General features: G+C 71.4%; 58 protein-coding genes and 1 riboswitch (2 of these 59 cut by a window edge). Of the genes, 34 read left to right on the top strand and 24 right to left on the bottom strand.

Features of this window, described 5'->3' with window-relative positions:
* Positions 1-61, top strand: the 3' end of a protein-coding gene (locus tag ACIOHP_RS39665; protein ID WP_401895077.1) for a phosphodiester glycosidase family protein. Its footprint begins 1,178 nt before the window's first position; only the last 61 of its 1,239 coding nucleotides appear in the window; its start codon lies off the left edge, out of view; the stop codon is at positions 59-61.
* 3 nt (positions 62-64) lie between these two features.
* Here the strand turns inward: ACIOHP_RS39665 and ACIOHP_RS39660 are convergent, their stop codons facing one another.
* The 6 genes from ACIOHP_RS39660 to ACIOHP_RS39635 all read right to left on the bottom strand — a co-directional run bounded on the left by ACIOHP_RS39660 (position 65) and on the right by ACIOHP_RS39635 (position 5,327).
* Positions 65-259 carry a hypothetical protein gene (locus tag ACIOHP_RS39660; RefSeq protein WP_361493076.1) on the bottom strand — a complete coding sequence of 65 codons (195 nt, stop codon included), beginning with the start codon at positions 257-259 and terminating at the stop codon, positions 65-67.
* A 111-nt stretch (positions 260-370) separates the two neighbouring features.
* The gene (locus ACIOHP_RS39655; RefSeq protein WP_401895074.1) at positions 371-1,234 is read right to left on the bottom strand and encodes a phosphatidylinositol-specific phospholipase C/glycerophosphodiester phosphodiesterase family protein; all 864 of its coding nucleotides are present in this window, start codon (positions 1,232-1,234) and stop codon (positions 371-373) included.
* A gap of 172 nt (positions 1,235-1,406) precedes the next feature.
* On the bottom strand, positions 1,407-2,480 hold the full coding sequence (locus ACIOHP_RS39650; protein ID WP_401895072.1) for an acyl-CoA dehydrogenase family protein: 1,074 nt from the start codon (positions 2,478-2,480) through the stop codon (positions 1,407-1,409).
* Complete coding sequence (locus ACIOHP_RS39645) at positions 2,477-3,658, bottom strand: acyl-CoA dehydrogenase family protein (protein ID WP_361547796.1); 1,182 nt, start codon at positions 3,656-3,658, stop codon at positions 2,477-2,479. Before ACIOHP_RS39645 ends, ACIOHP_RS39650 begins: the two co-directional genes overlap by 4 nt.
* Entirely contained in the window at positions 3,655-4,632 is a 978-nt protein-coding gene (locus ACIOHP_RS39640; protein WP_401895069.1) for an NADPH:quinone oxidoreductase family protein, read from the bottom strand. Before ACIOHP_RS39640 ends, ACIOHP_RS39645 begins: the two co-directional genes overlap by 4 nt.
* Positions 4,633-4,754: 122 nt before the next feature.
* Positions 4,755-5,327 carry a helix-turn-helix domain-containing protein gene (locus tag ACIOHP_RS39635; RefSeq protein ID WP_266895560.1) on the bottom strand — a complete coding sequence of 191 codons (573 nt, stop codon included), beginning with the start codon at positions 5,325-5,327 and terminating at the stop codon, positions 4,755-4,757.
* A 65-nt stretch (positions 5,328-5,392) separates the two neighbouring features.
* On the opposite strand from ACIOHP_RS39635, the gene ACIOHP_RS39630 reads away from it, so the two are divergent.
* The 11 genes from ACIOHP_RS39630 (at position 5,393) to ACIOHP_RS39580 (ending at position 17,114) form a co-directional block, all read left to right on the top strand.
* Complete coding sequence (locus tag ACIOHP_RS39630; RefSeq protein WP_401895066.1) at positions 5,393-6,319, top strand: NAD(P)/FAD-dependent oxidoreductase; 927 nt, start codon at positions 5,393-5,395, stop codon at positions 6,317-6,319.
* Between the two features lie 124 nt (positions 6,320-6,443).
* Complete coding sequence (locus ACIOHP_RS39625) at positions 6,444-7,982, top strand: ATP-dependent DNA ligase (protein ID WP_401895063.1); 1,539 nt, start codon at positions 6,444-6,446, stop codon at positions 7,980-7,982.
* Between the two features lie 19 nt (positions 7,983-8,001).
* Positions 8,002-8,463 (top strand): NUDIX domain-containing protein, encoded by a 462-nt coding sequence (locus ACIOHP_RS39620; RefSeq protein ID WP_401895060.1) that lies wholly within the window; start codon positions 8,002-8,004, stop codon positions 8,461-8,463.
* Positions 8,464-8,529: 66 nt separating this feature from the next.
* Complete coding sequence (locus ACIOHP_RS39615) at positions 8,530-9,915, top strand: NADP-dependent succinic semialdehyde dehydrogenase (RefSeq protein WP_361547781.1); 1,386 nt, start codon at positions 8,530-8,532, stop codon at positions 9,913-9,915.
* A gap of 25 nt (positions 9,916-9,940) precedes the next feature.
* Positions 9,941-10,177: a DUF6213 family protein gene (locus ACIOHP_RS39610; protein ID WP_062722835.1), complete on the top strand. Its 237-nt coding sequence runs from the start codon at positions 9,941-9,943 to the stop codon at positions 10,175-10,177.
* Positions 10,178-10,350: 173 nt separating this feature from the next.
* On the top strand, positions 10,351-11,412 hold the full coding sequence (locus ACIOHP_RS39605; protein WP_401895056.1) for a type III polyketide synthase: 1,062 nt from the start codon (positions 10,351-10,353) through the stop codon (positions 11,410-11,412).
* Between the two features lies 1 nt (position 11,413).
* Complete coding sequence (locus ACIOHP_RS39600) at positions 11,414-12,631, top strand: cytochrome P450 (protein ID WP_361547775.1); 1,218 nt, start codon at positions 11,414-11,416, stop codon at positions 12,629-12,631.
* Positions 12,628-13,149 (top strand): cupin domain-containing protein, encoded by a 522-nt coding sequence (locus ACIOHP_RS39595; RefSeq protein WP_401895054.1) that lies wholly within the window; start codon positions 12,628-12,630, stop codon positions 13,147-13,149. The genes ACIOHP_RS39600 and ACIOHP_RS39595 overlap by 4 nt, the downstream gene beginning before the upstream one ends.
* A gap of 87 nt (positions 13,150-13,236) precedes the next feature.
* Positions 13,237-14,607, top strand: coding sequence for a hypothetical protein (locus ACIOHP_RS39590; RefSeq protein WP_401895052.1), 1,371 nt, complete (start codon positions 13,237-13,239; stop codon positions 14,605-14,607).
* A gap of 51 nt (positions 14,608-14,658) precedes the next feature.
* Positions 14,659-15,885 carry an AAA family ATPase gene (locus tag ACIOHP_RS39585; protein WP_401895050.1) on the top strand — a complete coding sequence of 409 codons (1,227 nt, stop codon included), beginning with the start codon at positions 14,659-14,661 and terminating at the stop codon, positions 15,883-15,885.
* The gene (locus ACIOHP_RS39580; RefSeq protein ID WP_401895049.1) at positions 15,882-17,114 is read left to right on the top strand and encodes a VWA-like domain-containing protein; all 1,233 of its coding nucleotides are present in this window, start codon (positions 15,882-15,884) and stop codon (positions 17,112-17,114) included. Before ACIOHP_RS39585 ends, ACIOHP_RS39580 begins: the two co-directional genes overlap by 4 nt.
* Before the next feature lie 35 nt (positions 17,115-17,149).
* On the opposite strand, the gene ACIOHP_RS39575 is transcribed toward ACIOHP_RS39580, so the two are convergent.
* Positions 17,150-18,376 carry an acyl-CoA dehydrogenase family protein gene (locus ACIOHP_RS39575; protein WP_401895047.1) on the bottom strand — a complete coding sequence of 409 codons (1,227 nt, stop codon included), beginning with the start codon at positions 18,374-18,376 and terminating at the stop codon, positions 17,150-17,152.
* Positions 18,377-18,548: 172 nt separating this feature from the next.
* On the opposite strand from ACIOHP_RS39575, the gene ACIOHP_RS39570 reads away from it, so the two are divergent.
* Positions 18,549-19,193 carry a TetR family transcriptional regulator gene (locus tag ACIOHP_RS39570; protein WP_361547757.1) on the top strand — a complete coding sequence of 215 codons (645 nt, stop codon included), beginning with the start codon at positions 18,549-18,551 and terminating at the stop codon, positions 19,191-19,193.
* A 53-nt stretch (positions 19,194-19,246) separates the two neighbouring features.
* Here ACIOHP_RS39570 and def read toward each other — a convergent pair whose 3' ends face one another.
* Positions 19,247-19,792: a peptide deformylase gene (gene def / locus ACIOHP_RS39565; protein WP_401895045.1), complete on the bottom strand. Its 546-nt coding sequence runs from the start codon at positions 19,790-19,792 to the stop codon at positions 19,247-19,249.
* A 103-nt stretch (positions 19,793-19,895) separates the two neighbouring features.
* Between def and ACIOHP_RS39560 the strand changes: the two genes are divergently transcribed.
* The 7 genes from ACIOHP_RS39560 (at position 19,896) to ACIOHP_RS39530 (ending at position 27,778) form a co-directional block, all read left to right on the top strand.
* Positions 19,896-21,134, top strand: a complete 1,239-nt coding sequence (locus tag ACIOHP_RS39560; protein ID WP_361547751.1) for a MurT ligase domain-containing protein — start codon at positions 19,896-19,898, stop codon at positions 21,132-21,134.
* 16 nt (positions 21,135-21,150) lie between these two features.
* Entirely contained in the window at positions 21,151-21,879 is a 729-nt protein-coding gene (locus ACIOHP_RS39555; RefSeq protein WP_046257293.1) for a type 1 glutamine amidotransferase, read from the top strand.
* Between the two features lie 191 nt (positions 21,880-22,070).
* Positions 22,071-23,096, top strand: coding sequence for a 6-phosphofructokinase (locus ACIOHP_RS39550; RefSeq protein WP_266832467.1), 1,026 nt, complete (start codon positions 22,071-22,073; stop codon positions 23,094-23,096).
* A gap of 112 nt (positions 23,097-23,208) precedes the next feature.
* Positions 23,209-24,159 carry a cytochrome c oxidase assembly protein gene (locus ACIOHP_RS39545; RefSeq protein WP_351684610.1) on the top strand — a complete coding sequence of 317 codons (951 nt, stop codon included), beginning with the start codon at positions 23,209-23,211 and terminating at the stop codon, positions 24,157-24,159.
* A 101-nt stretch (positions 24,160-24,260) separates the two neighbouring features.
* Positions 24,261-25,628, top strand: coding sequence for a DUF6777 domain-containing protein (locus ACIOHP_RS39540; RefSeq protein WP_401895043.1), 1,368 nt, complete (start codon positions 24,261-24,263; stop codon positions 25,626-25,628).
* A gap of 115 nt (positions 25,629-25,743) precedes the next feature.
* Entirely contained in the window at positions 25,744-27,588 is a 1,845-nt protein-coding gene (locus ACIOHP_RS39535) for a protein kinase (protein WP_401895042.1), read from the top strand.
* 13 nt (positions 27,589-27,601) lie between these two features.
* Positions 27,602-27,778: a hypothetical protein gene (locus ACIOHP_RS39530; protein WP_046262943.1), complete on the top strand. Its 177-nt coding sequence runs from the start codon at positions 27,602-27,604 to the stop codon at positions 27,776-27,778.
* Between the two features lie 23 nt (positions 27,779-27,801).
* Here ACIOHP_RS39530 and ACIOHP_RS39525 read toward each other — a convergent pair whose 3' ends face one another.
* The 4 genes from ACIOHP_RS39525 to ACIOHP_RS39510 are packed head-to-tail and all read right to left on the bottom strand — an operon-like array spanning position 27,802 to position 31,892.
* On the bottom strand, positions 27,802-29,016 hold the full coding sequence (locus ACIOHP_RS39525) for a sensor histidine kinase (RefSeq protein ID WP_401895039.1): 1,215 nt from the start codon (positions 29,014-29,016) through the stop codon (positions 27,802-27,804).
* 34 nt (positions 29,017-29,050) lie between these two features.
* Complete coding sequence (locus tag ACIOHP_RS39520) at positions 29,051-30,763, bottom strand: cation acetate symporter (RefSeq protein WP_361547736.1); 1,713 nt, start codon at positions 30,761-30,763, stop codon at positions 29,051-29,053.
* Positions 30,760-31,131: a hypothetical protein gene (locus ACIOHP_RS39515; protein WP_401895038.1), complete on the bottom strand. Its 372-nt coding sequence runs from the start codon at positions 31,129-31,131 to the stop codon at positions 30,760-30,762. The genes ACIOHP_RS39520 and ACIOHP_RS39515 overlap by 4 nt, the downstream gene beginning before the upstream one ends.
* Positions 31,128-31,892 (bottom strand): LytTR family DNA-binding domain-containing protein, encoded by a 765-nt coding sequence (locus ACIOHP_RS39510; RefSeq protein WP_361493133.1) that lies wholly within the window; start codon positions 31,890-31,892, stop codon positions 31,128-31,130. Before ACIOHP_RS39510 ends, ACIOHP_RS39515 begins: the two co-directional genes overlap by 4 nt.
* 78 nt (positions 31,893-31,970) lie before the next feature.
* Between ACIOHP_RS39510 and ACIOHP_RS39505 the strand changes: the two genes are divergently transcribed.
* From ACIOHP_RS39505 to ACIOHP_RS39485, 5 genes are all read left to right on the top strand, one after another.
* Positions 31,971-32,486 (top strand): Lrp/AsnC family transcriptional regulator, encoded by a 516-nt coding sequence (locus ACIOHP_RS39505; RefSeq protein ID WP_361547730.1) that lies wholly within the window; start codon positions 31,971-31,973, stop codon positions 32,484-32,486.
* Between the two features lie 124 nt (positions 32,487-32,610).
* The gene (ddaH, locus tag ACIOHP_RS39500) at positions 32,611-33,435 is read left to right on the top strand and encodes a dimethylargininase (protein WP_361547727.1); all 825 of its coding nucleotides are present in this window, start codon (positions 32,611-32,613) and stop codon (positions 33,433-33,435) included.
* The gene (rocD, locus tag ACIOHP_RS39495) at positions 33,432-34,655 is read left to right on the top strand and encodes an ornithine--oxo-acid transaminase (RefSeq protein WP_401895035.1); all 1,224 of its coding nucleotides are present in this window, start codon (positions 33,432-33,434) and stop codon (positions 34,653-34,655) included. The genes ddaH and rocD overlap by 4 nt, the downstream gene beginning before the upstream one ends.
* Before the next feature lie 332 nt (positions 34,656-34,987).
* On the top strand, positions 34,988-35,713 hold the full coding sequence (locus ACIOHP_RS39490; RefSeq protein WP_266832487.1) for a lysophospholipid acyltransferase family protein: 726 nt from the start codon (positions 34,988-34,990) through the stop codon (positions 35,711-35,713).
* Between the two features lie 73 nt (positions 35,714-35,786).
* The gene (locus ACIOHP_RS39485; protein ID WP_401895095.1) at positions 35,787-36,800 is read left to right on the top strand and encodes an NAD-dependent epimerase/dehydratase family protein; all 1,014 of its coding nucleotides are present in this window, start codon (positions 35,787-35,789) and stop codon (positions 36,798-36,800) included.
* A gap of 36 nt (positions 36,801-36,836) precedes the next feature.
* On the opposite strand, the gene ACIOHP_RS39480 is transcribed toward ACIOHP_RS39485, so the two are convergent.
* From ACIOHP_RS39480 to ACIOHP_RS39445, 8 genes are all read right to left on the bottom strand, one after another.
* Entirely contained in the window at positions 36,837-38,438 is a 1,602-nt protein-coding gene (locus ACIOHP_RS39480) for an alpha/beta hydrolase (RefSeq protein WP_361493147.1), read from the bottom strand.
* 113 nt (positions 38,439-38,551) lie between these two features.
* Positions 38,552-39,334: an urease accessory protein UreD gene (locus tag ACIOHP_RS39475; RefSeq protein WP_401895033.1), complete on the bottom strand. Its 783-nt coding sequence runs from the start codon at positions 39,332-39,334 to the stop codon at positions 38,552-38,554.
* Entirely contained in the window at positions 39,322-39,999 is a 678-nt protein-coding gene (ureG, locus tag ACIOHP_RS39470; protein WP_266832493.1) for an urease accessory protein UreG, read from the bottom strand. The genes ACIOHP_RS39475 and ureG overlap by 13 nt, the downstream gene beginning before the upstream one ends.
* 126 nt (positions 40,000-40,125) lie before the next feature.
* Positions 40,126-40,800, bottom strand: a complete 675-nt coding sequence (locus ACIOHP_RS39465; RefSeq protein WP_401895030.1) for an urease accessory protein UreF — start codon at positions 40,798-40,800, stop codon at positions 40,126-40,128.
* The gene (locus ACIOHP_RS39460; RefSeq protein ID WP_361547710.1) at positions 40,800-42,521 is read right to left on the bottom strand and encodes an urease subunit alpha; all 1,722 of its coding nucleotides are present in this window, start codon (positions 42,519-42,521) and stop codon (positions 40,800-40,802) included. The genes ACIOHP_RS39465 and ACIOHP_RS39460 overlap by 1 nt, the downstream gene beginning before the upstream one ends.
* Positions 42,514-42,825, bottom strand: a complete 312-nt coding sequence (locus ACIOHP_RS39455) for an urease subunit beta (protein WP_266895517.1) — start codon at positions 42,823-42,825, stop codon at positions 42,514-42,516. The genes ACIOHP_RS39460 and ACIOHP_RS39455 overlap by 8 nt, the downstream gene beginning before the upstream one ends.
* Before the next feature lie 11 nt (positions 42,826-42,836).
* The gene (locus tag ACIOHP_RS39450; protein WP_262059644.1) at positions 42,837-43,139 is read right to left on the bottom strand and encodes an urease subunit gamma; all 303 of its coding nucleotides are present in this window, start codon (positions 43,137-43,139) and stop codon (positions 42,837-42,839) included.
* Positions 43,140-43,250: 111 nt separating this feature from the next.
* Complete coding sequence (locus ACIOHP_RS39445; protein ID WP_401895027.1) at positions 43,251-43,898, bottom strand: TetR/AcrR family transcriptional regulator; 648 nt, start codon at positions 43,896-43,898, stop codon at positions 43,251-43,253.
* A gap of 115 nt (positions 43,899-44,013) precedes the next feature.
* On the opposite strand from ACIOHP_RS39445, the gene ACIOHP_RS39440 reads away from it, so the two are divergent.
* Entirely contained in the window at positions 44,014-45,018 is a 1,005-nt protein-coding gene (locus ACIOHP_RS39440; RefSeq protein ID WP_401895025.1) for an ABC transporter permease, read from the top strand.
* Positions 45,019-45,076: 58 nt separating this feature from the next.
* On the opposite strand, the gene ACIOHP_RS39435 is transcribed toward ACIOHP_RS39440, so the two are convergent.
* Complete coding sequence (locus ACIOHP_RS39435; protein ID WP_401895022.1) at positions 45,077-45,373, bottom strand: type II toxin-antitoxin system Phd/YefM family antitoxin; 297 nt, start codon at positions 45,371-45,373, stop codon at positions 45,077-45,079.
* A gap of 64 nt (positions 45,374-45,437) precedes the next feature.
* Between ACIOHP_RS39435 and ACIOHP_RS39430 the strand changes: the two genes are divergently transcribed.
* From ACIOHP_RS39430 to ACIOHP_RS39420, 3 genes are all read left to right on the top strand, one after another.
* On the top strand, positions 45,438-46,073 hold the full coding sequence (locus ACIOHP_RS39430; protein WP_401895020.1) for an ATP-dependent Clp protease proteolytic subunit: 636 nt from the start codon (positions 45,438-45,440) through the stop codon (positions 46,071-46,073).
* Positions 46,074-46,080: 7 nt separating this feature from the next.
* Positions 46,081-46,389: a hypothetical protein gene (locus ACIOHP_RS39425; RefSeq protein ID WP_361547697.1), complete on the top strand. Its 309-nt coding sequence runs from the start codon at positions 46,081-46,083 to the stop codon at positions 46,387-46,389.
* 338 nt (positions 46,390-46,727) lie between these two features.
* Positions 46,728-46,939: riboswitch (cyclic di-AMP (ydaO/yuaA leader) on the top strand.
* A 3-nt stretch (positions 46,940-46,942) separates the two neighbouring features.
* Complete coding sequence (locus ACIOHP_RS39420; protein WP_307033731.1) at positions 46,943-47,416, top strand: C40 family peptidase; 474 nt, start codon at positions 46,943-46,945, stop codon at positions 47,414-47,416.
* A gap of 97 nt (positions 47,417-47,513) precedes the next feature.
* Here ACIOHP_RS39420 and ACIOHP_RS39415 read toward each other — a convergent pair whose 3' ends face one another.
* On the bottom strand, positions 47,514-47,972 hold the full coding sequence (locus tag ACIOHP_RS39415) for an ATP-binding protein (RefSeq protein WP_361547694.1): 459 nt from the start codon (positions 47,970-47,972) through the stop codon (positions 47,514-47,516).
* A 212-nt stretch (positions 47,973-48,184) separates the two neighbouring features.
* Between ACIOHP_RS39415 and ACIOHP_RS39410 the strand changes: the two genes are divergently transcribed.
* A complete protein-coding gene (locus tag ACIOHP_RS39410) occupies positions 48,185-49,054 on the top strand; it encodes a helix-turn-helix transcriptional regulator (protein WP_361547691.1) in 870 nt (289 codons plus the stop codon).
* A gap of 9 nt (positions 49,055-49,063) precedes the next feature.
* A complete protein-coding gene (locus tag ACIOHP_RS39405) occupies positions 49,064-49,285 on the top strand; it encodes a DUF397 domain-containing protein (protein WP_361547688.1) in 222 nt (73 codons plus the stop codon).
* Between the two features lie 36 nt (positions 49,286-49,321).
* On the opposite strand, the gene ACIOHP_RS39400 is transcribed toward ACIOHP_RS39405, so the two are convergent.
* Positions 49,322-50,449 carry an 8-amino-7-oxononanoate synthase gene (locus tag ACIOHP_RS39400; RefSeq protein WP_401895016.1) on the bottom strand — a complete coding sequence of 376 codons (1,128 nt, stop codon included), beginning with the start codon at positions 50,447-50,449 and terminating at the stop codon, positions 49,322-49,324.
* A gap of 147 nt (positions 50,450-50,596) precedes the next feature.
* Here ACIOHP_RS39400 and bioB point away from each other — a divergent pair, with 147 nt between their 5' ends.
* From bioB to bioD, 3 genes are read left to right on the top strand one after another with little or no spacing between them, the layout of a single operon-like run.
* Positions 50,597-51,799 (top strand): biotin synthase BioB, encoded by a 1,203-nt coding sequence (gene bioB, locus ACIOHP_RS39395; protein WP_401895015.1) that lies wholly within the window; start codon positions 50,597-50,599, stop codon positions 51,797-51,799.
* Complete coding sequence (locus ACIOHP_RS39390; RefSeq protein ID WP_361493182.1) at positions 51,792-53,072, top strand: adenosylmethionine--8-amino-7-oxononanoate transaminase; 1,281 nt, start codon at positions 51,792-51,794, stop codon at positions 53,070-53,072. Before bioB ends, ACIOHP_RS39390 begins: the two co-directional genes overlap by 8 nt.
* A 1-nt stretch (position 53,073) precedes the next feature.
* Complete coding sequence (bioD, locus tag ACIOHP_RS39385) at positions 53,074-53,790, top strand: dethiobiotin synthase (protein ID WP_401895012.1); 717 nt, start codon at positions 53,074-53,076, stop codon at positions 53,788-53,790.
* Positions 53,791-53,862: 72 nt separating this feature from the next.
* On the opposite strand, the gene ACIOHP_RS39380 is transcribed toward bioD, so the two are convergent.
* Positions 53,863-54,433 carry the 3' end of a LuxR C-terminal-related transcriptional regulator gene (locus tag ACIOHP_RS39380; RefSeq protein WP_401895009.1) on the bottom strand. 1,799 nt of this gene lie beyond the right edge of the window, so 571 of the gene's 2,370 nt are visible here — the last part of the coding sequence; its start codon lies off the right edge, out of view; its stop codon occupies positions 53,863-53,865.

The raw sequence follows: 54,433 nt of genomic DNA, 5'->3' as shown, positions 1-54,433 counted from the left end.
TCCCACCGGCGGCTCCGAACGCCCGGTACCGAACGGCATCGGGGTCTTCTCGACCGGATGAACCTCAGGGCCGGAGGCTGCTGACGATGTCCGCCGTCGCCGTGAGGCCGCTGTGGATGGTCGGGGCGATGCTCGTACTGGCCATGTAGAAGCCGAGCAGTGCGCACACCAGTGCGTGCGAGACCTTCAGCCCTCCGCTGCGCAGGAAGATCACCGCCAGGACCAGCAGCAACATCACCACAGAGATGGAAATCGCCATCGTCGGCCTCCTCCGCCACGCCAGTACGCCCGGTTCACGGCGTTCGGGCGCAAGTGTGGCGTAGCGGAGGGTTCGTCCGGGCGGCTGACCTGTCCGCCGAACGTGTGGTGTCTACGCCGACCGGTGGGCGTCCAGGAAGGCTTCGAGGCCGGCGAGGTCGTCGGTGTTGAGGTAGTCGACGCCGGCGGCGAGCAGCTCGCCCCACAGCGCGTCACGCGCGGGACCCACCAGGTCCGGCGTGGCCCAGAAGCGCACCTTCTGCCCGCGCGCATGGGCGGCCCGGACGATGCCGCGCAGCTTCTGCCGCTCGACGTCGGGGAAGGCTCCCACGCCCTGCCAGGTGAAGTTGAGCGTCCAGTTGTCGCTGATCAGCGAGATGAGGGAGGCGGGCGCCGGGCCGCCGAGGTCGGCGAGGCGGCCGTCGTAGAAGGCCCGCCGTACGGTCTGCGCCTCCATGGGCGCGCGGGCGGCGCGGTCGCCGGAGATGACGGCGGTGACCGGGCCGGGAAGGACACGGCCGCGGGCGTACGTGGTGAACAGGTGCTTGTGGCGGCGCAGATGACGGTCGAGTTCGAGGTAGGTCGAGGAGCCCTCGGTCTTGATGTCGATGAGGAGTTGGAGGGGCTTGCGGTGACCCCGGTACACCGAGCCGTGGTTGGCCCTCACGCGGGCGGCCAGCGGGTCGAGGTAGAGGGACTCCAGGGTGCGGGCCGGGTCGAGGTCGTCCGCGGTATGGCCGATGAGGAGCTGGTCGCCGACGAGGAAGATGTCGGCCTCGACGCTGCCGAAGCGGTGGTCGAGGGCGTCGAGGAGGGGTCGGGGGTGCTCGTAGTCGTTGTGGGCGTGGGCCCGCCACAACGGCCGCGGGCGGTGCCTGTGTTCACCCGCGAGCGCGTCGGTGGCGGGCAGGGCGACGGCGCCCGCGAGGGCGGCGCCGAGGGTGGTGAGGGCTCTGCGTCGGGTGGTGAGGGCCATGCCTGCCTCCCTTTGAGGGCGGTACGGGACACCGGCGAGTATGGGGTCGCCGGTCCCTCAAAGGGCATGCTCGTGACAGGAGTTGGCCGGACTGCCGCCGTCTGTTCATCGCCTCCGCGCGGGGCGCACGAAAAAGCCCGCCCCAGGTGGGACGGGCTTTCCCAGGTGAACGTCAGGGGGCCTGGAGGTCCACGAGTTCGGCCAGTGCGGCACGGTGGGCGCCCGCGGTGCCGTAGGCGATGGAGTCGGCCTTCGCCCGCTTGAGATACAGGTGGACCGGGTGCTCCCACGTCATACCGATGCCGGCGTGCAGCTGGAGGGCCTCCTCGGCGGCGTGCACGGCGACGGAGGCCGCGTAGGACTGGGCGACGGCGACCGCCACATCGGCGTCCTCACCGCTCGCCAGCGCGTCGGCCGCGTTGCGGGCCGCGGCCCGCAGGTTGACGACTTCCAGCCACAGCTGGGCGAGCCGGTGCTTGAGCGCCTGGAACCCGCCGACGGACCGGTTGAACTGCTTGCGCTCCTTCAGGTAGCGCACGGTCTCGGTCAACGTCCAGTCGGCGAGCCCGAGTTGCTCGGAGGCGAGCAGCCCGGCCCCGGACCGCAGCGCCCGTCGCACGGCGGGTTCGGCGTCACCCAGGAGACGACCGGGCGCGCCGTCCAGGGTCACGGTCGCCAGCGGCCGGGTCAGGTCCAGGGACACCTGCGGGGTGACGGTCGCGCTGGAGGCGTCCACCGCGTACAGCCCGCCGTCGTCCGCCGGGACGAGCAGCACATCGGCGGCCGTGGCGTCCGCGATGCCGGTCAACTCCCCGTGCAGGGAGCCGCCTTCATGGCGTACGACCTTGTAGGCACCGCCCGCGGCGACGTGCAGCGAGACGGCGAGGGCGCCGATCCTGCGCCCCGACGCCAGCTCGGCGAGCAGGTCCTCGGTGCCGCAGGCCAGCAGCGCCTCGGTCGCGACGACGGCGCTGGTGAGGTACGGCACCGGGGCGACCGCGCGACCCAACTCCTCCAGCACGACAGCGACTTCGCGGTGCGTGGCACCCTGGCCGCCCTGCGCCTCCGGCACCAGCAGTCCGGCGAGGCCCATGCCGTCCGCGAGGGCCTTCCAGGCGGCGAGGTCGTGCGGGGCGTCGGACTCGGTGCGGGCGATGACACCGGGGGCGTCGCAGTGGTCGTCGAGCAGGTCCCGTACGGCGGACCGCAGCGCGTCTTCCTCCTCCGAGTACAGCAGGTCGGTCATCGGGCCAGGTCCTTCCAGGCGACGTCCTTGTCGGTGCGCGGTTCCGAGGGCAGGCCCAGGACGCGCTCGGCGACGATGTTCAGCAGGACCTCGCTGGTCCCGCCCTCGATGCTGTTGCCCTTGGAGCGGAGATAGCGGTAGCCGGCGTCCCGGCCGGTGAAGTCCACCAGCTCGGGCCGGCGCATGGTCCAGTCGTCGTACAGCAGGCCTTCCTCGCCGCGGAGTTCGACCTCCAGGCCGCTGATCTCCTGGTTGAGGCGGGCGAAGGCGAGCTTCATGCCGGCGCCCTCGGGGCCGGGCTGGCCCAGGGCGAGCTGCTGGCGCAGGCGTTCGCCGGTGAGGCGGGCGACCTCGGCCTCGACCCACAGCTTCAGCAGGCGCTGGTGCAGATCGTGGGTGCGCAGTTCGGGGCGCTCGCGCCAGGTCCTGGAGACCGGGCCGATCATGCCGCCCTCGCGGGGCAGCCGCATGCCGCCGATGGCGACGCGCTCGTTGTTGAGCGTGGTCTGCGCGACCCGCCAGCCGTCGCCGATCTCGCCGAGGCGGCGGGAGTCGGGGATGCGGACGTCGGTCAGGAAGACCTCGTTGAACTCGGCCTCGCCGGTGATCTGGCGCAGCGGCCGCACGTCGACGCCGGGGTCGGTCATGTCGCACAGGAAGTACGTGATGCCCGCGTGCTTGGGCACGTCCGGGTCGGTGCGGGCGATGAGGATCGCCCAGCGGGCGTTGTGGGCACTGGACGTCCACACCTTCTGGCCGTTCACCACCCACTCGTCGCCCTCATGGACGGCCCGGGTACCGAGTCCGGCCAGGTCGGAGCCGGCGCCGGGCTCGCTGAAGAGCTGGCACCAGACCTCCTCGCCGGTCCACAGGGGGCGCAGGAACCGCTGCTTCTGCTCGTCCGTGCCGTACTTGAGGATCGTCGGCGCGGCCATGCCGAGACCGATCCCGTTGCGCCGCGGGTCGTTGTCGGGGGCGCCCGCGGCCTCCAGCTCGGCGTCCACGACGGCCTGGAGGGAGCGCGCGGCACCGAGGCCGCCGAGTCCCTCGGGGTAGTGGACCCAGGCGAGCCCCGCGTCGAAACGGGCCCTGAGGAAGTCGAGGCGGTCCGTGTTCGCGGGCGGGTGTGCGGCCAGCAACTCCGCTGTGCGGCGCTTGAGTTCGGCTGCGTCGGTCATGCGGCGGCTCCGTTCTCCAGGGACGGGACGACGGCGACCCGGCCCGTCGTGACCCCGGCGCCGACTCGCTGGACCGCGGCCGCGGCCTCGCTCAGCGGCACCCGCTCGCTGACCAGCGGCTTGATGGCGCCCCGGGCGGCGAGTTCGGTGAGCTGCTCGTGGCAGTGCTGGACCAGCTTGGGGTTCTTGGTGTTGTACAGGCCCCAGTGCAGGCCGAGGATCGCGTAGTTCTTCACCAGCGCGTGGTTGAGGCCCGGGCTGGGGATGGTCCCGCTGGCGAAGCCGACGACGACGATCCGGCCCTCGAAGGCGACGACCTTGGTGGACTGCGTGTAGGCCTCGCCGCCGACCGGGTCGTAGACGACGTCGGCGCCACGGCCGCCGGTGGCCTCCTTCACGGCGGCGATGACGTTCTCCGCTCGCCGGTCGATCACGACGTCGCAGCCCATCTCCCGCGCCACCGCGGCCTTGTCGGCACCGCCGACGACACCGATCACGGTGGCGCCGGCCGCCTTCCCGAGCTGCACGGCGGCGCTGCCGACCCCACCGGCGGCGGCGTGGACGAGCAGCGTCTCACCGGCCTCCAGACGGGCCCGCCGGTGCAGACCGAACCAGCCCGTCTGGTACCCGATGTGCAGCGCGGCAGCCTCCGCGTCGTCCAGCGACTCCGGCGCGGGCAGCAGCCCGGCGGCATCGGCGACGGCGTACTCGGCGAAACCGCCGTGGGGCAGCGCGGGGTTGGCGAGCACGCGGCGCCCATCCTCGGTCTCGCCGCAGATCTCCACGCCCGGCGTGAAGGGCAGCGGCGGCTGCACCTGGTAGTGGCCGCGGCACATCAGCACATCGGGGAAGTTGATGTTCGCGGCACGCACCTTCAGCAGGACCTGGCCGTCGCCGGGCGTCGGTGTCGCCACCTCCTCGAGGCGCATCACCTCGCTCGGCTCGCCGTTCTCGTGCACTTGCCATGCCTGCATGCGGTGCCTCCACGCGACTGCATCGTCTGACGGGGTCCAACGCATACTAAGCGGTCGCTTGCCCATCAGGGAACAGCCCGCCGCGGAACAGTAGCGGGCATCACGCGGGAGTCACGCGGGCGTCACGACCTCCGGGGCTGCGCCCGTACGTGCATCCGCTCCCCCTGCGGACCGAAGAGGCTCAGGAACTCCACCGGACCCTCCCCCGTCGACCCGAACCAGTGCGGCACGCGCGTGTCGAACTCGACCACCTCCCCGGCCGCGAGCACCACGTCGTGCTCCCCCAGCACCATCCGCAGCCGGCCGGCCAGCACGTACAGCCACTCGTAGCCCTCATGGGTGCGCGGCTCGGGCTCCTCCCGGCCCTGCGGCACCAGCACCTTGTACGCCTGGAGGCCGCCCGGCTGCCGGGTGAGCGGCCAGTAGGTGCGTCCGTGCCGCACGAGCGGTTTGGACCGGACCCTCGGGTCCCCCACCGGGGGTGTTCCGATCAGCTCGTCGAGCGGCACCTGATGGGCCTGTGCGATCGGCAGCAGCAGCTCCAGGCTGGGCTTGCGCAGGCCGGACTCCAGCCGGGACAAGGTGCTCACGGAGATCCCGGTCGACTCGGAGAGCGCCGCGAGCGTCACCTCCCGGTCCTTCCGGATCCGTCGCAGCCGGGGCCCGACCTCCGCGAGAACGTCATCGGTAGTCATGTCCTGTATTGCAGAATCAGCAAAGAAGTTTGTCAATCCCGCATCCACGGGACGACCGTGTCGGTATGACGGAGACAAGCGAGACCTACGAAGTGATCGTGATCGGCGGCGGCGCGGCGGGCCTGTCCGCGGCTCTCGTCCTGGGCCGGGCCCGGCGCCGCACCCTCGTCATCGACGCGGGCGAGCCGCGCAACGCGCCCGCCGCGCACATGCAGGGCTATCTGACGCGGGACGGCATGCCGCCCGCCGAGTTCCTGGCCCTCGGCCGGGAGGAGATCGCACGGTACGGCGTCGAGCTCGTGGAGGACCGTGCGGTGGATGTCACCGCGGACTTCACCGTGACGCTGGCGAGCGGCCGCACGGTCCAGGGCCGTCGCCTCGTGATCGCGACCGGCCTGAAGGACGAGCTACCGCCCGTGCCCGGCGTCGCCGAGCGCTTCGGCCGGGACGTGCTGCACTGTCCGTACTGCCACGGCTGGGAGGTCCGCGACCAGGCCTTCGGCGTACTCGCGACCACCCCGCTGAGCGTCCACCAGGCGCTGATGGTGTCGCAGTGGTCGAAGGACGTGACGCTCTTCCTGCACGAGCTCGCGGAGACCGACCTGTCGGACGACGACCTGCGCAGGCTCGCCGCCGCGAGCGTGAAAGTCGTGCCCGGCGAGGTCGCCGGGCTGGTGGTGGCCGAGGACCACCTCACGGGCGTACGCCTGAAGGACGGCAGGACGTTCGCACGGGAGATCGTCTTCACCGCCCCCCGGGCCGTCCCCCGGACGGATCTCCTCGCGCGGCTCGGCGCGAAGCTCAACGAGACCCACTTCGGTTCGTACCCCGTCGTCGACCCGACCGGCCAGACGACCGTGCCCGGCGTCTGGGCCGCCGGCAACGCGATGGGCTTCGGCGAGCAAGTGATCAACGCGGCGGCGGGCGGCTACCGGGCCGGGGCCACGATCAACGGCGACCTGCTGATGACCGACCTCGACGCCATGCCCTAGGGACGCGGGGCTGTGTCGATCAGCGGCTCCGCCGCGGGGCGCGACCAGCCACAACGGGCCCGCAGACGAAACGCAACCCGTCACTCGGCGTGTAATCCAGCGAAGCGTGTCGCACTCTGGATGCATGCTGCTTGCCCGGCTGGCCCAGGTGTCCCAGGAGGTCGCCGCGACCTCGGCGCGCTCGAAGAAGATCGCGCTGCTCGCCGAGTTGTTCCGGGAGGCCGAGCCGGACGACGTGCCCATCGTCATCCCGTATCTGGCGGGACGGCTGCCGCAGGGGCGGCTCGGGGTGGGCTGGAAGGTGCTGAGCCGCCCGGTCGCCCCGGCCGCCGGGCCGAGCCTGGCCGTCCGTGACGTGGACGCCCTGTTCACCGAGCTCGGCAAGGTCTCGGGCACCGGCTCGCAAGCCGAACGGGCCCGGCTGGTCGGGGAGTTGATGGGCGCGGCCACCGAGGAAGAGCAGCGGTTCCTGTTCGGGCTGATCAGCGGCGAGGTACGGCAGGGCGCGCTGGACGCGGTCGCCACGGAGGGGCTCGCGCAGGCGACGGAGGCACCGCCCGCCGACGTCCGCCGGGCGGTGATGCTCGCGGGTTCCCTCCAGACGGTCGCCGAGGCCCTGCTCGCGGACGGCCCCGCCGCCCTGGACCGCTTCCGGCTCACCGTCGGCCGCCCGGTCCTGCCGATGCTCGCGCACAGCGCGTCCTCGGTGGCCGAGGCAGTCGGGAAACTGGGCGCGTGCGTGGTCGAGGAGAAGCTGGACGGCATCCGTGTCCAGGTGCACCGCAGCGGCGACGACGTACGCATCTACACCCGCACCCTCGACGAGATCACCGACCGGCTGCCCGAACTGACGGCTGCCGCACTGGAGTTGAGGGGCGAGCGTTTCATTCTGGACGGGGAGGTCATCTCCTTCGACACGGAAGGGCGGCCGCGTTCCTTCCAGGAGACGGCCGGCCGTGTCGGCTCCCGGGTGGACGTGACGACGGCCGCCGCCGAGGTCCCCGTCTCCCCCGTCTTCTTCGACGCCCTGTCCGTCGACGACCGCGACCTGTTGGACCTCCCCTTCGCCGAGCGGCACGCGGAGCTGGCGCGGCTGGTCCCCGAGCCGATGCGAGTGCGGCGGACACCGGTGTCCGGCCCGGAGGACGTCGGCGCGGCCGAGGCCTTCCTCGCCGAGACGCTGGAGCGCGGCCACGAGGGGGTGGTGGTGAAGTCCCTCGACGCGCCGTACAGCGCGGGCCGCCGTGGCGCGTCCTGGCTGAAGGTCAAGCCCGTGCACACCCTCGACCTGGTCGTCCTGGCGGCGGAGTGGGGCCACGGCCGCCGCACCGGCAAGCTCTCCAACCTCCACCTCGGCGCCCGCACCGCCGACGGCGGCTTCGCGATGCTCGGCAAGACCTTCAAGGGCATGACCGACGCGATGCTGACCTGGCAGACCGAGCGGCTCCAGGAACTGGCCGTCGACGCCGACGGCTACGTGGTGACCGTTCGCCCCGAACTCGTCGTGGAGATCGCCTACGACGGCCTCCAGAGGTCCACCCGCTACCCGGCCGGGGTCACGCTCCGGTTCGCCCGCGTGGTCCGCTACCGGGAGGACAAACGGCCGGAGGAGGCCGACACCGTGGAGACGCTGCTGGCCGCGCACCCGGGAGTCAAGCCGTGAGGCATCCGGGGGTGAAGTCGTGAGGACGAGCGCCGGCCTGCTGTTGTTCCGGCACACCGACAGCGGCCTCGAGGTGCTGCTGGGCCATATGGGCGGCCCGTTCTTCGCGCGCCGCGACGCCGGGGCCTGGACCGTCCCGAAGGGCGAGTACGTGCCCGACGAGGAGTCCGCCTGGGACGCCGCCCGGCGCGAGTTCCAGGAGGAGCTCGGCCTGCCGCCGCCCGACGGGCAGGCCGTGGCGCTCGGTGAGGTGAAGCAGACCAACGGGAAGGTCGTCACGGCGTGGGCCATCGAGGCGGACCTCGATCCGGCGACCGTCGTGCCGGGTACCTTCCGGATGGAGTGGCCGCCGAGGTCGGGCCAGGAGCAGGAGTTCCCCGAACTGGACCGCGTGGCGTGGTTCGCCCTGGACCGGGCCCGGGCCGTGATCGTCAAGGCCCAGAGCACGTTTCTCGACCGGCTGGCGGAGCACTCGCCCTGACACGTTGCGGCGGGCGCCGCCGCGCGGGAAGGTCGAAACACAGTTCCGCTGCCCAGGAGGTCGGTCATGCCCATCGCGACGGTGAACCCGGCGAACGGCGAGACGCTCAAGACATACGAGGCCATGGGCCCCGAGGAGATCGAGCGCAGGCTCCAGCTCGCGGAGGCCACGTTCCGCACCTACCGGACGACTCCTTTCGCCGAACGCGCCCGGCTGCTGCACCGGGCCGCCGGGCTGCTCGACGGGTTGCAGCCGGACATCGCCCGGATCATGACCACCGAGATGGGCAAGCCGATCAAGCAGGCCCGCGCGGAGGTCGCCAAGTGCGCCAAGGCGATGCGCTGGTACGCCGAGCACGCCGAGTCGCTGCTGGCCGACGAGGAGCCGGCCGACGACGACGTCAAGGACTCGGGCGCGTCCCGGGCCCACGTGCGCTACCGCCCCCTGGGCCCGGTGCTCGCGGTGATGCCGTGGAACTTCCCGCTCTGGCAGGTGATCCGGTTCGCCGCGCCCGCGCTCATGGCCGGCAACGTCGGTCTCCTCAAGCACGCCTCCAACGTCCCCCAGACCGCCCTCTTCCTGGAGGACCTCTTCCACCAGGCCGGCTACTCGGAGGGCACCTTCCAGACCCTCCTCATCGGCTCCGGCGAGGTCGAGGAGCTCCTGCGGGACGAACGCGTCAAGGCGGCGACACTCACCGGCAGCGAGCCCGCCGGGCGGGCGGTCGCGTCGGTGTGCGGCGACATGGTGAAGAAGACCGTGCTGGAGCTCGGCGGCAGCGACCCGTACGTGGTCATGCCGTCCGCCGACATCGACCGGGCCGCCCGGATCGCGGTCACGGCGCGTGTCCAGAACAACGGGCAGTCCTGCATCGCCGCCAAGCGGTTCATCGTCCACACGGACGTGTACGACGCCTTCGCCGAGCGGTTCGTCGAGGGCATGAAGGCACTGAAGGTCGGCGATCCGCTGGAGGAGACGACGGACGTCGGTCCGCTCTCGAGCGAGCAGGGGCGGGCCGATCTGGAGGAGCTGGTCGACGACGCCAGGCGCGGTGGCGCGAGCGTCCTGTGCGGCGGGGAGCGGCCCGACGGGGACGGCTGGTACTACCCGCCGACCGTACTCGCCGACATCACCCGCGAGATGCGGATCCACCGCGAGGAGGCCTTCGGGCCGGTCGCCACGCTGTACCGCGCGGGCGACCTCGACGAGGCCGTGCTCATCGCCAACGACTCACCCTTCGGGCTGAGTTCGAACGTGTGGACCCGGGACGAGGCCGAGGTCGACCGGTTCGTACGGGACCTGGAGGCCGGCGGTGTGTTCTTCAACGGCATGACCGCCTCGCATCCGGCGTTCCCCTTCGGCGGGGTGAAGCGGTCCGGGTACGGGCGTGAGCTGTCCGGGCACGGAATCCGCGAGTTCTGCAACATCACGACGGTTTGGCACGGAGCGTGACGCTTGCGCGGCTAACATCCCCGATGTGAACCGCGAAGTGACTTTGCCTCTGATCGTCGATGACCGCGGGACCTTGCAGGTGGCTGCGGCCGATGTGAGCAAGCTTTTGCGGACCGTGGGTGGGCGGTGGCTGCATCTTGTCGAGGCCGGGGACGACGGGCTCGACGAGGACACGGTGGCGGCGTTGACCATCGAGCTTGCGAAACTTGCCGATCGTATCGATGTGGCGTGCATCGCGCACAGCAGCGGGAGTGCGCCGTAGGGGTTCCTGTTTCGCTGCCGGGTGCGGGTTGTCGCTGGTTGCTCGCGCAGCTCCCCGCGCCCCTTCGGGGCACGTCCGGTGATCGCGCGTTTGGAGTAGTCCCGCGCGAAGTCGTCGGCCTCTCAGGTGATCGTGGACTGGACCACTTCCTGAGGTGAAGGCAGGCACGGTTCATGGCGACGTTGTGCAGACCCTCGGTGTCCGTCCCGGAATGCGTGATCACGATGGAGGAGACGCTGGAGCTGGCTCGCTCCCGGCACTCCGACCATCCCCAACTGGCTCTGGCCCTCCGGCTGATCGAGAACACCGGGGTCCGTACCCGCCACATCGTGCAGCCCATCGAGGAGACGCTGAAGCACCCGGGCTTCGAGGAGCGCAACAAGGTCTACGTGGCCGAGGCGAAGGCGCGGGTGCCGGCCGTGGTGCAGCGGGCGCTCGACGACGCCGAGCTTCTGACCAGCGACATCGATGTCATCATCTACGTGTCCTGCACGGGCTTCATGATGCCCTCGCTGACGGCCTGGCTGATCAACGAGATGGGCTTCGAGAGCACCACCCGGCAGCTCCCCATAGCCCAGCTGGGCTGCGCGGCCGGCGGGGCCGCGATCAACCGGGCCCACGACTTCTGCACGGCCTACCCCGAGGCCAACGCCCTCATCGTGGCCTGTGAGTTCTGCTCGCTGTGCTACCAGCCCACCGACCTCGGCATCGGGAACCTGCTCTCCAACGGGCTGTTCGGGGACGGGATCGCCGCCGCCGTGGTGCGCGGACGGGGCGGCGAGGGGATCTCGCTGGAGCGCAACGGGTCGTACCTGATCCCCAAGACCGAGGAGTGGATCATGTACGACGTCCGGGCCACCGGATTCCACTTCCAGCTGGACAAGCGGGTGCCGGCCACCATGGAGCCGCTCGCGCCCGCGCTCCAGGACCTCGCCGGACTGCACGGCTGGGACGCGGCCGACCTGGACTTCTACATCGTCCACGCGGGCGGCCCCCGAATACTCGACGACCTCAGCAAGTTCCTCCAGGTCGACCCGGACGCCTTCCGGTTCAGCCGGGCCACCCTCACCGAGTACGGCAACATCGCCAGCGCCGTCGTCCTGGACGCGCTGCGCCGGCTCTTCGACGAGGGCGGCGCGCACGACCGGGCGCGCGGGCTGCTCGCCGGGTTCGGACCCGGCATCACCGCGGAAATGGCCCTGGGCCGCTGGCAGCGCTACGCAGAGACGGCATGACATGACCGAAGAGACGATCACCGAGATCCTGCCCCCCATCCGGCACTGGCCCGCACTCGACCTGAACGGCGTGGACTTCGACCCCGTGCTCACCGAGCTGATGCGCGAGGGCCCCGTCACCCGGATCCAGCTGCCCAACGGCGAGGGCTGGGCGTGGCTGGTCACCCGGTACGAGGACGTACGCATGGTGACCAACGACCCCCGCTTCAGCCGCGAGGCCGTCATGGACCAGCCCGAGGTCACCCGGCTCGCCCCGCACTTCATCCCGGCCCGCGGCGCGGTGGGCTTCCTGGACCCGCCGGACCACACCCGGCTGCGCCGCTCGGTGGCCGCCGCGTTCACCGCGAAGGGCGTGGAGCGGATCCGCGAGAGGTCCCGGCGGATGCTGGACGAACTGGTCGACGAACTGCTGCAGGACGGCCCGCCGGCCGATCTGACGGCCACCGTCCTGACGCCGTTCCCCATCGCGGTGATCTGCGAGCTGATGGGCGTCCCGGCCGCCGACCGGCACGGCATGCACACCTGGACCCAGCTGATCCTGTCCTCCTCGCACGGCAAGAACGTCAGCGAGAAGGCCAGGAACGAGATGGGCGCCTACTTCGCCGACCTCATCGGGCTCCGGGAGGGCAGCACCGGCGAGGACGTGGCGTCCCTGCTCGGGGCGGCCGTGGGGCGCGGTGAGGTGACCCTGGAGGAGGCGGTGGGCCTGGCGGTCCTGCTCCAGATCGGCGGCGAGGCGGTGACCAACAACAGCGGCCAGATGTTCTACCTGCTGCTCACCCGCCCGGACCTCGCCGACCGGCTGCGCGCCGAACCGGACATCCGCCCCCGGGCCATCGACGAACTGCTGCGCTACATCCCGCACCGCAACGCCGTCGGTCTGTCCCGGATCGCCCTGGAGGACGTCGGGATCCAGGGCGTACGGATCCGGGCGGGCGACGCCGTCTACGTGTCGTACCTGTCCGCGAACCGCGACCCGGGTGTCTTCCCCTACCCGGAGACGATCGACTTCTCCCGCAGCCCCAACCCCCATGTGTCCTTCGGCTTCGGTCCGCACTACTGCCCCGGCGGCATGCTGGCCCGGCTGGAGTCCGAGCTGCTGGTCGACGCTCTGCTGGACCGTCTCCCGGGGCTGAGACTGGCGGTGCCACGGGAGCAGGTCCCCTTCAGGAAAGGCGCGTTGATCCGTGGTCCCGAGGCCCTTCCGGTGACGTGGTGACGGCTACCGAAGGGCTCCTGGTGCCGCCGGGGCACGGCCGGGTCGTCCAGACCCCGGCCCAGCACGTGACCTTCAAGGTGACGGGCTCGCACTCCCGGACGGCGTCCACCTTCGAGGTGATCGTGCCGCCCGGCTTCGATGTGGGGGCCCATGTGCACACCCGCAGCGAGGAGTTGTTCTACGTCCTCGAAGGCGAGCTGGACGTCCTCGCCTTCGAGCCGCGGATCCGCACCCCCGACAACTGGCAGCGCTGGGAGTCGAGTTCGGGCGGTCGGGTGGTACGCGCGACGCCGGGGACGGTCATCGTCGTACCGCCCGGCTGCCCTCACGCGTTCGCGAACCCGACGGACTCCCCCGCCAAGATGTTCTTCCAGGCGTCCCCGCCGCCGGACCACGAGCGGTACTTCGAGGAGCTCCTGGAGATCCTCGGCGACGGAGGTCCGCCGGACGGCGCGGCGATCGGGGAACTGCGCGGACGGTACGACATCGAGCAGCTGACGCCGCTGAAACACCGTTGACACGGTGGGAGTTGAAGCTACGATCGCCTCGATGACCATTCATTCTGTTCACAGATTGGGGGACCCGTCCGCGCAAGGTGAGTGCTGATGCTCACTTCGCCCGTGACCGGGGATTCCCGCCTTTCCTTCTGGCTGCGCGTGCGCGAGTTCGCCGTGCCGCCCTCCATGATCGAGACCGCGACCGCTCGTCGCCTCACCGGTGACTGGGGCGGCGCCTGTGCCGCCGCAGGGTTCGATGTCGATCTCCAGCCGCGTTCCGTGGCGCGTGTCCATGGCGCCGAACTCGCCGCCCGGGTCCGGGCCGATCTGCGGCATCTGGCTCCCGATCTGCTGCGCTGGCACATGCCGAGGATCGCCCCCGACGGGCTGTTGCGCCCGGGCGTGACCCTCACGCTGGCCCGCTACGACCGTGGCGGCGAGCGGCCGGTGCACCTCGTGGCGCGGACTCCGCCCGCCTGGGCGGATGCAGGGCAGCGGATCAGTCTCGCACTGTGGGACGGATCGTCCGGAGCCGATGGCGGCCGCCATCCGCATCCCCCACCCCACCGGCGGTACCGGCTCGACCTGCACCGTCATCTGTGGGACGCGCGCAGGGCCGATGAGCTGCGCGTCCGCTCAGGCGTCGACGACCCTCCCGTCACGGATCCGGCCGTCCTGCGGCTGGTTCCGCAGGGGCGCCGCTGTGCCGTCGACCGGTGGGCGGCCGAGGCCGCGATCCTGCTGCGCGCCGAGGGCCGGACCGACGGCCGCGTGGCCGTGCGGTGCGGGGCCCGGCACCGGCTGGCCCTGGACCTGGCCGCCGACCGGGACGGGCCGCCGACGCTGCGGATCACCGAGGCGTCCAGATCTGCCGGCGCCTCCGCGCTGCCGGTGCTGCCCGACGCGGCGACCTGGGTGCTGCCCGACCTGGAGCTGCTCCGTGCCGGTGCGATCGAGGCCGGCCGGCTGCATCCGCTGGTCGCCCCCGCCCTCGTACCGGGATATGTGCCGGATGCCGCGGCCGCGGTGCCGGATCCGGCGGGACGGCCTCGGCTCGTCGACTGCCGGGGCACCCTGCACCGGATCGGCCTGGTCGACGGGGTGCTGGCCCCGCTGGACCACGACCCGGACGAGGTCCGGCGGGAGGACCTGCTGGCCGCGCTGAGCGGCACGCCGTTGCCCTGTCTGCGGGTCATCGACGAGACGCACCGCCATCCGGAGTGCCTCGACGACGTCCGCGAACGCCTCGCCCACGGGGACGTCTCCGGTGCGCTGGCCGTCGTGGAGGGGCTGCTCGGCCCTGACGCGGTGCTGCGCGGCGGTGCGCTGCGGGACGAGTTGGAGGCGGCCGCTCAACAGCGGATCGTGTACGGGTTGTTCAGGGCCGGCCTCATCGGCCCCGGGCCCCGTCGCCTGCCTCGGCCCCGACCCCGCCCGCGCACCCATCGCTCGCGCCCTCGACGCGCCATCCGCGGCTGACCACCGCCCTCCTTCCTCGCACCCTCTCCCCGCGACCCAAGGTGATGACATATGACGACTTACCCTCCCGTATCCCAACTCGATGTCGCCGGCGACCTGTTGACCCTGCTCCGCGACACCACCACCGAGCCGCGCCCCGACATCCAGCTGGAGGCCCTGACCCTGGCCGTGGCCGCGGATCTGCCCGTGCTCTTGTGGGGCGAACCCGGCATCGGCAAGACCGCGGCCCTGACCCAGCTGGCCACGGCCCTGGAGCTGCCGCTGACCACCGTGATCGCCAGCGTGCACGAGCCCTCCGACTTCTCGGGGCTGCCCGTCGTGGGAGACGACCCCGCGGAACAGGGCGTCCCGATGGCCCCGCCGGACTGGGCCGTACGCCTGGTCCGGGCCGGCCGGGGCCTGCTGTTCCTGGACGAGCTGTCCACCGCGCCGCCCGCCGTGCAGGCCGCTCTGCTCCGGCTGGTGCTGGAGCGCCGGATCGGCGCCCTTCGACTGCCGCCCGGGGTCCGGATCGTGGCCGCCGCCAACCCGCGGTCCTCGGCGGCCGACGGCTGGGAGCTGAGCCCGCCGCTGGCCAACCGGTTCGTCCATCTGCAGTGGACCCACGACCACGAGGTCGTCGTACGCGGTCTCGGCGGGACCTGGCCCCGGGCCACGCTGCCTCGGCTCGCCCCGGAGAAGCTGCCGGAGGCCGTGGACTTCGCACGGCGTGCGGTGTGCGGGCTCCTCGCCGCCCGCCCCGGGCTCGTGCACCGCCTGCCCAACAGCGAGACCCGCCGGGGCGGCCCCTGGCCCTCGCCCCGCAGCTGGGACATGACGCTGAGCCTGATCGCCTTCGCGACCGCGGCCGGTTCCTCCCGGGATGTGCTGTCCCTGCTGGTCCGGGGGACCGTGGGCGACGGGCCGGGGCTCGAACTGCTGGCGAGCGTCGACCGGATGGACCTGCCCGACCCCGAGCTGCTGCTCGCCGATCCGACGGGGGCCGTGCTGCCCGAGCGGGGTGATCTGCGGCAGGCCGCGCTCGACGGGGTGGTGGCGGCGGTCCGCGCGCGTCCGGACCGGGCCCGCTGGGACGCCGCGTGGGCGCTGCTGGTGCGCGCGGTGGAGACCGGGGCGCCGGACCTGGTGGTCGTGCCCGCGAGCACGCTCGCCTCGCTGCGGCAGGAGGACTGGGACGTGCCTCCGTCGATCGAGCAGCTCGCCGGGGTGGTGACCCTGTCCCGGCGGGCCGACGAGGCGGCCTCGCGTGCCAAGGCCGCGGTGAGGGCGGGCCGTTGAGCGGGGACGCGCGCGGGGCGCTGGACCTCGACAAGCTCTTCACGGCCCGGCTCCAGGCGGCGCGGGCCCGGCCCTATCTCGCGACGGCTCTGTTCGCCCTGCACACCGTCGCGTCATCACGGGTGCCGACCATGGCCGTCGACCGGCACTGGCGGTGCTATGTCTCACCGGGGTTCGTGGACCGGACACCCGTCGAGGAGCTGGCGGGGGTGTGGGTGCACGAGGTGTCGCACCTGCTGCGCGACCATCACGGGCGCGGGGACCGGGTGGCCCGGGAACGCGGGCTGACCGGGGCCGGGGAGCGGCTGCGGATGAACATCGCCGCGGACTGCGAGATCAACGACGACGCCTTCGGCGACGGCCTGGTCCGGCCCGAGGGCGCGGTCCGCCCGGAGTCCCTGCGGCTGCCTGCCGGGCAGCTCATGGAGGACTACCTGCGCCAGTTCCGGCTCGGACCGTTGACGCGGGACATCTCCTGGCTGGACTGCGGCAGCGGCGCCGACGGACTGGACCGGGAGTGGGACCTGGGGCCGAACGGCGCGCACGGCCTGAGCGAACAGGAACGGGACGCGGTCAGGTTCCGGGTGGCCCAGGGCATCACCGCGCGTCCGGGGACGACCCCGCAGGGCTGGCAGCGGTGGGCCGAGGACGCGTTCCATCCGCCGCAGCAGTGGCGGGAGTTGCTGGGCGCGGCGGTCCGCTCGGCGGCCTCCGGTCCCGGCGTGGGCGAGGACTACACGTACGGCCGCCCTTCGCGGCGCTCGGCCTCCGTGCCCGGTGCCGTGCTGCCCAGCCTGCGGCGCAGACCGCCCCGGGTCTGCGTGGTGATCGACACGTCCGGGTCGGTCAGCGATGCCGAACTGGGCAGTGCGCTGTTGGAGGTCGCCGCCATCGCGCGTGCCGTGGGCGGCCGGCGCGACCTGGTCTCGGTGCTGCCGTGCGACGCGGCGGCCCAGTTCATCCATCCGCTCTGCCGCGGCGAGGGCATCCCGCTGACCGGCGGCGGGGGCACGGATCTGCGGACGGGCTTCGCCAGGGCGCTGCGGGCGCGTCCCAGGCCCGATGTCGTCGTGGTCCTGACGGACGGCCAGACACCCTGGCCGGACACCCGGCCACCGTGCCGGACGGTGGTGGGGCTCTTCCCCCGGTCCGCTTCCTGGGACGAGGACGATCCCGACTACGTGCCGGACTCCCCGCCCGACTGGGCCCGGGTGGTGGAGATCGGGTAGGGGCGCCGGCTGCCGTGCCGACGCCCCCGCCGGCGCTATCGGATCGGCATCCCCGACAGGGTGCGGGCGATCACCAGACGCTGGATCTCGCTCGTGCCCTCGAAGATGGTGTAGATCGCGGCGTCACGGTGCATCCGCTCCACCGGGTACTCCCGGGTGTAGCCGTTGCCGCCGAGTATCTGGATCGCCTGGGCCGTGACCTTCTTCGCCGTCTCGCTCGCGAAGAGCTTCGACATGGAGCCCTCGGCCGCGTTGAACGGCTTGCCGTTGACGGCCATCCAGGAGGCGCGCCAGACCAGGAGGCGGGCGGCGTCGATGGAGGTGCGCATGTCGGCGAGCTGGAAGGCGACGCCCTGGTTGTCGATGATCGGGCGGCCGAACTGCTCACGGGTCTTGGCGTAGTCGAGGGCGACCTCGTACGCGGCCCGGGCGGTGCCCACCGCCATCGCGCCGACGGCCGGGCGGGAGGCCTCGAACGTGGCCATCGCCGCGTTCTTCACGCGCTCGCCGCCCGCCTTCGCGCGCTCACGGGCGCGGGCCAGACGCTCGTCCAGCTTCTCCTTGCCGCCGAGGAGGCAGGAGCCCGGGACGCGGACGTTCTCCAGCACCACCTCGGCGGTGTGGGAGGCGCGGATGCCGTGCTTCTTGAACTTCTGGCCCTGGGACAGGCCGGGCGTGTTCGGCGGGATGATGAAGGACGCGTGGCCCTTGGAGCCGAGCTCGGAGTCGATGACGGCGACGACGACGTGGACGTTGGCGATACCGCCGTTGGTCGCCCAGGTCTTCGTGCCGTTGAGCACCCATTCGTCCTTGGCCTCGTCGTACACCGCGCGGGTGCGCATCGAGGCCACGTCCGAGCCGGCGTCGGGCTCGGAGGAGCAGAACGCGGCGACCTTGACGTCGTTCGCGTCGCCGTACATCTGCGGGATCCAGGTGCCGATCTGCTCCTCGGTGCCGTTGGCGAGGACGCCCACGGCGGCCAGCCCGGTGCCGACGATCGACAGGGCGATGCCCGCGTCGCCCCAGAACAGCTCCTCCATGGCCATCGGAATGCCGAGGCCGGTGGCGTCGAAGTACTGCTGGGCGTAGAAGTCGAGTGAGTAGATACCGACCTTGGCGGCCTCCTGAATGACCGGCCAGGGAGTCTCCTCACGCTCGTCCCATTCGGCGGCCGCAGGCCGGATCACATCGGCCGCGAAGCCGTGCAACCAGTCCCGGACCTCCTTCTGTTCGTCGTTGAGCTCCATGGTGAACTCGGCCATGTCCCCTCCAGCGGCGGCGCACGTGCATGTTACTAGCGGTAACCCGAGTCTGTTACCCGTCGGTAGGAAAAGTCAACTCCTGATGACTGCTCGGTAGCCCGTTCGATGCGTGGGGCATGGTGGGTGTTAGTTTGCGCAGGCGTCACCGAATCAGCACGGGTGGGGAGAGCTCATGGACACCACGCAGCGGACCGATCAGCAACGGTCCGCCGATCGCCGCCGGCGCGAGTTGCTGGAGGCCGCGGACAGAGTAGTCCTGCGTGACGGACCACAGGCCTCCATGAACGCGATCGCCGCGGAAGCAGGCATCACCAAGCCGATCCTCTACCGTCACTTCGGTGACAAGGGGGGACTTTACGCGGCTTTGGCCAAGAGGCATACGGATGCGTTGCTGGATTCCCTGCGGGCCGCGCTGGACGCTCCGGCGGAGCGGCGCGAGCGGGTGGAGGCCACGCTCGACACGTATCTCGCGGCGATCGAGGCACGGCCTCAGGTGTACCGGTTCCTGATGCATCCGGCGGACGGCGGGCAGTCCGGTGAACCCGGGTTCGACGTCGGGAAGCACTCCGTGCCGCTGCTTCGGCGGATGGGCGAGGAGTTGGCCCAGGTCATCGAGGACCGGCTGGATCTCGGGCCCGGGGGGCAGCAGTTGGCCCGGGTGTGGGGGCACGGGATCGTCGGGATGATGCACGCCGCCGGGGACTGGTGGCTGGGGGAACGGCCGTGCTCCCGGGCCGAGTTGGTGCGAAGTCTGGCCGATCTGCTGTGGGGACGGCTTGCGGCGGCCGGGGACAAGGTGGGCGGTCCGGGGTTCTGACGGTCGTATGCCGTCCACCGGCCGGTGGGGGCCGGTCGCGCACCTGGAGCGGGTCAGCCGCTCCGGCACCAAGACGCTCGGGACACCTGTCTCATCAAGCGTCGTCGGCGCCAGCCTGTCAGGTGGTCCGCGTACACCCGGCCCTCCAGGTGGTCGCACTCGTGCTGGAGGCAGCGGGCGAAGAAGCCTGTGCCGTGGACGCGCACCGGGTCCCCCGTCACCGTGAAGCCCTCGACCACCGCGTGGTCGTACCGTTCTGTTCCGGCCTCCAGGCCCGGCAGTGACAGGCAGCCCTCCGGGCCGCGCAGCACCACCCCGTCGGCCTCGACCAGCCGTGGGTTCACCACATGGCCCAGGTGTCGTACGTCATCGTCGTCCGGGCAGTCGAAGACGAAGACCCGCAGGGGCTCGCCCACCTGGTTCGCGGCCAGGCCGACACCCTGGGCGGCGTACATCGTGGCGAACAGATCCTCGACCAGGGACGCCAGTTCGGGACCGAAGTCGGTGACGTCCTCACAGGGGGAGTGCAGTACCGGATCGCCGAAGAGAGTCATCGGCCGCACGCGTCCGCGGGTGCCCGGAATCAAACCGTGTCGCATGTCGGCAAGGGTACGGATTCGGGAGTGCGAATGGATCTCGATAGGCTGACCACCACCACGTTGCCGTCAGGCGCGGCGCGTACGCAAGGAGGATCGAGAACTGATGGCAGGCAACTCGGACCCGCTCACGCCGCGGGCCAAGATCGCCGTGACCGCCGGTAAGGCGGTCGCAGCGGCATCGCGCGCCGCGGGGCGCGGCAGCGGTTCGGTGATCGGCGGCCGGGTGGCACTCAAACTCGACCCCGACCTTCTCGCCCGGCTCGCCCAGAACCTGGACGTCGTCCTGGTGTCGGCGACCAACGGGAAGACCACGACGACCCGGCTCATCGCGGAGGCCCTGCGCGCCGCCGGGCCCGTCGTCTCCAACGCGCTCGGCGCCAACATGCCGGCCGGTATCACCTCGGCCCTCGCCGGCAGCTCGGAGGCGCGGTACGCAGTCATCGAGGTCGACGAGAAGTACCTCGCCGGTGTCGCCCGCGACACCGACCCGAAGTGCATCGCCCTGCTCAACCTCTCCCGCGACCAGCTGGACCGGGCCGCCGAGACCCGCATGCTCGCCGAGAACTGGCGCGAGGGCCTGGCCGGCAGCAAGGCCGTCGTCATCGCCAACGCCGACGACCCGCTCGTCGTGTGGGCTGCCTCCTCCTCCCCCAATGTGATCTGGGTCGCCGCGGGACAGATGTGGAAGGACGATGCCTGGTCCTGCCCGTCCTGCGGCGGTGTGATGCAGCGGCCCGGCGACGACTGGTTCTGCGGTGAGTGCGGCTTCCGCCGGCCCACGCCGAGCTGGGCGCTGTCCGGGGACCATGTGCTCGACCCGCACGGCTCCGCGTGGCCCATCCACCTCCAGCTGCCCGGCCGCGCCAACAAGGCCAACGCCGCCTCCTCCGCAGCCGTCGCCGCCGTCTTCGGAGTGCCGCCGCAGGTCGCCCTGGAGCGCATGTACCAGGTGCAGGCCGTGGCCGGACGCTACGACGTCGTGCAGTTCCAGGAGCGGGACCTGCGCCTGCTGCTCGCGAAGAACCCCGCGGGCTGGCTCGAAACGTTCAGCCTGATCGATCCGCCGCCCACCCCGGTGATCCTCTCCGTGAACGCGCGCGGCGCCGACGGCACCGACACCTCCTGGCTGTGGGACGTCGACTACACGCGGCTGACCGGGCACCCGATCTGCGTCGTCGGCGACCGGAAGCTGGACCTCGCGGTGCGCCTGGAAGTCGCCAACCAGCACTTCCAGGTCTGCGAGAACCTCGACCAGGCCGTCCAGATGTGCCCGCCGGGCCGCATCGAGGTCATCGCGAACTACACCGCCTTCCAGGACCTGCGCCGCCGCGTCGGCAACTGACACTCAGGGGACTTTTGTGAGCGACAACCAGCTGCGGATCGTCTGGATCTATCCCGACCTGCTCAGCACGTACGGCGACCAGGGCAACGTCCTGGTCGTGGAGCGCCGGGCGCGACAGCGCGGTCTCGACGTGGCCCGTCTCGACGTACGCAGCGACCAGCCGATCCCGACCTCCGGGGACATCTATCTCATCGGCGGCGGCGAGGACCGTCCGCAGCGGCTCGCGGCCGAGCGGCTGCGCCGGGACGGCGGACTGCACCGGGCCGTGGAGAACGGCGCGATCGTCTTCTCGGTGTGCGCCGGCTACCAGATCCTCGGCCACGAGTTCATCAACGACCTCGGCCAGCGGGAGCCCGGCCTCGGGCTGCTGGACGTGGTCTCGGTGCGCGGCGAGGGCGCGCGGTGCGTCGGTGACGTGCTCGGGGACATCGACCCGCGGCTCGGTCTGCCCCCGCTGACCGGCTTCGAGAACCATCAGGGCATCACCCACCTCGGACCGACGGCCCGCCCGCTCGCCCGGGTCAAGTTCGGCAACGGCAACGGCACGGGCGACGGTACGGAGGGCGCGTACAACGACACCGTCTTCGGTACGTACATGCACGGTCCGGTGCTGGCGCGCAACCCGCTCATCGCCGACCTGCTGCTGAAGCTGGCGCTCGACGTGAACGCGCTGCCGCCCACCGACGACCGGTGGTACGAGGCGCTGCGCACCGAGCGCATCGCCGCTGCCGAGCAGCCTGCCTGAGCTGCGAGTTCACCTGCGCTCCAGGCGGCTTTTACCAGCCCGTCTGACGATGGGTCCGCACACCTGAGCGGGGTCGTCCAGCAGGCGGACGCACGGTACGGCCCCGCCCCCTCCTGCCGCTAGGGTGGCGGGGATCGAGCCGGACAGCGTGGTCCGGTCCCCGGCCCACGTTGAGAAGGTTGTTTCGGGCTATGCGCATTGGTGTCCTCACGTCCGGCGGCGACTGCCCCGGCCTGAACGCCGTCATCCGGTCCGTCGTGCACCGTGCCGTCGTCGACCACGGCGACGAGGTCATCGGCTTCCGGGACGGCTGGAAGGGCCTCCTGGAGTGCGACTACCTCAAGCTCGACCTCGACGCGGTGGGTGGCATCCTGGCCCGCGGCGGCACCATCCTCGGCTCCTCCCGGGTCCAGCCCTCGCATCTGCGTGACGGGGTCGAGCGGGCCAAGGGGCATGTCCAGGACCTCGGTCTCGACGCGATCATCCCGATCGGCGGCGAGGGCACGCTGAAGGCGGCCCGGCTGATGTCGGACGCCGGTCTGCCCATCGTGGGCGTACCCAAGACCATCGACAACGACATCGCGGTCACGGACGTCACCTTCGGCTTCGACACGGCCGTGGGGGTGGCCACGGAGGCCCTGGACCGGCTCAAGACCACCGCCGAGTCCCACCAGCGGGTGCTCGTCGTCGAGGTCATGGGGCGGCACACCGGCTGGATTGCGCTGCACTCGGGCATGGCGGCCGGCGCGCACGCCATCGTCGTACCGGAACGGCCCTTCGACATCGAGGAGTTGGCCAAGCGGGTCGGCGAACGGTTCGAGGCGGGCAAGCGGTTCGCCATCGTCGTCGCCGCGGAGGGGGCCAAGCCGGCCGCCGGGTCCATGGAGTTCGACGAGGGCGCCAAGGACATCTACGGGCACGAGCGGTTCGCCGGTATCGCCCGTCAGCTCTCCATCGAGCTGGAGCAGCGGCTGGGGAAGGAAGCGCGGCCGGTCATCCTGGGGCATGTGCAGCGCGGCGGTACGCCGACCGCGTACGACCGTGTGCTCGCGACCCGTTTCGGGTGGCATGCGGTCGAGGCCGTGCACCGTGGGGAGTTCGGTCACATGACCGCTCTCCAGGGGACGGACATCGTGATGGTGCCGCTGGCCGAGGCCGTGGAGACGCTGAAGACGGTTCCCGCCGAGCGCTATGAGGAAGCCGAGTGCGTCCTCTAGGACACACCGTACGGAATGGAAGAGTCCGCCCCCGGCCGCAACCGCGGCCGGGGGCGGTTCTAGTCTGTGACGGACAGACTTGCACAACCCCCACGAATCAGGAGCCGTCGGAATGGATCACAGCGGGCACGGCATGACCATGGATCTGCCGCCGTTCACGCTGGGGCGGGGTCTTCAGTGGTCGGCCGACCCGTTCTTTCTCGTCGCCTGCCTCGTGGGGCTGGCGCTGTACGTGTGGGGGGTCGTGCGGCTCAGGCGGCGGGGGGACGCCTGGTCGGTGTGGCGGACCGTGTCGTACGTCGCCGGTGTGCTGTCCATCGGGCTGGTGATGTGCACCAGGCTGAACGACTACGGGATGGTCATGTTCAGCGTGCACATGGTGCAGCACATGATCATCAGCATGCTGTCGCCGATCCTCATCCTGCTCGGCGCCCCGATGACCCTGGCGCTGCGCGCGCTGCCGGTCGCGGGCAGGGGGCGCAAGGGACCGCGTGAGCTGCTTCTCGCCCTGCTGCACAGCCGGTACATGCGGATCATCACGCACCCGGCGTTCACCATCCCGCTGTTCATCGCGAGCCTGTACGCGCTGTACTTCACGCCGATCTTCGACTTCCTGATGGGCTCGAAGACGGGGCACGTCGCGATGATGGTGCACTTCCTCGCCGTGGGCGTGGTCTTCTTCTGGCCGATCATCGGTGTCGATCCCGGTCCCACCCGGCCCGGCTATCTGATGCGGATGCTGGAGCTGTTCGCGGGCATGCCGTTCCACGCGTTCTTCGGGATCGCGCTGATGATGGCGTCCGCCCCGATGGTCAAGACGTTCGAGAACCCGCCCGCCTCGCTCGGTATCGACGCGCTCTCCGACCAGAACGCCGCGGGCGGTATCGCCTGGGCGTTCAGCGAGATCCCCTCCGTGCTGGTGCTGATCGCGCTGCTGTTCCAGTGGTACGGCTCCGAGCAGCGGCAGGCCAAGCGCAAGGACCGGGCCGCCGACCGGGACGGGGACAAGGAACTCGAGGCGTACAACGCCTATTTGGCCTCACTCGACGCACGCAGTCGCTGACACCTCTTTCCCCTCAGTCCGCTCTTTTTCCTCAATCCGTCGGGAATGGTTTTCCGTTCGTTAGCATGAAACGCGTTGGGTAACCGCCGGGGGGAGCGGTAATGACAATTCGCGTTTTTCTGCAAAGGGCCGGGAAATCTTCGATCCGCCGGATCGCGGTGCTGCTGGTCTGCGTACTGGCGCTCGGCGGATGCGATCGCGGGACGCCTTTGGCGCTGGTGAAGGCGGTCGCCGCGGGCGTGCCCGCGCTCGATCCCTTCTTCGACGAGAACAGCGGGCTGGGGAAGGACGCGCAGGTCGCGTCGCGGCCCGTGCGGGGCAGTCTGCAACAGGGCGACACCCCCGGTCTGTACGGGGGTTCGAAGCAACCGACCGTCTGTGACGTCGAGAAGCTCAAGCAATTCCTCACCGATCCCAGGAACGACCAGAAGGCACAGGCATGGGCGCGTGCCCTCAAAATCTCCACGGATCGGATACCGGATTATCTCGACCGGCTCACGCCCGTCCTGTTGCGTCACGACACTCTCGTGAAGAACCACGACTACAAAAAGGGAAAGGCTGTTCCCTACGATTCCCTGCTCCAGGCCGGAATCGCGATTCTGATCGATGCGCAGGGCAGGCCCGCCGTGAAGTGCTCGTGCGGAAATCCGTTGCGGCCCTTCGCGGGTGACACGAACCGTATCTCGGTCAGGTTCGAGGACGGGAACCAGGAGTGGAAGGGGTACGACCGCTCCTCCGTCGTCGCGGTGCGGCCCGCGCCCCGGCCCCTGGAGAAGATCACCCTCGTCGACGTCGAGGACACCGACCGCGGTATCAGCCGCCCGGTCGGCACCTCGGGAGCGAAGGACGCCGCGTTCGACACCCGGGAGAAGCGCGCGGTGCCGAACCTCGCCGGGGCGACGTTCGGCCAGGCCCGGCGCTCGCTGACCGACAAGGGGCTCGCGGCCGGCTACGACAGCGAGGGGCTGCCGCCGGACGACGCCCGGGTCACGGCGACCGATCCACCGGCCGGGACCGAGCTGGGGTTCGGGCAGTACGTGATGCTGAGCGTGGCCGGGGACTCCGGCTCCCCGGACGGGTCCACGACCACTCCCCCGCCCACGACCACCGCGCCCCCGCAGTCGTCGACCTCCGAGCCGCCGACACCGGGTCCCGGTACGGGCTCGGGGCCCGGCAGCGGCTCGCCACCATCGTCGTCCGCCCCGCCCTCGTCCGCCCCGCCCTCGTCCGGCCCGCCGCCCGGTTCCGCGCCCCCGCCATCGAGCGGCAGCGCGTCGCCGCCCCCGTCCAGCAGCCCACAGACGACGAGCTCACCCCCGGCCGTCACCACAGCACCCCCGGAGACGACCGGCGCACCACCGCCTCCGGAGACCACCAGCGCCCCGGCCACCAGCACCGCGCCGGTCACGAGCGAGCCGCCCACCAGTGAGCCCGCCGCCGAGGAGCCCACCGAAAGCGCCACCGTCTGAGCGGGGCGACGGAGTCCGCGCGGACAACCGCGCGGCCGGCCACGACGGACCCGCAGACGAAGCACCGCACGTCCAGCGGAGCGCTCGGCGCCCCGCAGACCCCGGGAGTCACCGGATGCCTTCAGGACCATCGACGTCGGGAGTGGGCCGGGTCGTCGCCGGCCGCTATCTGCTGCTGAACCAGCTCGGCAGCGGCGGCATGGGCCATGTCTGGCTCGCCCACGACCAGAGACTCGCCTGCGAGGTCGCGCTCAAGGAGATCGTCTTCCGGGACGAGGCGGAAGCCGGTCACGACCGGGAGGCCCGGGTGGCGCGGGCCCGCGCGGAGGCCCGGTACGCGGCGGGGCTGCGCGGCCATCCGCACGTGGTCACCGTGCACGACGTACTGGAGCACGAGGGGCTGCCGTGGATCGTCATGGAGTACGTGGCGGGTGCGGTGGACCTGCGCGACCTGGTCGCCCGGCGTGGCTCGCTGCAGCCCGCGGAGTGCGCCCGTGTCGGCCTCGCCGTGCTGGACGCGCTGACCGCCGGGCACCAGCGGGGCGTCATGCACCGGGACGTGAAACCGGCGAACATCCTGCTGGCGCCGGACCGCTCCGGGGCGCCGTACGGCCGTGTCCTGCTCACCGACTACGGCATCTCCGTGCAGCCGGACGCGGGCGAGACGCGGTACACGCTGACGTCCGTGCTCGTGGGCACGGCGGGCTATCTGGCGCCGGAGCGCGCCACGGGCGGGCCACCGACCCCGGCCGCGGACCTGTTCTCGCTGGGCTGCACGCTGTACCACGCCGTGGAGGGCCGCGGTCCGTTCGACCGCGAGTCGCACTTCGCGGAGATCACCGCGGTGGTCATGGACGAGCCGCGGCCACCGCGGCGGGCCGGCGCCCTGGGGCCCGTACTCGAAGCGATGCTGGTCAAGGACCCGGGGCGGAGGATCACCGCGGCCCAGGCGGAGGCGGCGCTGTCGCAGCTCGTCGCGTCGCAGGCGGAGGCCCGTGCCCGGACCCGGACCGACCTCGGATCGCAGCCTCCCTGGGCCCGGCCGATGCCGCCTCCGCCCGCACCGGCGCCATCGCCGCCGGCCGTCCCGGAGGGCTTCGGGCCCCTGGTCACGTCGGGCGGCAGCCGGCGGCGTACCCGCCCGCGGGCCCTGCACTCCGCCCTCGCCGGTCTGCTGGGGCTGGCCATCGCCGGGGGCGGGGTCTGGTACGCCGTGGCCCAGCAGCCGCCCGCCGACGGGAAGGAGGGCGGGACCGCGCAGCCGTACGGCACGCGGATCGGGCTCTCCCGGCCTCTCGAGGACGGCGACTGCGTGCTCGCCGACTGGGGGGACACCGGCGCCTTCAAGGGCACTCCGCGGCTGCGCCTGGAGTCCGGCTGCGGCGGCGCGGACGGGCAGGTGCTGGCCTTCGTCGGGGCCCCGTCCGCCGCCGAGGCCCGGGAGCGGGGCCCGGCGGCGTGCGAGGAACGGACCGAGGAGCTCCGCGGGAGGCTGGCGGATGTCCGCAGCTTCGCCGTCGTGCCGAGCGAGGCGGGATTCGTGGCCGCCGGGAAGCGGACCGCCTGTCTGCTCCTGGGCGCGCACGGGCCGGTGTACGGGCCGCTCGGCGATCACCGCGAGCCCGGCTCCGCGTTCTCCGACGTGTCGAACATGCAGAAACGGGACTGCCTGGACGTGCGGTCCAACCGGTCCGCCCGGCTGGTGTCCTGTGCGGGGACGCACGACGAGGAGGTGCTCGGATTCACCCGGTTGGGTGCCGATGTCACGCTCGATGAGGCGCGCACCGAGTCGGACGTGGCGTGCGGGCGGGAGGTGCCGCCACGGGACTACGGCTTCGACCCGTCGGTGTTCACGGCAGGCTCCTGGACGAGCGAGGGCCCCTGGAAGGCGGGCACGCATTTCGTCGTCTGCACCGTCAGGAAGCAGAACGGGGGCACCATGGAGGGAGACCAATCCTGAGGAGGGTGTTGCGATGCCCGGTACCGGTTCCACGGATGGCTCGACCAGAACGATGGGGGTGCTCACCGTCGGCGGTCTCGTCGTGGTGACGGCCTACACGGTGGCGCTCGGCAGCAACGGCTGGCTGTGGTTCGGCTGGGTCGTGCTGGGCCTGATCACCCTCGGGATGGTCGTCACGCGCAGCACCTGAGGCCCACGCGCGGCGCCTGAGGCCTATTCGCGGCTCAGGCGCCCGGCGGAGTGCACCCCCGGCTGGTACTTCGGCAGCCGGGCGGTGATCTTCATTCCCGCCCCTATGGCGGTCTCGATGACGAGACCGTGGTCGTCGCCGTAGACCTGGCGGAGCCGGTCGTCGACGTTGGACAGTCCGATGCCTCCCGAGGGGCTGACCTCTCCGGCGAGGATGCGGCGCAGCACGGCGGGGTCCATTCCCGTGCCGTCGTCCTCGATGACGACGAGCGCCTCGGCTCCGGCGTCCTGTGCGGTGATGCTGATGTGGGCCTTGCCGGCGGACACGGCCTTTCCTTCCAGGCCGTGCTTGACGGCGTTCTCGACGAGCGGTTGCAGGCAGAGGAAGGGCAGGGCGACCGGCAGCACCTCGGGGGCGATCTGGAGGGTGACGGAGAGGCGGTCGCCGAAGCGGGCCCGCACCAGCGCCAAGTAGTGGTCGATGGCGTGGAGTTCGTCGGCGAGGGTGGTGAAGTCGCCGTGCCTGCGGAACGAGTAGCGGGTGAAGTCGGCGAACTCCAGGAGCAGTTCGCGGGCGCGCTCGGGGTCGGTGCGGACGAAACTCGCGATCACCGCGAGCGAGTTGAAGATGAAGTGCGGGGATATCTGGGCGCGCAGGGCCTTGATCTCGGCTTCGATGAGACGGGTGCGGGACTGGTCGAGGTCGGCGAGTTCGAGCTGGACGGAGATCCAGCGGGCGACTTCCCCGGCGGCCCTCACGAGGACGGCGGACTCGTGGGGCCCGAAGGCGACGAGGGTGCCGTGGATCCGGTCGTCGACGGTGAGCGGTGCCACGACGGCCCAGCGGACCGTGCAGTCGAGGTGGTCGCAGGTCAGCGGGAATGCCTCGCCGCGGCCGGTCTCCAGGGGTCCGGCGAGCCGCTCCATGATCTGGGCGCGGTGGTGGCCGCCGATGCCGTCCCAGACCAGTACCGCCTTCTGGTCGGTCAGGCACAGGGCGTCCGTGCCGAGGAGCGTGCGCAGCCGGCGGGCCGACCTGCCGGCGGTCTCCTCGGTGAGGCCCGCCCTGAGCGGGGGCGCGGCGAGGGAGGCGGTGTGCAGGGTCTCGAAGGTGGCGTGCTCGACGGGGGTGCCGAGGCCCCGCAGGCTCTCGGGGCGCGCGGTGCGGCGCCCCAGCCAGAAGCCGGCGGCGAGCAGGGGGAGGATCGCGACACACAGGCCGGCGAGGAAACCGCTCATACGGCGGCCCCGATCAGGCTCTTCAGGGATGTCCTCATGCCTTCACCTCCGCCCGCAGCTCCTCCGGCAGATGGAAACGCGCCAGGATCGCCGCCGTTCCGGCCGGGACCCGGCCCGGGGTGGCCAGGGACACCAGGACCATGGTGAGGAAGGCCAGCGGTACCGACCAGAGGGCGGGCCAGGCGAGCAGGGCGTGCAGCGCTCCGGTGCCGGGGAGGCCGGCCATCGTCGCGGCCACGGCGACCAGGGCGGAGCCGCCGCCCACCAGCATCCCGGCGGCCGCGCCCGGCGGGGTCAGCCGGCGCCACCAGATGCCGAGGACGAGCAGCGGACAGAAGGAGGAGGCCGACACCGCGAAGGCGAGCCCGACCGCGTCGGCGACCGGCAGGCCGCCGACCAGGACGCTCGCCGCCAGCGGTACGGCCATGGCGAGGACCGTGCCGAGTCTGAAGTGTCTTACACCGCGGGACGGGAGGACGTCCTGGGTGAGCACGCCGGCCACCGCCATGGTCAGCCCCGAGGCGGTCGACAGGAACGCCGCGAAGGCGCCCCCGGCGACCAGTGCGCCGAGGAGGTCGCCGCCGAGGCCGCCGATCATCCGGTCGGGCAGCAGCAGCACGGCGGCGTCCGCGTTCGAGGTGAGGGTGAGTTCGGGGGCGTACAGGCGGCCGAGGGCGCCGTAGACCGGTGGCAGGAGGTAGAAGGCGCCGATCAGGCCGAGGACCGCGACGGTGGTGCGGCGGGCGGCGACGCCGTGCGGGCTGGTGTAGAAGCGGACCACCACGTGCGGCAGGCCCATGGTGCCGAGGAAGGTCGCGAGGATCAGTCCGTACGTGGCGTACAGCGGGCGTTCGCCGCGGGTCTCGGCCTGGGAGGGCGACAGGCCGGCTCCGCCGTTGCGGTCGGCCTCGGGGACGGTGGCGCCCTGGGCGAAGGTCAGCCGGGTGCCGGCGTCGATGTGGTGGGTGCCGGCGGGGAGGCGGAGTTCGGTGTCCTCGTGGGTGCGGCCGTCGACGGTGCCGTCGACCGTGACGGTCAGCGGGCGGTCGAGTTCCAGGTCGAGGCTGTCGTCGACGCGCACGACGCGCTGTTCGCGGAAGGTGGCCGGTTCCTCGAAGGCGTGGGTGGGGGCGCCGTCGCCCTGCCAGGCGAGGACGAGGAAGAGGGCGGGGACGAGCAGCGCGGTGAGCTTGAGCCAGTACTGGAAGGCCTGCACGAAGGTGATGCTGCGCATGCCGCCCGCGGCGACGGTCGCGACCACGACGACGGCGACGATCACTCCGCCGAGCCCGTCGGGCGCCCCGGTCAGGACCGTCAGCGTGAGCCCGGCACCCTGGAGTTGGGGCAGCAGATACAGCCAGCCGACGCCGACGACGAAGGCCCCGGCGAGCCGTCGCACCGCCTGGGAGGCGAGCCGGGCCTCGGCGAAGTCGGGCAGTGTGTAGGCGCCGGAGCGGCGCAGCGGGGCGGCGACGAAGATCAGCAGGACGAGGTAGCCGGCGGTGTAGCCGACCGGGTACCAGAGCATGTCGGGGCCCTGGACCAGGACGAGGCCCGCGATGCCGAGGAAGGACGCGGCGGAGAGGTACTCACCGCTGATGGCGGCCGCGTTGAGCCGGGGGCCGACGGTGCGCGAGGCGACGTAGAAGTCGGACGTGGTGCGGGAGATGCGCAGGCCGAAGGCGCCGACGAGGACGGTGGCGACCACGACGAGGGCGACGGCCGGAACGGCGTAGCTGGAGTTCATCGGTCTTCTACGAGGCGTACGAAGTCGCGTTCGTTGCGCTCCGCCCGCCGCACGTACCAGCGGGCGAGCAGCACGAGCGGAACGTACAGGCCGAAGCCGAGGACCGCCCATTCCACGCGGCGGGTGTCCGGCATCGCGGCGAAGAGCAGCGGGAGCGGGCCGACGAGCAGGCCGAGGACGGCGAACACGGTGAGGGCGGCGCGCAGTTGGGTGCGCATGAGGGAGCGGACGTAGGTGTGGCCGAGGGTGGTCTGCTCGTCGATCTCGGTGCGGGGGCGGTTGTAGCCGCGGACGCGGCGGGTCTGCCGGGGCGGGCCGGTGACGACGACCCGGCGTTCGGCGGGGTTCTGGTTCTGGGGCACCGTCACGGCCTCCTCATCAGCAGGTCCCGCAGTTCGCGGGTGTGGCGGCGGCTGACCTGGAGTTCCTCGGAGCCGACCAGGACGCTGACGGTGCCGGCGTCGAGGCGCAGTTCGCCGACGTGGCGCAGTGCGACCAGGTGGCGGCGGTGGATTCGGACGAATCCGCGGGAGCGCCAGCGCTCCTCCAGGGTGGACAGGGGGATGCGGACGAGGTGGCTGCCCTTGGTCGTGTGCAGCCGGGCGTAGTCGCCCTGGGCCTCGACGTGGGTGATGTCCTCGACGCTGACGAAACGGGTCACGCCCCCCAGTTCCACGGGTATGTGGTCGGGGTCGGGCTCGCTGACGGGGATGCGCGGGGTGGTGCCGCGGATCTCGGCCGAGCGCAGTTCGACGACGCGACGCACCGCTTCCGCGAGGCGTTCCTTGCGGACGGGCTTGAGGACGTAGTCCACCGCCTTGAGGTCGAACGCCTGCACGGCGAAGTCCTCGTGGGCGGTGACGAACACGACCAGCGGCGGCCGGGCGAACCCGGTGAGCAGCCGGGCCAGGTCGAGGCCGTCCAGACCGGGCATGTTGATGTCGAGGAAGACGACGTCGATCGCCTCGGGGCCCTGGGGTCCGGACTCCAGGGCCCGGTTGATGCGGCGCAGCGCCTCGGTCGCGTCGCCCGCGCCCTCCGCGGTGCCGATCCGGGGGTCGGCGTTGAGGAGGTAGAGGAGTTCCTCCAGCGAGGGGCGTTCGTCGTCGACAGCCAGGGCGCGCAGCATGAACCCGGAGTGTAGGAGTAATTCGTACGTCTGCACACGTGCCGAGGGATGGACGTTCCCGCTGGATACAGTGCCGACATGCACAGCGCGCCCGCACCGTTCGACGAGCTCGACCGGAAGATCATCACCGCTCTGATGGCGAACGCCAGGACGAGCTTCGCCGAGATCGGCACGGCCGTGGGGCTGTCCTCCACGGCGGTCAAGCGGCGCGTGGACCGGTTGCGCGAGACCGGCGTGATCACCGGGTTCACGGCCACGGTGCAGCCGTCGGCGCTGGGCTGGCGCACGGAGGCGTACGTGGAGGTGTACTGCGAGGGTGCGGCGCCGCCGCGGCGGCTCGCGGAGGTGGTGCGCAACCATCCGGAGATCACCGCGGCGATGACCGTGACGGGCGGCGCGGACGCGCTGCTGCATGTGCGGGCACGGGACGTGGAGCACTTCGAGGAGGTGCTGGAGCGGATCCGGATCGAGCCCTTCATCCGCAAGACGATCAGTGTGATGGTGCTGTCCCATCTGATCCCGGAGAGCCCGGAGGCGGGGGCGAGCCAGCCCGCACCGGCCGAAACCTCGCAGCGCGCACCAGAGCTGCGTTGAACTGAAGAAAGACGCAGCATTCCTGCGCAGACACGCAATTCTTGTCGCTTGTCGGGCGTGACTGCCATTTCTTACCTTGGTGTCAACCCTCAGTAGACACCGCAGGAAGCGGAGGAACCCCTCTGTGTCCGACTCCCGTGTGCCGCGCCGACGGCGTTTCCTCGTCTGCGAACCCAGACACTTCGCCGTGCAGTACGCGATCAATCCCTGGATGCATCCCGACACCCACGTCGACGTGGACCTGGCCCAGGAGCAGTGGCAGGCGCTGATCGGCGCCTACCGCACCCACGGCCACGCCGTCGACGCCCTGGAGCCGGTCCCCGGTCTCCCCGACATGGTCTTCGCCGCGAACTCGGCGGTCGTCGTCGGCGGCCGCGTCTTCGGCTCGCTGTTCCACGCGCCCCAGCGGCGCCCCGAGTCCACGCACTACGACCTGTGGTTCAAGACGGCGGGCTACGAGGTCCACCGCCCGGCGTCGGTCTGCGAGGGCGAGGGCGATCTGGTCTGGACGGGCCGGTACGTACTGGCCGGCACCGGCTTCCGGACGACCCGGGAGGCCCACCGCGAGGTGCAGGAGTTCTTCGGCCACCCGGTGATCAGCCTGACGCTGGTGGACCCGCACTTCTACCACCTGGACACCGCGCTGTTCGTCCTGGACGACTCAGAGGGCGAGAACAACATCGTGTACTACCCGGAGGCGTTCTCCCCGGGCAGCCGCGAGGTACTCGCACGGCTCTACCCCCGCGCGGTGCTCGCGACCCGGAACGACGCCATGGCGTTCGGACTGAACTCGGTGTCCGACGGCCGTCATGTCTTCATCGCACCGCAGGCCGAGGCGCTCGCCGCGCGCCTCGACGACCACGGCTATGTCCCCGTCCCCGTCGACCTCTCCGAGTTCCACAAGGCCGGCGGCGGCATCAAGTGCTGCACCCAGGAGATCCGCTCATGACCGCTGCCGTACACACGCGCTCCTCCGCCGATCTGATCAGCGCCGAGGAACCGGTGCTGGCGCACAACTACCACCCGCTGCCCGTGGTCGTCGCCCGCGCCGAGGGCACCTGGGTGGAGGACGTCGAGGGCCGCCGCTACCTGGACATGCTGGCCGGCTACTCGGCCCTCAACTTCGGCCACCGCCACCCGGCGCTCATCGAGGCGGCCCACCGCCAGCTGGAGCGTCTGACCCTCACCTCACGGGCCTTCCACAACGACAGGCTGGCCGAGTTCGCCCAGCGCCTGGCGCGGTTGACGGGCCTCGACATGGTGCTGCCGATGAACACCGGCGCCGAAGCGGTGGAGAGCGGCATCAAGGTGGCCCGCAAGTGGGCGTACGACGTGAAGGGCGTTCCCGCGGACCGGGCGACGATCGTGGTCGCCGCGGAGAACTTCCACGGCCGTACGACGACGATCGTGTCGTTCTCCACCGACGAGACGGCCCGCGCCGGCTTCGGCCCCTTCACCCCCGGTTTCCGGATCGTGCCGTACAACGACCTGGCGGCCCTGGAGGCGGCGGTCGACGACACGACGGCGGCGGTGCTCCTGGAGCCCATCCAGGGCGAGGCGGGGGTCGTGATCCCGGACGAGGGCTACCTCACCGGCGTCCGCGAACTGACCCGCCGCAAGGGCTGTCTCTTCATCGCGGACGAGATCCAGTCCGGTCTGGGCCGCACGGGCCGCACCCTGGCCGTCGAGCACGAGCCGGTCGTCCCGGACATGCTGCTCCTCGGCAAGGCGCTCGGCGGCGGCATCGTCCCGGTGTCCGCGGTGGTGGCCCGCCGGGATGTGCTGGGCGTGCTGCGACCGGGTGAGCACGGCTCCACCTTCGGCGGCAATCCGCTCGCGGCCGCGGTCGGCACGGCCGTGGTCGATCTCCTGGAGACGGGCGAATTCCAGCGCCGGGCCACCGAGTTGGGCGTGGTGCTGCGGGACGGCCTGTCGGAGCTGGTCGGCAAGGGCGTCCTCGGCTTCCGTGCCCGCGGGCTGTGGGCGGGCGTCGACATCGACCCGGTGTTCGGGACCGGGCGGGAGATCAGTGAACGGCTGATGCGGGAAGGCGTGTTGGTGAAGGACACCCACGGCTCGACGATCCGGCTGGCGCCGCCGCTGACGATCACGGGGGATGAACTCTCCGGTGCGCTGGGGGCGTTGGAGAAGGTACTGACCCGGGGCTGAGCGCCCGGCGACGGGGCCGGCTTTCCGTGACCGTTCCAGGAGGTCACGGAAAGCCGGCCCCGTCCTGTGCGGGGTTGCGGCGACCGCCCCTGGTCGCGCCGGGACGCAAGACCTCCCTCTCCGCCACCCATGCTCGCGAATCCGTCATGCTGAGCGATCTCGTTGCCCCCTACCCGCCAGTAGCACCAGGCTGATCCCGCGGTCGCCTCCCCCCGCCCGCGACCCAGTTCCGCGCGCCCCCGCATGCACATACACTGGCACCCCCACGACACGCCGGTTGACCTGCTGGAACGCGGCGGTTGAGCCGATTTGCCGGAGTGAGGAGCGTCCAGTTGTTCTACTACCTGCTCAAATACGTGTTGTTGGGACCCCTGCTGAGACTGGTCTTCCGACCCCGCATCGAGGGGCTCGAGCACGTGCCGGCGACCGGGGCGGCGATCGTCGCCGGTAATCACCTGTCCTTCTCGGACCACTTCCTGATGCCGGCGATCCTCAAGCGCCGCATCACCTTCCTCGCGAAGAAGGAGTACTTCACGGGCCCGGGCGTGAAGGGCCGGCTCACCGCGTTCTTCTTCCGCAGCGCCGGGCAGATCCCGGTCGACCGCACGGGCAAGGAGGCCGGGCAGGCCGCCATCCGTGAGGGGCTCGGGGTACTGAGCAAGGACGAGCTGCTCGGGATCTACCCGGAGGGCACGCGGTCGCACGACGGCCGGCTCTACAAGGGCAAGGTCGGTGTCGCGGTGATGGCGCTGAAGGCCGGGGTGCCCGTCATCCCCTGCGCGATGATCGGCACCTTCGAGGCCCAGCCGCCCGGCAAGGTCATCCCCAACCTCCACCCCGTGACCATCCGCTTCGGCGAACCCCTCGACTTCTCCCGCTACGAAGGCATGGAGAACGAGAAGGCGATCCTGCGCGCCATCACCGACGAGATCATCTACGCCATCCTGAACCTCTCCGGGCAGGAGTACGTCGACGAGTACGCGGCCGTCGCGAAGGCCGCGCAAGCCGCGGAGCGCTCCGAGAAGGAACGCCGGTTCCCGCGGATCCCCCTGCGCTGACCTCTGCTGTCGGCAGAGGCCGTGGGACGCCCCGAGCCGGCCGCCGTACTGTCGCCGTATGACGCGACGTGCTGTGGTGATCGGGGCGACCGGGCAGATCGGCCGGGCGGCGGTGGGCGCGCTGGCCCGCGACGGGTGGGAGGTGACCGCCGTCTCCAGGGGCGGCGGGCGGGACGGGCGCTGGCCCGGGGAGGTACGGGTCGCCCGCGCCGACCGCGAGGACGGCAACGCGCTCGCCGCCGCGGTGGGTGACGGGTGCGATGTGCTGGTCGACATGGTGGCCTACGGGGCCGCGCACGCACGGCAGTTGACCGGCCTCGCCGATCGCGTCGGGTCCGCCGTCGTCATCTCCAGCGTGTCGGTGTACGAGGACGACAAGGGCCGTAACTTCGACACCCAGGACGAGCCGGACGGCTTTCCCGAGTACCCGGTGTGGATCACCGAGGACCAGCGGACCGTGCAGCCGGGAGAGCGGTCGTACAGCACCCGCAAGGCCGCGCTGGAGCGCGAACTGCTGGGCGCCGGGGAGCGGTTGCCCACCACACTGCTGCGGGCGGGTGCCATCCACGGGCCACACTGCCGGACACCGCGCGAGCTCTGGTTCGTCAAGCGGAACCTGGACGGGAGGGCCCGGCGCGTCCTCTCCCACGGCGGCCGGAGCCGGTTCCATCCGGCGAGTGTCCACAACATCGCCGAGCTGGTCCGGCTGGCCGCTGCGCGGCCCGGGACCCGGGTGCTCAACGCCGTGGACCCGGACGCGCCGACGGTGGCGGAGATCGCCCGGGCCATCGACACGGTGATGGGGGTGGAACGGGAGGACGTGCTCGTGGACGGGCCGCCCCCGGCCCCCGGGGTCGGGGACACCCCGTGGTCGGTGCCGGTGCCCATCGTCTGCGACATGGGCGCCGCCGAGCGGGAGTTGGGCTACCGGGCGGTGGTCCGGTACGCGGAGACGCTGCCCGAGACCGTCGCCTGGATCGAGGGACACCTGGCCGGGCGGGACTGGCGGGAGGCCTACCCGAAGATGGCCCGGTCGTACGGCGACCTCTTCGACTACGCGGCGGAGGACGCCTGGTTCACGGCATGAAAGAGGGGCGGCCCGACCGGGGCCGCCCCTCCGGTGTTACGGCTTCGGCGTAGCGTGCGGTCCGCACGTGACGTCGGAGGCGTCCAGCTTGCCGCTGAGCAGGTAGGAGTCCACCCGCTCGTTGATGCACGGGTTGACCAGGCTGGTCACACCGTGGGAGCCGGCGTTCTTCTCGGTGATCAGACGGGAGCCCTTGAACCGCTTGTGCAGCTCGACCGCACCGCCGTACGGGGTCGCCGCGTCACGCTCGGACTGCACGATCAGCACCCCGGGCAGTCCCTTGCCGGTCCTGACGTCCACCGGGGTCTGCTGCTTGACCGGCCAGGTCGCGCAGGGCAGGTTCATCCAGGCGTTGGCCCAGGTGAGGAACGGGTAGTCCTTGTGCAGCCGGGTGTTGTCGCGGTCCCACTTCTTCCAGCTGGTGGGCCACTTGGCGTCGGTGCACTCGACGGCCGTGTAGACGGCGTTGCCGTTCTCCGAGGTGGCGTTGCCCGCGGTGTCCGACAGGTCGGGCGCGGCGGCGTCGACGACCGCCTGGGTGTCGCCGGCGAAGTACTTGCTGAGCACGGTGGCCGTCGAGACCCACGCGGAGTCGTAGTACGGGGCGCTCTGGAAGAAGCCGATCAGCTCGGCGGGGCCGACGACGCCACCGATGGGGCTCTTCTTGGCCGTGGCACGCAACTCCAGCCACTTCGCCTGGACTTCGGCACGCGTGGTGCCGAGGTGGAAGGCGGCGTCGTTGGCGGCGACCCAGTCCTGCCAGTCCTTCCAGCGCATCTCGAAGGCGACGTCCTGGTCGAGGTTGGCCTCGTACCAGATCTTCTCCCGCGACGGGCTGACGACGCTGTCGACGACCATACGGCGGACATGACCCGGGAACAGCGTGCCGTAGACGGCGCCGAGGTAGGTGCCGTAGGAGACGCCGAGGTAGTTGAGCTTCTTCTCGCCGAGCGCGGCGCGGATGACGTCCAGGTCGCGCGCGGTGTTCGGCGTGGTCATGTGCGGCAGCATCTCGCCGCTGCGCTCGGCACAGCCCTCCGCGTACTCACGGGCGAGCTTGCGCTGGGCGAGCTTGTCGGCCTCGGAGCCGGGCACCGGGTCCGCCTTGGGCGCCTTCACGAACTCCTGCGGGTCGATGCAGGAGATCGGCGCCGAATGGCCCACGCCTCGCGGGTCGAAGCCCACGAAGTCGTACGCCTTGGACGTGTTGACCCACACCGGGGCCTTGGTGGTGACCCGGCGCGGGAAGCGCAGGCCGGAGCCGCCGGGACCGCCCGGGTTGTAGATGAGCGCGCCCTGGCGCTCGGCCTTGGTCCCGGTGTTGCCGATCCGGTCGACGGCGAGCTTGATCTGCTTGCCGCCCGGCTTCGCGTAGTCCAGCGGCACGCTGACCCAGCCGCACTGGATCGGCTTCTCGAGCCCCCAGTCGGCGGGACAGTCCTGCCAGTCGATCCCGGCCTTCTCGGCGCGGGCGGCGGCGATGGCGGCGCCGCGGGCCTCACGGTCCTGGCCGTGCCGGCCGGCCGCGCTCGCGCTGGCGGTGGGGGCCGTGACGGCCCCCGCTATCAGGGTCGCCGTGACCAGCACTCCGGCCGAGCCGAACGCCGCGGCCCGCCTTGTCGATCTGTGGTGCCTCAACTGGAACTCCCCTATGTCGTTGATGACAAGGGGATCCTCGCGGCTGTGCGTCGCCTGAGAACAGGGGTGGCCGCCTCTTCTTTACCAATCCGATAAACGGAGAGGGCCGTTCGCTACCCGAGCGAGGCCAGCGCCTCGTCCAGGACCCTGCGCAGCTTCAGCGCGTCCGGCGCCACGGCGCTCACCAGAACCGCCGGTCCGGCGAGCGGCACGACCACGGCACCGTCCCCGAGCACGCGCGCGGCGACCGGCTCCACGGCGAACTCCGGCCGTACGACGATCAGTTGCCCCACGGCTCGATGCCCCGCCAGCACGGCGGGGCCGTCCCAGCCGGCCGGCGCCCCGGGCCCGCAGGCCAACTCCTGGTCGAGGACGGTACGCCCGGCCACACACAGGGTGAGACGGCTGGTGAGCCGCCCGGGTTGCTCCGCGGCACGCCCCAGCACCTGCTCCTCACGCAGGACGAGCCGCCCGGTCCCGGCCACGTCGGCCCGCGTGGTGACGTACAGCTCGCTGCCCTGCGCGGAGATCAACTGCTCCGGCAGCCAGTGCAGTTCACCCCGGTCGGCGACGGTGAGCCCTACGTCGTACCGGGACTCCCCCTTGGCCTGTCCCGGCAGCGCGATGGTGGCGGCGGCCGACCCGACCCGCAGCCGGGCCCCCTCGGCCACCTCGGCCTCGACGGTGAAGTGATCCCCGCCGAGCGGCCCGCTCATCGCACCGACGAGCACGACCCGCGCCTCGTCGGCACTCCCCCGGGTCCGCCGCAACGCCAGCGGTCCGTCGCCCTCCAGCACCGGCAGCGACGTACCGCCGCGTCCGTCGTCCCGCGCCCCGATCCGCGCGGTGGCCTTCACGCCCGCCACACCCGTCACGCCCACCGTCACGCCGTCCACGCGGCCAGCTGCGCACGCACCCACGCGGCGACGTCCGCCACCCCGGCCTCGCTCCTGAGTGACTGGAAGACGACCGGCAGTTCGGCCCGCTGTGCCTTGGCGTCCGCCGCCATCCGCGCGAGATCCGAGCCGACGTAGGGGGCGAGGTCGGTCTTGTTGACGATGAGGAGGTCGGCGGTGGTCACCCCAGGGCCGCCCTTGCGCGGGATGTCGTCCCCGCCGGCCACGTCGATCACGAAGATCTGCGCGTCGACGAGCCCCTTGGAGAAGGTCGCCGTGAGGTTGTCCCCACCGCTCTCGACCAGCACGAGATCCAACGGCCCGATCTCGTCCTCCAGATCCTCCACCGCTTCCAGGTTCGCCGAGATGTCGTCCCGGATCGCGGTGTGCGGACAGGCCCCCGTCTCCACGGCGGTGATCCGCTCGGGCGGCAGCACGGCCTCACGCAGCAGGAACTCGGCGTCCTCGCGGGTGTAGATGTCATTGGTGACGACCGCGAGGGACAACTCGTCACGCAGGGCACGGCAGAGCGCGGCGACGGTGGCGGTCTTGCCCGATCCGACGGGCCCACCGAGCCCGATCCGCAGCGCACGGCGCGAACCGTCAGGACGGTGCGCGTCCGCGCTGAGGGCGGCGGGGCCGTCGTGGTGGTGGTCGAGGTGCATGTACGGCTCCTACACGTAGTGGTCGGGTGCGGGTCAGCGGGGGCTGGTCGCGCGGTTCCCCGCGCCCCTGGGTGGGTGACCTGGACGGTGCGTCACAGGTCACCAGGGGGTCTGGTCAGGTAAGTCCTACGACGCGAACAGCCGCACCGGCCAAGCCGCATGCGACTCCGCCGAGATCTCCAGCAACGGAGCGGAAGCCGCGGGCAAGGCGCCCACACCCTCACTCCGCACCCTGCGACCGGCCTCCACCGCCCGATCCGCGACACGGTCCAGCTCCGGCGCCAGCCGCGCCAGCACTCCCGTCGCATCGAACGGATCGAGACTCAGCAATCGCACCGTCGCCGAAGCCGGCCCGCTCACACTCTCGTACGCCGCGCAGTACGCCGCGTCGACCGCATCGAGCCCGGCCGCCCGAGCCGTGACACCCAACACCACAGGCTGGTGCGCCCCCTTGGGGAACTCCCTTGCCAGGGCGTCGAGTTCACCCGACGGCCAGGTGGCCCGCGCGGCCCGCATCAGCTGCCGCCCCAGCCTCCGCGCGGCGACCCGCAGCGCGGGTGACGGTGTACGCGCGTCCGCGGCCGCGTCCAACTCCACGGGATCCACCCCGAGTACGGCGGCGGCTGCCAGCGATGCGGAAACCAGCCCCGCCGTCCACAGCCGCCCCTGGCAGAACGCCTCCAGGCTCGCCGCCCCGGTGATCCGCCCGGCCTTGACGGCCGCCTCGGCCCCGCCGGAGTGCGCATGCCCCCCGGCGGGAAAGCGGCCGTCGGCCAGGACGAGAAGTGCTCCCCTGGACATCAGAACAGGAAGTAACGCTGGGCCATGGGCAGTTCGGCGGCGGGCGTGGCCTCGACCAGCTCCCCGTCGATGTGCACGGCGAAGCTGTCGGGATCGACCTGCACCCGGGGCCGCGCGTCGTTCTCGCGCATGTCCGCCTTGGTGACCCCGCGCGTCGACTCGATCGCCACGAACCGCTTCCCGAGCTGAAGCCGCTCCGGCAGCCCGTCCTCGATCGCCAGTGGGGCGACGAAGTTGAACGAGTTGGAGGCCGGCGCCCGCCCGATCGCGCCGTACATCGGGCGCGGCAGGATCGGCTGGGGGGTGGGGATCGACGCGTTGGCGTCGCCCATCTGCGCGTAGGCGATCTGCCCGCCCTTGACGACGAGGTGCGGTTTGACCCCGAAGAACGCGGGCTCCCACAGCACGAGGTCGGCGAGCTTGCCGGTCTCCACCGACCCGACCTCCCGGGCCAGGCCCTGCGCGATCGCCGGGTTGATCGTGTACTTGGCGACGTACCGGCGTACCCGGTGGTTGTCCGCGCGACCGTCCCCGGGCAGTGCGCCCCGCTTGCGCTTCATGACGTGGGCGGTCTGCCAGGTCCGCATGATGACCTCGCCGACGCGGCCCATGGCCTGGGCGTCGGACGAGATGATCGAGATGGCGCCGAGGTCGTGGAGGATGTCCTCCGCGCCGATCGTCGTCGGCCGGATCCGGGACTCGGCGAAGGCCAGGTCCTCCGGTACCGCCGCGTTGAGGTGGTGGCACACCATCAGCATGTCGAGGTGTTCCTCGGCGGTGTTGACGGTGAAGGGCCGCGTCGGGTTGGTCGAGCTGGGCAGGACGTGCGGCTCGGAGACCACGGTCATGATGTCCGGCGCGTGCCCGCCGCCCGCACCCTCGGTGTGGTAGGCGTGGATGCCGCGTCCGGCGATCGCGGCGAGCGTGTCGCCGACGAAACCGGCCTCGTTGAGGGTGTCCGTGTGGATGGCGACCTGGACACCCGTCCGGTCCGCCACCGTCAGCGAGGCGTCGATGACGGCCGGGGTCGAGCCCCAGTCCTCGTGGAGCTTCAGCCCGAGTGCCCCGCCGCGGATCTGGGAGAGCATCGCCTCGTGCGAGACGGTGTTGCCCTTGCCGAGGAAGCCGATGTTGAGCGGGTACTGCTCCATCGCCTCCATCATGCGGGCCAGGTGCCAGGGGCCGGGGGTGACGGTGGTCGCCTTCGAGCCCTCGGCGGGGCCCGTGCCGCCGCCGACCAGCGTGGTGACACCGGCGGACAGTGCCTCGTCGGCGATCTGCGGGCAGATGAAGTGGACGTGCGCGTCGACCGCGCCGGCGGTGAGGATCCGCCCGTTGCCCGCGATGACCTCGGTCTCGGGGCCGAGGACCAGGTCCGGGTGGACGCCGTCCATCGTGTCCGGGTTGCCGGCCTTGCCGATCGCGGTGATCCGGCCGTCGCGGATGCCGACGTCGGCCTTGACGATCCCCCAGTGGTCGATGATCACCGCGCCCGTGATGACGGTGTCCGGGGTGCCGTCTGCGCGCGTAGCGCGCGACTGCCCCATGGACTCGCGGATGACCTTGCCACCGCCGAACACCGCCTCGTCACCGGCGAGTCCGGGCCCGCCGGAACGATCCTCCTCGATCTCGACGATCAGGTCGGTGTCGGCGAGCCGGATGCGGTCGCCGGTCGTCGGACCGAACAGGTCGGCGTACGCGGCACGCGAGATCTCAGGCATCGAGGGCACCTCCGGTCTCCCCGCGCAGTCCGGGCACGATCCGGGCGCCGGCGAGCGGGACGAGTTCGACGTCGACGGGGATCCCGGGCTCGAAGCGCACGGCGGTGCCGGCGGCGACGTTCAGCCGCTTGCCGCGCGCGGCGGCACGGTCGAACTCCAGGCCGGGGTTGGCCTCGGCGAAGTGGTAGTGGGAGCCGACCTGGACGGGCCGGTCGGCAGCGTTCAGGACGGTGAGGCGGGTGACCTCACGGCCCTCGTTGTAGACGATCGGGCCCTCGGCGAAAAGGATCTCTCCGGGAATCACGGCAGCCCCCGTCAGACGATCGGGTCGTGGACGGTGACGAGCTTGGTGCCGTCCGGGAAGGTCGCCTCGACCTGGACGTCGTGGATCATCTCGGGGATGCCCTCCATGACGTCGTCCCGGGTGAGCAGCTTGCGTCCGGAGGCCATCAGTTCGGCGACCGTACGGCCGTCACGGGCGCCTTCGAGGATGTGCGACGTGATGAGGGCGACCGTCTCCGGGTGGTTGAGCTTGAGCCCCCGGGCCCGGCGCTTCTCGGCCACGTCGGCCGCCACGTGGATGAGCAGCCTCTCTTGCTCGTGCGGGGTCAGTTGCACGTCCCACCTCACAGTCCTCGCTCCGGACCGTGCGGGGTCCGGTTGCCTCCGCCCCGGGGCAAAGTCCCTGGTGGCGTGGCGGCAGGCTAGTTGGACCGCATTTCAGGCAAGTTAACCGAGCTGTGATCCATCGGTCGCGGTGCGCGGGTCCGGCATGCTCATCAACGCCCGTAGACCGTCGCGGAGGATGTCCACCGGTGCGGGGTCGAAGAGGGCCTGCTGGGCGAGGAAGCCGACCGCGACCGCGATCATCGTGCGGGCCACGTGCTCCGGAGGTACGTCGGCCCTCATCATCCCGGCGTCCTGGTAACCCTCGACGATCCGCGTCCAGGCCTGGTGCACCCCGGTGTATCCGTCGTGCAGCAGGACCGCCAGTTCCTTGTTGCGCAGCGTCTCCCCCCACACCTGGATGACGAGCCGGGGGAAGGCGGGCTCGCCGTCGACGGTCAGGTTCTCCCGGGCGCCCAGGGTCCGGCCCAGGACCAGGGTGAGGAGGTCGTCCGGCGGCGGGGGCGGGCTCTGGCGCGAGGCCTCCTCGAAGGCCCCGCGGACCGAGTCGAGCACCTCTCCGACGACCGCAGCGATCAGCTCCTCCTTGCCGCTGAAGTAGCGGTACACCGCTCCGGCCGACAGGTCGACCTCCTTCAGCACGTCCTGCATGGACGTGGCGTGGAAGCCGTTGCGGGCGAAGCAGACCGCGGCGCCTTCGAGGATCTGCCGGCGACGGGCGTCGAGGTGTTCCTGGGATACGCGGGCCATGGTCACCAACTTAAAACGAACGTTCCTTCTTGACAAGAGGCGACGACGGCAGGACGGTGGTGACAGCTAAAACGAACGATCCTTCTTTTTGGATTCCGCTCGGAAGGGAAACGCCATGTCCACCGCCCCCACCGGGAACGCCCGCCGCATGATCGCGGTCACCGTCCTCGTCCCGGTCATCGCGGCGCTCGCCCTGTGGGCCTTCGCCTGGCCCGCGGCCCGCACCGCGCCCCGCGACCTGCCGCTCGGCGTGGCCGGGCCCGCCGCCGCGGCCGCCCAGGTGGAGAAGCAACTGGCACAGCACGAGGGCGCGTTCGAGATCCACCGCTACACGGACGAGGCCGCGGCCCGGGACGCCGTCGAGGACCGGACCGTATACGGGGCGGTCGTCGTCACCGCTGACGGACCGAGGCTGCTGACCGCCTCGGCCGCGAGCCCGGTCGTCGCCCAGCTGCTCCAGCAGACGGTGGCGGAGCAGGCCGCCGCCGACGGCGCACAGGTCAGGACGGTCGACGTGGTGGCCGCCCCGGCCGCGGACCCGCGGGGCGCCGCCCTCAACGCCAGCGTGCTGCCGCTGGCCCTGGCCGGTATGGCGGCGGGCGCGGTGGTGACCTTCAGCGGGCTGCGCGGGACACGTGCCGTGCTCGTCCTGGTCGGCGCCTCCGCACTGGTCGGCGTGGCCGCCGCCGGTGTCGCGGACAGCTGGCTCGGAGTCATCACCGGCGACTGGTGGGCGCAGGCCGGGGCGTTCGGACTGGCGGCGCTGGCCGTGAGCGGCGCCGTCGCCGGTCTCGCCGCACTGCTCGGCACCCCCGGCGTGGGCATCGTCGCCGGTGTGGTCATGCTGTTCGGCAACCCGTGGTCCGGCGCGGCCTCAGCGCCGCAGATGCTGCCCGAGCCGGCCGGCACCATCGGCCAGTGGCTGCCGCCGGGTGCCAGCGCGACCCTGACGCGGTCAGTGGCGTACTTCGACGGCGCGGCGGCGACGGGCCCCGCCCTGACGCTGGCCTGGTGGGCGGCGCTAGGCCTCGGCGCGGTCCTGCTCGGGAGCGCGCTCAAGGACCGGAAGAGGAACGCCGAGCCCCGGGTGACGGAGCGAGAGCTCGCGCCGGTCGGCTGACGGACCGCCCCGCGACCCAAGACCGTGCACCCCTGTGGGTGCACGGTCTTTCCGTGTCTCAGGAGGCTCCGGTCCCCCCGTGGTGCGCCGTGATGCCGAAGCGCTGCTGTTCGCGGGAAGCGGACGCGACCTCCCGGACGGCGGAGACCGCGGTGATCACCTGCTCCTCGGCGAGCTCGGCCGGACCGACGGGCTCCGCGAGCTTCTCCAGTCGTTCCAGGTCGGCGGCGGAGACAAGGGCGACGAGTGGCTTGCCGTGGCGGGTCACGACGACGCGCTCACCGCCGTACACCACGCGGTTGATCAAGTCGGCGAGTTCAGCCCTGGCTTGCGTCACCGGAATCTCGTAGGCCATGACCCCATTCTAGCGTCAAGTACATCCTGTACATTTTTTACAGACACAGAAGGAGGGGTGCCTCATGACCCGACCGTCCGCCCGCTATGTGCTGCCCGAGTTCACGGAGCGCACGAGCTCCGGCTCGAGGACGATGGACCCGTACTCGAAGCTCCTGGAGGAGCGGATCGTCTTCCTCGGGACACAGATCGACGACACGTCGGCGAACGATGTGATGGCCCAGTTCATGCACCTCGAGTACCAGGACCCGGACCGGGACATCTCCCTCTACATCAACTCCCCCGGCGGCTCGTTCAGCGCGATGTCGGCGATCTACGACACGATGCGGTTCGTCACCTGCGACGTGGAGACGGTCTGCCTGGGGCAGGCCGGCTCGTCCGCCGCGGTGCTGCTGGCGGCGGGCACCCCGGGCCGGCGGTTCGCCCTGCCCGGCGCGCGCGTGGTGATCCACCAGCCGTCCCTGCCCCAGCCTGTGGAGGGCCAGGCCAGCGATCTGGCCATCCAGGCCGAGGAGTTGGGGCGCATCCGGTTCCGGCTGGAGGAGATGCTCGTACGGCACACCGGGCGCACCCACGAGCAAGTCACCGCGGACATCGAGCGGGACAAGGTCCTGGACGCGCAGGAAGCCGTGGAGTACGGCCTGGTGGACGGGATCATCCCCAGCCGCAAGGCGTCGCGCACCGCGCCCGGCGCCCGGTGAGCGGGCGATGCTGCCGCCGGAACTTCCTCCGCTGCCCGCCCTGACGCGCGCCGAGGGCGAGTTGATCGACCGTTATCTCGAGGTGGTCGACCTGCTCGGCCGTATCAACCCGGCGCGCCACGATGACACCTACCGCGGGCTGCGGGCCGCCCAGGCGCTGGTGACGAAGGCCGCCGAGCTGCGCGACGCGCTGGCGACCATGCATCGGCGCGGCGAGACCGAAGTGCACGCCATGACCCTGGCGCGTGCGCTGCGGGTGCTCGACGGCGAGCGGCGCACAGCCCGGGTCACGGTGCCGCCGCACTCCGACAGTTGACGTGACGGCAGCCGGTCCGGCGCGCCCGACCGCGTGGCGGCGCGTCCGGGCCGGCCTTCAAACGGACCAAACGACGTACCCCCGTTTGGAGTAGACACCTCTCCTTTGACAGGGCCGCAAAGGTTGCGCAACGCGCGTAGCCCGACTCCGGAATGAGTACCTCCGTCGCTGGTCCGGGGGTCCTTGACCCTGTCGACGTTCCCTCGAACAGACGAGTGTCCACCCGAACGGGTGAGTGGTGAGTAACGCCACAAATCCCCGATTCCATTGGGTTTTTCGGCGTGGAGTACGTGAAGATCCCTGTCTGACGACAAGACCCCGCCGCAGCGGCGGGGCGATCCGGGCGGACGCCGAGTCCTGCCGCCGCCCGGATGACCGGTCGACAGGAGTGGATCGGCAGGAGTGGAGGACCCAGGCACGACGGGTCGCCGGATCGGCCTTCAACAGCCGATCCGAGCAGCCCTTGGGGTGAAGCCGCAGTATGCGGCCGGGCAACTTCGCCAGCCCGAATCCGACAGGTCATCCTTCACAGGCGGCTGACGAAGGGTTGCGCATGTCTGCGCTCAATCGTGTCCCGTCGCTCATGGCCCGGGCCGGTACGGCCTCGGCTCTCACCATCGCCGCCGTGGGCGGCTCCCTCGTGGTCCCGGGCGTCGCATCCGACGCCGAGGCCGCGACACCAGCGACGAAGGCACTCCAGGTCGCTGCCTCCAAGAAGGGCTCCCCGTACAAGTGGGGCGCCGCGGGGCCGCACCGGTTCGACTGCTCCGGGCTCACGCTCTACTCATTCAAGAAGGCGGGCAAAAGCCTGCCTCGTACGGCGGCCCAGCAGTACAACAAGACCCGCCACATCTCCGTGGGGAACCGCAAGGCCGGAGACCTCGTGTTCTTCCACTCCGGCTCCAGCGTGTACCACGTCGGCATCTATGCCGGGAAAGGGAAGATCTGGCACTCCCCGAAGAGCGGGGAGGTCGTGAAGCTGCAGAAGATCTGGACCAAGAGCGTCTGGTACGGCCGGGTCAAGTGACCCGTCCCGTGGGGGTGATGGCGACCTGACCTGCCGTCACCCTCGCGGGGCCGCCGTGACGCCTTGAGAGGCGCCTCCGACTTCCGGAGGCGCCTCTCTACGGTTCCTGCTGCCCCGCCGCGGAGACCGGCTCGGCCGGTACCGTCCACGGGAGTTCGATGGAGACGGTCTTGCCGCCCTCCCGGGTGGGCCGGACTCTCAGCTTGCCGCCGCACTCCGCGGTCAGCCAGCGGATGATGACCATGCCACGGCCGTTGTCCTGCTGGACGGCGGCCGGCAGCCGCTTCGGGAACCGCGGATGACTGTCGGTGACCCCGATGCGCAGTTGTTCGTCGCGGTCGAGCCGGATGTCCACCGTGAAGGTGGGTGACTGCCCGAAGGTGTGCTGTACGGCGTTGGTGGCGAGTTCGGAGACGATGAGCCGGATCGTCTCGGCTGCCTCGGTGGTCGCCGGCAGGCCCCATTCCGCCAGGGTGCCGATGACATAGGTGCGGGCCGTGGCGACCGAGGCGGGATCGCTCGGCAGAGTGACGGATGCTTCCAGATGGTCTGCCATGGCGACGTCGTCCCTTTCCCACGGGACCGCGGTCCGACACGGAGCGGATGGTTCGAGTACGGTCCCGGACTGGTGCTTCATCGCCAGACTGCCATTACGCGGCCGGTCACGGTGCCGATCCACCAAGATATGCATATATCTGTCGCTCGAAGCGGTGAACTCTCCGACGGAAGACCGTATTTGGGTGGCCCGGAAGGAGTAAGGAGTAGCCCATGCAGCACGGTCCCGCGGTACGCCGCCGGAAACTGGGCGCCGAACTGCGTGCGTTGCGCACCAGTGCGGGGCTCACCAGTGGTGAGGCGGCCCGGCTGGTGGGCTGGCACCAGTCGAAAGTGAGCCGGATCGAGACCGGCGCCAGCGGCGTGAAACCGGCCGACGTGCGGTTACTGCTGGACGCCTATGCGGTGCACGATACCCAACTGCGCGAGTTGCTCCTGGTGTTGGCGGGCTCCGACGAGGGCGGCGGACGGCACCACTGGTGGCACCAGTACCGCGGGGTACTGCCACCGACGTATCGCGACTTCATCAGTCTGGAGTCCCAGGCCGGTGCGATGCGCACGCTGGAGACCTCCGTGGTGCCCGGGCTGCTGCAGACGCCCGAGTACGCGCGTGCGGTGACCCGGGCCGCGGTGAACGGGCTCGGCACCGAGCCGGATGAGCGGCTCGACGCGCTGGTGAAGGTCCGGCTGGCCAGACAGGACGTGCTGCGGGCCGAACCGCCGCTGAAGCTGAGCGCGGTGCTGGACGAGGCGGTACTGCGCCGGGACATCGGCGGGCCCGAGGTCATGGCGCGACAACTGGAGCGGCTGATGGAGGCGGCCCGGCTGCCCCAAGTCCGGATTCAGGTCCTGCCGTTCGCCGCGGGAGCCCACATCGGCATCACCGGGCCTTTCGTAATCTTCTCATTTTCGAGCACATCTGATCTGGACGTGGTTGTTCTCGACCACTTGACGAGTAGCCTCTACCTTGAGCGGAAAGAAGACCTCCAGGCCTATACCGAGGCCTTCAACGCCCTTCAGATCCACGCCCTTTCGCCCGAGGACTCGTTGGATTACATCGCCGGGATAGGTGACGGCGCGTAAGGAGGCACCATGTCCGCAATGCCTCGGAACATATCTTCCAGTACTGATCTGCACCCCGTGCGGTGGCTGCGCAGCAGTTACAGCACGGGAGCCAACAACTGTGTCGAGACGGCTCGGCCGCACACCGGTCCAGGGACCGGGCTGCTCGCCGTGCGCGACTCCAAGAACCCGTCCGGACCCGCGCTGCTCTTCTCCCCCGGGAGCTGGGCGGAGTTCACGGCCTCGTTCTGATCCCTTCCGCCCCTAGCACGGCCGTGTCACGCCGACTCATGGTCGTGTCTCACCGATCACACGTACAGCGCGTTCGATCTGCGCCTCGGAGAGGTCCGCGCGGGCGGTCAGCCTGAGCCGTGAGATGCCGTCGGGCACGGAAGGGGGACGGAAGCAGCCCACGGCCAGACCCGCGGTACGGCAGTCCGCCGCCCACCGCACGGCCTCCTCCGGGGACGGCGCGCGCACGGAGACGACCGCGGCGTCCGGGCGTACCGCCTCGTGACCCGCGGCGGTCAGCCGTGCGTGCAGTTCGGCGGCCACCTCGCGGGCCCGCGTCGCGCGCGCGGGCTCGCGGCGCAGCAGGTGCAGTGCCGCGAGGGCCGCTCCCGCCGCGGCGGGGGCGAGCCCGGTGTCGAAGATGAAGGTCCGGGCCGCGTTCACCAGGTGCTCGATCACCCGGGCGGGGCCGAGGACGGCGCCGCCCTGGCTGCCGAGCGACTTGGACAGCGTGACCGTCACGACGACGTCGTCGGCGCCCGCGAGTCCCGCCGCGTGCGGGGCGCCGCGGCCGCCGTCGCCGAGCACGCCGAGGCCGTGGGCGTCGTCGACCACCAGCCCCGCGCCGCGCTCCCGGCATGCCTCGGCGAGCCCGGCCAGCGGAGCGGCGTCGCCGTCCACCGAGAAGACGGTGTCGGACACGACGACCGCGGGGCCCTCGTGCGTCTGCAGTGCCTTGCGGACGGCCTCGGGATCGGCGTGGCCGACGACCTGTGTCGTGCCGCGGGCCAGCCGGCAGCCGTCGATCAGCGAGGCGTGGTTGCCGGCGTCGGAGACGATCAGCGAGCCGTGCGGGGCCAGTGCGGTGACCGCGGCGAGGTTGGCCGCGTAGCCGGAGGAGAAGACGAGGGCCGCCTCGAAACCGCAGTATTCGGCCAGCTCGAGTTCCAGCTGACTGTGGAGCTCGGTGGTACCGGTGACGAGTCGGGATCCGGTCGAGCCTCCGCCCCAGGTCCGAGCGGCCCGCGCGGCGCCTTCGGTGACCTCGGGGTGGCGGGCCAGGCCCAGGTAGTCGTTGCTCGCCAGGTCCAGGAGCGGCGAGTCCGCGGGGCGGGGCTTCAGGGTGCGTACGAGTCCGGCGCGACGGCGCAGCAGCGCCTGCTCGTCGATCCAGCCGAACGCCATGGGTCCTCCGAGGGTTTTGTAGGCAGCGAACAGACACTAATGGGATGAGCAGCCACCCACTGTGTGGCAATACCCACACAGTGAATGGCCGCTGTTGTGCGAACTCTCCTTGGCCCGAGACGGCTCCTTAGGACAGGATCAGTTTTCATGGACCTGCTGAACACGCTGGTGGACAAGGGGCTTCGGCGCGAGCTGCCGACCCGCGAGGAAGCACTTTCCGTCCTCGCCACCTCCGACGACGACCTGCTCGATGTGGTGGCCGCGGCCGGAAAGGTGCGCCGGCACTGGTTCGGCCGCCGGGTGAAACTGAATTACCTCGTCAACCTGAAGTCCGGCTTGTGCCCCGAGGACTGCTCCTACTGCTCGCAGCGCCTCGGCTCGAAGGCCGGGATCCTGAAGTACACCTGGCTCAAACCGGACGAGGCCTCCAAGGCGGCCGCGGCCGGACTCGCGGGCGGCGCCAAGCGGGTCTGTCTGGTGGCGAGCGGCCGCGGGCCGACGGACCGGGACGTGGACCGGGTCTCCGACACCATCAAGGCGATCAAGGACCAGAACGAGGACGTCGAGGTGTGCGCCTGCCTCGGTCTGCTCTCCGACGGCCAGGCCGAGCGGCTGCGCGAGGCGGGCGCCGACGCCTACAACCACAACCTCAACACGTCCGAGGCGACGTACGGCGAGATCACGACCACGCACACCTACGCCGACCGCGTGGACACCGTGCAGAAGGCGCACGCGGCCGGTCTCTCGGCGTGCTCGGGTCTCATCGCCGGTATGGGCGAGTCGGACGAGGACCTGGTCGACGTGGTCTTCTCGCTGCGCGAGCTGGACCCGGACTCGGTGCCGGTCAACTTCCTGATCCCCTTCGAGGGCACCCCGCTGGCCAAGGAGTGGAACCTCACCCCGCAGCGCTGTCTGCGCATCCTGGCGATGGTCCGGTTCGTCTGCCCGGACGCCGAGGTGCGCATCGCGGGCGGCCGCGAGGTCCATCTGCGCAGCATGCAGCCCCTCGCCCTGAACCTGGCCAACTCGATCTTCCTCGGTGACTACCTCACCAGCGAGGGCCAGGCCGGCAAGGCCGACCTGGACATGATCGCGGACGCCGGGTTCGAGGTGGAGGGCGCGGGCGAGGTGACGCTGCCGCAGCACCGGGTGGACGTGGCCGCCGCCGGGGGCGGATGCGGATCGCACGAGAGCGCGGGCTGCGGATCGCACGAGGGCGCCGGGTGCGGCTCCGTCTGCGGTTCGACTCCCGAGCCGGACGTGAGCGAGCCCGCGGTGAACGAGCCCCGTACGGACCTGGTCGCCGTACGCCGCCGTGGTGCCGGAACGGATCTCGCGCCCAATGCCTGAGCTGTCCGTGTCCGAGCTGCTGGAGCTCGACCGGCGGCATGTCTGGCATCCGTACGGTCCGATGCCGGGCCGCGCCGAGCCGCTCGTCGTGGAGTCGGCGAGCGGGGTGCGGCTGCGCATGGCGGACGACTCGGGCGAGCTCGTCGACGGCATGTCGTCCTGGTGGTCGGCCATCCACGGCTACAACCACCCGGTGCTCAACGAGGCCGCGCGCGAGCAGCTGGGGCGCATGAGTCATGTGATGTTCGGCGGGCTCACCCACGAGCCCGCCGTACGGCTCGCGAAGCTCCTTGTCGACATGTCGCCCGACGGTCTGGAGCATGTCTTCCTCGCCGACTCCGGATCGGTGTCGGTCGAGGTCGCGGTGAAGATGTGCCTGCAGTACTGGCGGTCGCTGGGCCGCCCGGGCAAGCAGCGGCTGCTGACCTGGCGCGGCGGCTATCACGGCGACACCTGGCAGCCGATGTCGGTGTGCGATCCCGAGGGCGGGATGCACGAACTGTGGACCGGCGTGCTCCAGCGCCAGGTGTTCGTGGGCCCTCCGCCGGTCGAGTACGAGGAGGAGTACGCCGAGGAGCTTCGCTCGGCGATCGCACGGCACGCCGACGAGCTGGCCGCGGTGATCGTGGAGCCCGTCGTGCAGGGCGCGGGCGGGATGCGGTTCCACTCCCCCGCGTATCTGCGGGTGCTGCGGGAGGCGTGCGACGCGCACGACGTGCTGTTGGTGTTCGACGAGATCGCGACCGGCTTCGGGCGTACGGGCGCGCTGTTCGCGGCGGACCACGCGGCGGTGACGCCGGATGTGATGTGTGTGGGCAAGGCGCTGACCGGCGGCTATCTGACGATGGCGGCGACGCTGTGCACGTCGAAGGTGGCCGACGGCATCTCGCGGGGCGAGGTCCCGGTGCTCGCGCACGGCCCCACGTTCATGGGCAATCCGCTCGCCGCGGCCGTCGCCTGTGCCTCGATCGAGCTGCTGCTCGGCCAGGACTGGCTCGCCGAGGTCAAGCGGATCGAGGCGGGCCTGCGGGAGGGGCTGGCGCCGGCTCGGGAGCTGCCGGGTGTGCGGGACGTACGGGTGCTCGGGGCGATCGGCGTGGTCCAGCTCGACCGCCCGGTGGACATGGAGGCCGCCACGGAGGCGGCGGTGCGTGAGGGCGTGTGGCTGCGGCCGTTCCGCGACCTGGTCTACACGATGCCCCCGTATGTCACGGGGGACGCGGATGTGGCACGGATCGCGCGCGCGGTGTGCGCGGCGGCCCGGGAGGGATGACATGTCGGTACTGGTGATCACGGGTACGGGCACGGAGGTGGGCAAGACCGTCGCCACCGCCGCGATCGCTGCCGCCGCCGTGGCGGCGGGGCGGTCCGTGGCCGTGCTCAAGGCGGCCCAGACCGGCGTACGTCCGGACGAGCCCGGGGACGCGCAGGAGGTCGCGCGGCTGGCGGGGCCGGTGACGACCGCCGAAGTCGCCCGCTACCCGGAGCCGCTGGCCCCCGCGACGGCGGCCCGGCGGGCCGGGCTCCCGCCGGTGCACCCGGGGGAGGTCGCCGAGGCCGCCGCCAAGCTGGCCGCCGAGCACGACCTGGTGCTGGTCGAGGGGGCCGGCGGGCTGCTCGTACGGTTCGACGAGGAGGGCGGCACCCTGGCGGACGCGGCGGCACTGCTGCGGGCGCCGGTGCTGGTGGTGGCGTCGGCGGGCCTGGGCACGCTCAACACGACGGAACTGACGGCCCGTGAACTGCGCGCCCGGCAGCTGGACTTCCTCGGTGTCGTGATCGGCAGCTGGCCCGACTCCCCGGATCTGGCCTCGCGTTGCAACGTGGCGGATCTGCCGGAGGTGTCCGGGGCGCCGCTGCTCGGTGCGCTGCCCGTCGGCGCGGGGTCGCTGGTGCCCGCCGACTTCCGTGCGGCGGCGCCGGGTTGGCTGGCGCCGCGGCTGGACGGGGTGTGGGACGCGCAGGTGTTCCGGGAGCGGACGGCCGACTGACCGGTTCCGGTCGGCGTCAGCGGGGGCCGGCCTTCCGCGTCGTCTCCCGCATCGCGGCCGGTCCCTCCGTCGTCACCGCCCCTCCCCTTCGCCCAGCAACCGCACCAGCTCGATCCGCGACCGGATCCCCAACCGCGTGAACACACCCCGCAGATGGTGGTCGATGGTGCGCGGGCTCAGGGCGAGGCGGGTGGCGATCTCGCGGTTGGTGGCGCCGTCGGCGGCCATGCGGGCCACCATGAGCTGCTGGGCCGTGAGGCGGACGGTGGGGTCGTCGAGTGCGCCCTGCGCCGGGGCCGCGGGGGCGCCGAGGGCGCGGAGTTCGGTGCGGGCCTGGGCAGCGCAGTGCGGGGCGCCGAAGTGCTCGAAGGCCTCCAGGGCGCTGTGCAGACGGTCGCGGGCCTCCGTGCGGTGGCGCAGTCGGCGCAGTGCGCTGCCGAACAGCAGCTCGGTGCGGGCGCGTTCGAAGTCCCGGGTGCCGCGGGCGTGGAGGTCGAGTGCGGTGCGGTAGTGCTCGATCGCCTCGGCGCCGGGTGCGAGCAGGGCGCGGCAGCGGGCGCTGAGCGCCAGGTCGTCGGGGCTGCGTACGGCGCTCGCCCAGCGGTGGTAGTCGGCGTGGGCGGCACGGGCGACCCGGGTGTCG

Source organism: Streptomyces sp. NPDC087859, from assembly GCF_044742595.1.
Classification (GTDB): domain Bacteria; phylum Actinomycetota; class Actinomycetes; order Streptomycetales; family Streptomycetaceae; genus Streptomyces; species Streptomyces canus_F.
This window is presented reverse-complemented; position numbering and strand designations above follow the sequence as displayed.

Bases quoted from the DNA above. Each gene is read 5' to 3' on its own strand.
- ACIOHP_RS39660 (WP_361493076.1), bottom strand. From the start codon at position 259: ATGGCGATTTCCATCTCTGTGGTGATGTTGCTGCTGGTCCTGGCGGTG.
- ACIOHP_RS39655 (WP_401895074.1), bottom strand. From the start codon at position 1,234: ATGGCCCTCACCACCCGACGCAGAGCCCTCACCACCCTCGGCGCCGCC.
- ACIOHP_RS39650 (WP_401895072.1), bottom strand. From the start codon at position 2,480: ATGACCGACCTGCTGTACTCGGAGGAGGAAGACGCGCTGCGGTCCGCC.
- ACIOHP_RS39645 (WP_361547796.1), bottom strand. From the start codon at position 3,658: ATGACCGACGCAGCCGAACTCAAGCGCCGCACAGCGGAGTTGCTGGCC.
- ACIOHP_RS39640 (WP_401895069.1), bottom strand. From the start codon at position 4,632: ATGCAGGCATGGCAAGTGCACGAGAACGGCGAGCCGAGCGAGGTGATG.
- ACIOHP_RS39635 (WP_266895560.1), bottom strand. From the start codon at position 5,327: ATGACTACCGATGACGTTCTCGCGGAGGTCGGGCCCCGGCTGCGACGG.
- ACIOHP_RS39630 (WP_401895066.1), top strand. From the start codon at position 5,393: ATGACGGAGACAAGCGAGACCTACGAAGTGATCGTGATCGGCGGCGGC.
- ACIOHP_RS39625 (WP_401895063.1), top strand. From the start codon at position 6,444: ATGCTGCTTGCCCGGCTGGCCCAGGTGTCCCAGGAGGTCGCCGCGACC.
- ACIOHP_RS39615 (WP_361547781.1), top strand. From the start codon at position 8,530: ATGCCCATCGCGACGGTGAACCCGGCGAACGGCGAGACGCTCAAGACA.
- ACIOHP_RS39605 (WP_401895056.1), top strand. From the start codon at position 10,351: ATGGCGACGTTGTGCAGACCCTCGGTGTCCGTCCCGGAATGCGTGATC.
- ACIOHP_RS39600 (WP_361547775.1), top strand. From the start codon at position 11,414: ATGACCGAAGAGACGATCACCGAGATCCTGCCCCCCATCCGGCACTGG.
- ACIOHP_RS39590 (WP_401895052.1), top strand. From the start codon at position 13,237: ATGCTCACTTCGCCCGTGACCGGGGATTCCCGCCTTTCCTTCTGGCTG.
- ACIOHP_RS39585 (WP_401895050.1), top strand. From the start codon at position 14,659: ATGACGACTTACCCTCCCGTATCCCAACTCGATGTCGCCGGCGACCTG.
- ACIOHP_RS39575 (WP_401895047.1), bottom strand. From the start codon at position 18,376: ATGGCCGAGTTCACCATGGAGCTCAACGACGAACAGAAGGAGGTCCGG.
- ACIOHP_RS39570 (WP_361547757.1), top strand. From the start codon at position 18,549: ATGGACACCACGCAGCGGACCGATCAGCAACGGTCCGCCGATCGCCGC.
- def (WP_401895045.1), bottom strand. From the start codon at position 19,792: ATGCGACACGGTTTGATTCCGGGCACCCGCGGACGCGTGCGGCCGATG.
- ACIOHP_RS39560 (WP_361547751.1), top strand. From the start codon at position 19,896: ATGGCAGGCAACTCGGACCCGCTCACGCCGCGGGCCAAGATCGCCGTG.
- ACIOHP_RS39550 (WP_266832467.1), top strand. From the start codon at position 22,071: ATGCGCATTGGTGTCCTCACGTCCGGCGGCGACTGCCCCGGCCTGAAC.
- ACIOHP_RS39545 (WP_351684610.1), top strand. From the start codon at position 23,209: ATGGATCACAGCGGGCACGGCATGACCATGGATCTGCCGCCGTTCACG.
- ACIOHP_RS39540 (WP_401895043.1), top strand. From the start codon at position 24,261: ATGACAATTCGCGTTTTTCTGCAAAGGGCCGGGAAATCTTCGATCCGC.
- ACIOHP_RS39535 (WP_401895042.1), top strand. From the start codon at position 25,744: ATGCCTTCAGGACCATCGACGTCGGGAGTGGGCCGGGTCGTCGCCGGC.
- ACIOHP_RS39530 (WP_046262943.1), top strand. From the start codon at position 27,602: ATGCCCGGTACCGGTTCCACGGATGGCTCGACCAGAACGATGGGGGTG.
- ACIOHP_RS39525 (WP_401895039.1), bottom strand. From the start codon at position 29,016: ATGAGCGGTTTCCTCGCCGGCCTGTGTGTCGCGATCCTCCCCCTGCTC.
- ACIOHP_RS39520 (WP_361547736.1), bottom strand. From the start codon at position 30,763: ATGAACTCCAGCTACGCCGTTCCGGCCGTCGCCCTCGTCGTGGTCGCC.
- ACIOHP_RS39510 (WP_361493133.1), bottom strand. From the start codon at position 31,892: ATGCTGCGCGCCCTGGCTGTCGACGACGAACGCCCCTCGCTGGAGGAA.
- ACIOHP_RS39505 (WP_361547730.1), top strand. From the start codon at position 31,971: ATGCACAGCGCGCCCGCACCGTTCGACGAGCTCGACCGGAAGATCATC.
- rocD (WP_401895035.1), top strand. From the start codon at position 33,432: ATGACCGCTGCCGTACACACGCGCTCCTCCGCCGATCTGATCAGCGCC.
- ureG (WP_266832493.1), bottom strand. From the start codon at position 39,999: ATGCACCTCGACCACCACCACGACGGCCCCGCCGCCCTCAGCGCGGAC.
- ACIOHP_RS39465 (WP_401895030.1), bottom strand. From the start codon at position 40,800: ATGTCCAGGGGAGCACTTCTCGTCCTGGCCGACGGCCGCTTTCCCGCC.
- ACIOHP_RS39460 (WP_361547710.1), bottom strand. From the start codon at position 42,521: ATGCCTGAGATCTCGCGTGCCGCGTACGCCGACCTGTTCGGTCCGACG.
- ACIOHP_RS39445 (WP_401895027.1), bottom strand. From the start codon at position 43,898: ATGGCCCGCGTATCCCAGGAACACCTCGACGCCCGTCGCCGGCAGATC.
- ACIOHP_RS39440 (WP_401895025.1), top strand. From the start codon at position 44,014: ATGTCCACCGCCCCCACCGGGAACGCCCGCCGCATGATCGCGGTCACC.
- ACIOHP_RS39435 (WP_401895022.1), bottom strand. From the start codon at position 45,373: ATGGCCTACGAGATTCCGGTGACGCAAGCCAGGGCTGAACTCGCCGAC.
- ACIOHP_RS39430 (WP_401895020.1), top strand. From the start codon at position 45,438: ATGACCCGACCGTCCGCCCGCTATGTGCTGCCCGAGTTCACGGAGCGC.
- ACIOHP_RS39425 (WP_361547697.1), top strand. From the start codon at position 46,081: ATGCTGCCGCCGGAACTTCCTCCGCTGCCCGCCCTGACGCGCGCCGAG.
- ACIOHP_RS39420 (WP_307033731.1), top strand. From the start codon at position 46,943: ATGTCTGCGCTCAATCGTGTCCCGTCGCTCATGGCCCGGGCCGGTACG.
- ACIOHP_RS39415 (WP_361547694.1), bottom strand. From the start codon at position 47,972: ATGGCAGACCATCTGGAAGCATCCGTCACTCTGCCGAGCGATCCCGCC.
- ACIOHP_RS39410 (WP_361547691.1), top strand. From the start codon at position 48,185: ATGCAGCACGGTCCCGCGGTACGCCGCCGGAAACTGGGCGCCGAACTG.
- ACIOHP_RS39405 (WP_361547688.1), top strand. From the start codon at position 49,064: ATGTCCGCAATGCCTCGGAACATATCTTCCAGTACTGATCTGCACCCC.
- ACIOHP_RS39400 (WP_401895016.1), bottom strand. From the start codon at position 50,449: ATGGCGTTCGGCTGGATCGACGAGCAGGCGCTGCTGCGCCGTCGCGCC.
- bioB (WP_401895015.1), top strand. From the start codon at position 50,597: ATGGACCTGCTGAACACGCTGGTGGACAAGGGGCTTCGGCGCGAGCTG.
- ACIOHP_RS39390 (WP_361493182.1), top strand. From the start codon at position 51,792: ATGCCTGAGCTGTCCGTGTCCGAGCTGCTGGAGCTCGACCGGCGGCAT.
- bioD (WP_401895012.1), top strand. From the start codon at position 53,074: ATGTCGGTACTGGTGATCACGGGTACGGGCACGGAGGTGGGCAAGACC.